Raw genomic sequence first — 57,671 nt, forward strand, 5'->3', positions numbered from 1 at the left:
GTTTGAGTAGCGCATGACCACACATTGCGTTCAGGCGCGCCCAAGGCCTTGTCGGCTGATATTCAGTCGTTGACTCGTGTTCGCAGCGTACGCGGTGCCCTGAAAAGGGGTAGGGGATCACTCTCTGACGATTCAGCGAAAAGATCCATCGATTGCTGGTTGTCGATCTCTGCCTCTGGTGTATCGAGCCTCGGCGCTGATGGCGAGAGTGTGTCCGGGACCAACTGGTTCATTTGCCTGACCAGCGGCAGGATGCGCTCGAGTGGCTGCGGTGTGCTGAACAGATAGCCTTGCACGTAATCACTGCCAAACTTGCGCAGAAATTCCAGTTGTTCAGGCGTTTCCACGCCTTCGGTAACCACTTTCAGGCGCAGCGTGTGCGCCATGACGATAATCGCCTGGACGATCTCCATGTCCTGCGGAGACTTGGGGATATCGACGATGAACGAGCGGTCGATTTTCAGCGTGTCCAGAGGCAGACGTTTGAGGTAGGCCAGCGATGAGTAGCCGGTGCCGAAATCGTCAATCGACAGCGAAACTCCCAGGCTGCGAATCTGCTTGAGCATCAGAATGGTGTTGCTGATATTGCCCATCAGGGCGTTTTCGGTCACTTCCAGTTCCAGTCGGCCGGGGGCGACGTTGGCGTCGGCCAGTGCGTGTTCGACTTCTTCGACCAGTTCGTCGCGGCCCAGATTGAGTGCTGAACAGTTCACGGCGATGATTAGCTGTTCGAGGCCTTCCTGGCGCAAGGTGCCCAAGTCATGGCAGGCACGGCGCAGGACCCAGTTATCCAGCTCGGCAATCAGACCATTGGCCTCGGCGATGCCGATGAACCGATCCGGCACCAGCAGGCCGTGCTGCGGATGATTCCAGCGCACCAGTGCTTCCAGCTTGGCAATTTGGCCGGTGCGCAGGTCAACGATAGGCTGGTAATACACTTGCAGACCGGTCTCTTCGCGCAAGGCGCTGCGCAGTTCTTCTTCCAGATGCAGCTCCATGCTGGCCTTGGTTTTCAGGTCCGGGCTGAAGAAATTGACCCTATTGCGCCCGGCACCTTTCGACTGATAAAGCGCCAGGTCGGCATGTTTGAGCAGTTCGTCGCAGGTGACGCCATCACGCGGAAACACGGCGATGCCGATGCTGGTGGTCATGACCATGCGTCTTCCCGCGAGGGCGATGGTTTCCTTCATTTTCTGCATGACCCGATGCGCCAGATGCCGCGCCTCTTCGTAATCGGGAATGCTCAGCAAGATGCAGAACTCGTCGCCGCCAAAGCGCGCTACCACGTCCTGCACGCGCGTCGCACTGCGAATGCGTTCGGCGATGACCTTGAGCAACTCGTCACCGGCATCGTGGCCCAGGCTGTCGTTGATACGCTTGAAGTGGTCGATGTCGAGAAACATCACCGCGAGCATGCCGTTACCGAGGGTGTGCTCCAACAGTTTCTCGGCAAATATCTGATTGAAGCCGCGGCGGTTGATCAGGTTGGTCAGCGGGTCGTAATGCGCCACTTGCTGCAGCGAGACGCGAGCCTGATCCAACTGGCTGAGCAGGGTGTTGACCCGTTGCAGGTCATGCTCCTTGCTTTGCAGCTTTTTGTCGGCCATGGCAGCGCTGATACTCCCGGCGATGATCAGCAGCGTGATGGCGGCAATGGTCAGCCCCAGTTGCTGGCTGTTCCCGGTGCTGGGGGTCAGCAGTTCCGAGCCTTCGGGCATGACCAGTCGTAATGCTTTCATGCCCATCAGGTGCATGGTCAGCAAGCCGGCACCCAGCAACAGGCTGACGCTGTAACGAAACATCTGGTGGAACATGCCACTGTGCTGACGCAGGTGCCGAGCCAGTGTCAGCAGCGCAATACTGGAAAGGACGGCAACCAGTATCGAAAGCGAGAACATCCGTGGTTCGTAGTATTGAGTGGCGGCCGAGCGCATCGCAGACATGCCGAGGTAGTGCATGACGCTGATGCCGATGCCCATCACCACCGAACTGAACAGGCAGTTTTTGATGCTCAGTGTCGGTGAGGTCAATGCTCTCATTGCGATCAATGCAGTCAGCAGCACAATCAGCAATGAAACCAGGGTGACGGTCAGGTCATAAGTCAACGCCAGCGGGGCCTGAAAGGCCAGCATGCTGATAAAGTGCATGGCCCATACGCCGCCAGCCAGGCACAGCGCACCCAGGGCTTTCCACAGGCGACGGCTTTTCACAGCTTCGACGTGAATGACCCGGTCGGCAATGTCCAGCGTGGCAAAGCACGCAGCGCAGGCCACTCCGTAAGCCAGCGCCACGAGAAATATATTGTGACTACAGTCGATCAGCAGTTGCCCGTCCGCTGGAAAGCCAGCAAACATGTTTAAACCCAGCCACTCCATAGCGTGCCCTATGTGTTCACTACAGGGCGCCGAGGCTTGAAACCCGGCGATCTAAGGTGAAGTATAGAGGCTGTTTTCAACCTGCCAATACAGAAGGTGCCAATTTGGCATCAAAGTGATGGCCGGTGCTTTTGGCGCCTGAAAAGGGCATGTGCAAATTACGACGCAGAGCGTCCGGAAGGGGGTACCCCTGCTGAGCACTCAGCGTCATACACAAGTCCAACTGACTCTTGTGCAGTGCGTCATGCCTCGCCCGTAGCCACTGCACAAAGAAGCGCTTTTTTACCGCGATGGCCCTGGCGACGCAGATTGCGACCTTAGTGACGGCTGAGTCCTGGCACTGATCCGGGGGATGCTCGGCAGGACGCCGAGCAAGCCGCACCGGGCCATGGATGGCCCGTTGCGGCGACCTCCGGATCAGTGACAGGGCGAAGGAACCCGACGAAGTCGGGCCGGAAACAGGAGCGAGGGGGGTTTGCCTACTTTGGCCCCATCAAAGTAGGTCGCCGAGGGGCGAAAAGGGGGCTCGAGTCGAGCCTGAATCTGTCTGATATCGCAGAGCCGTGTGACGCGGAGCGTCACGAAATGCATTACCACGCGGAGTGGGAACGATAAACGCTGCGTTCAGGCTGCAGCTTTGTTACCCGGAGCTTCACCCCATGCATGCCAACGCGGCGCATTGGCATGATAGGGGGGGAAGAGGTTCAGGCGCTCAGGACCTTTATCCCGCGACCAGTACCCGGATCGCCTCCAGGCGCAGCGCTGCTTTTTCAAGCATTGCCAGGCCTTGTTCGCGCTGGGTGCGCAGGGCAACCAGTTCACTGTCGCGTACGGTCGGGTTGACGGCTTGCAGCGCGGTCAGACGGGCCAGTTCCTCTTCGGTATCGGCTGCCAGACGGCGCTGGGCTTCGGCCACACGCTCGGCATGCTTCGGCGTGATCTTCTCTTCGCCCGCATTGATCCTCGGGGTCAGCAAGTCACGTTGCGCCTGGATAAACTTGTTGGCGCTCGCCCGCGGTACGCTTTCGAGCTGATCGTTCAGGGTATTGAACGACACACGGCTCGACAGATCATTACCGTTTTGATCAAGCAGGCAGCGCAGGGCAGCAGGCGGCAGGTAGCGCCCCAGTTGCAACGAGCGCGGCGCGACCACTTCGCTGACATAGATCAGCTCCAGCAGCACGGTGCCCGGCTTGAGCGCCTTGTTCTTGATCAACGCCACGGCCGTGTTGCCCATCGAACCGGACAGCACCAGATCCATGCCGCCCTGAACCATCGGGTGCTCCCAGGTGATGAACTGCATGTCTTCGCGAGACAGCGCCTGATTGCGGTCGTAGGTGATGGTCACGCCTTCGTCGTCGCCCAGCGGGAAGCTGGCATCAAGCATTTTCTCGCTCGGCTTGAGGATCAGCGCGTTTTCCGAGTGGTCTTCGCTGTCGATGCCAAATGCGTCGAACAGGGTTTCCATGTAGACCGGCAGGCTGAACTGATCGTCCTGGTCAAGGATCGCTTCGACCAGCGCTTCACCCTCACCGGCACCGCCGGAGTTGAGTTCCAGCAGGCGGTCGCGGCCAGTGTGCAGTTCGCTTTCCAGGCGTTCACGCTCGGAACGCGCCTCATTGATCAGGTTTTGCCACTCGTCATCGTCACCGCTTTCCAGCAGCGGCAGCAGACGCGGGCCAAACTTATGCTGCAAGGCGTTGCCGGTCGGGCAGGTATTGAGGAAGGCATTGAGCGCTTCGTGATACCACTGGAACAGGCGGGCCTGCGGGCTGGTTTCAAGGAACGGCACGTGCAGTTCGATGGTGTGCTTCTGGCCGATCCGGTCCAGACGCCCGATACGCTGTTCCAGCAAATCCGGGTGCGACGGCAGGTCGAATAGAACCAGATGGTGAGAGAACTGGAAGTTGCGGCCTTCACTGCCTATTTCCGAACAGATCAGTACCTGAGCGCCGAACTCTTCGTCGGCAAAATAAGCCGCAGCACGGTCGCGTTCAAGAATGTTCATGCCTTCGTGGAAGACTGTAGCCGGGATGCCGGAGCGAACGCGCAGGGCGTCTTCCAGGTCCATGGCGGTTTCAGCGTGGGCGCAGATGACCAGCACCTTGACGCGCTTGAGCATCTTCAGCGTATCGATCAGCCAGTCGACGCGTGGATCGAAGCGCCACCAGCGTTCTTCTTCGCTGACCTCCGAATGTGCCTGGAAGCTCACTTCAGGGTAAAGATCGGCATGCTCGCCCACCGGCAATTCAAGGTACTCAACCGGGCAGGGCAGCGGGTATTCGTGCAGCTTGCGTTCCGGGAAACCCTGCACGGCGGCGCGGGTATTGCGGAACAGCACGCGGCCAGTGCCATGACGGTCCAGCAACTCGCGAATCAGGCGCGCCTTGGCTTCGTCGTCGCCTGCATTGACAGCCGCCAGCAGCGTGTCGCCTTCAGCGCCGAGGAAACCATGAATGGTGGCCTGCGCTTCCGGTGACAGCTTGCCCTTGTCGAGCAATTCCTGAACGGCCTTGGCCACCGGGCGATAGTTCTCGCTTTCGGCACGGAAGGCTTTCAGGTCGTGGAAACGGTTCGGGTCGAGCAGGCGCAGACGCGCGAAGTGGCTGTCCTGACCCAGTTGTTCCGGGGTCGCGGTCAGCAGCAGTACGCCGGGAATTACTTCGGCGAGCTGCTCGACCAGCGAATATTCGCGGCTGGCCTTGTCTTCGTGCCAGACCAGGTGATGCGCTTCGTCGACCACCATCAGGTCCCAGCCCGCTGCAAACAAGGCGTCCTGGGCTTTTTCGTCTTCGACCAGCCACTCCAGCGCAATCAGCGCCAGCTGGGTATCTTCGAACGGGTTGCCTGCATCGCTTTCCATGAAGCGTTCGGCATCGAACAGCGCAACCTGCAGGTTGAAGCGGCGACGCATCTCTACCAGCCATTGGTGCTGGAGGTTTTCCGGCACCAGAATCAGCACGCGGTTGGCGCGCCCCGAGAGCAACTGACGATGAATCACCAGGCCGGCTTCGATGGTCTTGCCCAGGCCCACTTCGTCAGCCAGCAATACGCGTGGTGCGATGCGGTCAGCGACCTCGCGAGCGATGTGCAACTGATGCGCGATAGGCTGAGCGCGCACGCCGCCCAGGCCCCAGAGCGAGGACTGCAATTGGCGACTGGTGTGCTCAAGCGTGTTGTAGCGCAGCGAGAACCATGACAACTGGTCGATCTGGCCGGCGAACAGACGGTCAGTCGCCAGGCGGAACTGGATAAAGTTCGACAGTTGTGTTTCCGGCAGCGTGACCACTTCGTTCTGCGCGTTCAGGCCGTGGTAGACCAGCAGGCCGTCGACATCATCGACTTCGCGAACGGTCATCTTCCAGTTTTCGAAGTGCGTGATCACGTCGCCCGGAGAGAAGCGTACGCGGGTCAGCGGAGCATTCCGCAGTGCATACTGACGCGTTTCGCCAGTGGCCGGATAGAGCACGGTCAACAAGCGGCCGTCCTGTGCCAGAACGGTGCCCAAACCCAGCTCGGCTTCGCTGTCGCTAATCCAGCGTTGCCCCGGTTGATACTGCTGCGCCATGCTGCCTGTCTCCCGCTTGAAAAAGCCGACTATGTTAACGGAACGCGCCCCGAAGACCAAAGGTGGCGTGAAAATACCCTGCCAAAACCCTCGATTCGCAGTGGATATTCAGTTCCATGACACTAATTTCACTAAATGCAGTCAGAAAGTTCTTATAGATTACCGTAACCCGGTCCATATCGGTTCAAGTTGCCCAGTGCACGGCCGAAACCCCGGTAAGAGGAGAACAACCATGCTGCAACCTATGCTTCCGTTAAGTGTGGTGCCCGTGACATCACAGATGGACCCGGCCAAACGCGTGCCGGACATCCCGCCTGTCGCGCCGGTGCAAGAGAGTTCAAGCGAGACCTCCATCGACTTGCACAATCAGGATACTGAACGCAGTGCGTTGCTATTGCGTGAAGAGCAGCAGCGTCAGCAACAGCATCACGGGCGTTCCCATGATGAGGCCGAGGAGTATCAGGGGCTGGTCGTTCCAGGTGACTCGCTGAATGCCGACAATACCGTACCTGTTGTTCCTCTGATTGATGACGAGCCGCGTCAGGGCCTCTGGGTCGATATTCAGATCTGATGGCCCGGTCATCCGGTTCTGCACTGGTCACAGTCGCTGCGATTAAGCATTATTAGTGCTGATTTCCCGTGTTCGAGAACCGCAAGCCATGAGCGACGACGAAAAACTGATCGATTTGAGCGCCGAACGCGCCAAGCGCGTTCATGATCTGAACGACAAGCGTCTCAATGAAGTGCGCAACGCCTTCGAGCAGGCGATGCCTTTGGGTAAAAAAAAGCCCAGGAAAAAGCCTAAAAAAAGCTGATCCGCCCTCTGCTCCCTTGATCTGGATCAACTCGCCCCTGCACGCCTTTACGTATTCTCAATGCATCAAAAAGCGTTGGCGGCCACCCGCACACGCTGGCAATGAGCACGCAAGGCACTTGGGGCGACTTCGGTCGCCCTTTTTTTCGTCTGCGCCTCAGGTGCTGTGTTGGTTGCCAGGCGCCGTCAGTTGACGGGTTTAGCGCCAGCATTGGCCAGGTCATAGGCCTTCGCTTGTTCTGCCGTCTTGATGTCGCGGTGATAGCTCGGCGTCCAGACGGTTACCGGGGATTTCTGCGTGAAGGTGGCATTGCTGCCGATGTCTTTGAAGTGCGCATCGCCGTAGTCATCCAGCACGCCTCTGTTACTGGGCTTGTGGGAGGTGTCGACACCGTTTCCGAAGTAGTTGGACTGCGACAGGATGTTCGCATCCCCGGTCGCGGTGAAGCCGAGATGGAAGTTGTCGATGGAGTTGTTGAACACATCAAAATCTCCATGACGCATCAGACCGGGGGCGCGGACATCAAGGTTGCTGAACACGTTGTTGGCGATGGTCATCCGCGGGTAGCCCGCATAGGCGGCCTTGGCGGCAGGGGAGTCATCGGGCTGGCCGAGAATCACACCATATTCATTGTTCTTGAATTTCGAATTGGTCAGGCTGACGTTATCTGCCGTCCCGCCCACATAAAGCAGCTTATCCAGCCCCTTGGGATTCTGATCCTTGGTGCCGGTATAGGTGTTGTGGTCGATCCAGTATTTCTGGCCGCTGCTGATGAACATCTGCATGTCACCGTTTTCACGGTAACGGCTGTCGTGGGTGAAATTCAGGTTCTGGAAAATGTCGTTGCTGGCGGTTTTGCTACTGGCCAGATAAATATTGTGCAGGCTGTTGCCCTTGTCGGAGCCCAACAGGGTTTTATTGGCGCCGAAGTTAATGGTCACTTTACTGTCTGCAGACAGATTAGCGCCCAGCTTGACGGTACGGGCTGTGTCGTCCTCCATGTACTTCTTGAGGTCCGCCACAGTATTGACCGTGACAACTTTGCCGTTGTTACCGCCAGTGGTGTTCGCCTGCCTGGCGAAACCGACCATGCCGGACATGTCCGCGCCAGGACCGCTGGCATAGCGGGTTGCAGATTTAGCGACTTTTTCTGCAGCGTCAGACGGCTCTATGGCAGGTGTTGAAGCTTTTGGCGGCAGCAGATCGTGCGTGGCTGGCGTTCCTGCTGCGGTGGGCTTGTCAGGCGTTTTACCTGCAGGGGGCGAAGTATCAGGCGGTGTCGCTGCGGTATTTTTCTGCAGCGTGACAGGCTTTTCCATCGGGTAGTCGTTCTGCACCACAAACGGCTTCTCTGGTTTGCCTTGGGCCACTGAAGGCGATGAGGGTGACGCTGCCGGGGTCGTGGATGACGATTGAGGAGAGGTCGGTGCCTGTTCGCGTTGCGTCTGTGCAGGGGGAGGTGTCGAACCTTTCTGTTGATTGCTCGACGAACCGGAAAACAGATCCTTGAGGATGTTGCGGATCGCCTCCACCAGCTTGTTCAGCAATAACTCGACCGGACTTTCAGTTGTGCCTGAAGAAGTATTGCTGGCAGGTGTCTGAGGTCGTGAGCCGAGACTGTTCGGCGGCGATTGCAGACCCGTTGTCTGTTGCGGCGGGCCGAAGTCGATCAGTTTGCTGTCATGGCCCGACTTCAAGCCGGATGGCGGGGGGCTGTCGGACTGTGGATTGACACCTTGGGCCGACAGGCCGGAGGCGGGGTAATAGCTTCTGTTGATCGTATTCATGGCTTATTTTCCCGCCTGTGGGAATGAACAATTCGTGATCCCGGATAGAAAGTACTGCTTGTTTCCTGAGTGGAAGGCGCAGGAAAAGAGTTCCGGTGTGCATCACGAATTTACGTTCAGGCCAGAAGCGGGGGCGGGCGCAGGTGTCTGGGCGCGCGCCCGTTTTCGGTATCAGCCGAAAGTGATCTCGGGCAGCACGGTCAGGTCGACGGTCTGCTGTTTGCGCGGAGCGAGAATTTCGGCTTCGCCGTCGACCACCAGTTCATCGTTCTGGTTGAACACACGAGTGGCGATACGCACGCGGAACTTAGGCAGTTTTTCCAAAATTTCCAGGCGCACAGTCAGGGTGTCACCCAGTTTCACGGGTTTCTGGAAGGTCATCTGCTGACCGATATAAATGGTGCCAGGGCCAGGCAACTCGCACGCGACGGCCGCACTGATCAGCGCGCCACTGAACATGCCATGTGCGATACGCTCCTTGAACATGGTCTTGGCAGCGTATTCGGCATCCAGATGGACGGGGTTGTGGTCACCGGACATTGCGGCGAACAACTGGATGTCACGTTCTTCCACCTTTTTGCTGTAGCTGGCGGTCTGACCAACCTCAAGGGCTTCGTAAGGCGTGTTGGTGACTTGAGTCATGTGGCTGTCCTGACAATGAATATGGATTAAGCGGGCCGCTAGGTTCAGCCCTGTGTAGCCGCGCCCTTGGGTCGCGCCTGTGGATAGACCCTGATTTGTAACACTTGATGACCCGTTGCCGCCAATATACCGACAAGATCAATCAGACGTTTGCTGGCGCTCGCCAGATCACATTGTTATGAATAAATAGCGGCAGGCGCCGGAACACGGCTGTTTCAGCGTTGACGCGCGGTCACTTGCCGGTCGTGCTTCCGTGCCGGCAAGGCAGTGTATAGCGCTCGGCGGATGGCAGTCTGAACGCAGGCGTGATTCATGCCGCTAATGACGTTCAGGTGACGATTTTCCTGATGCGCTTTAACTGTTAACGTCGGGCCAGGCATAAGCAGGGAAAAGGATAAAAATAATGCAAGCTGATTTCTGGAATGACAAACGCCCGGCCGGCGTCGACTCGGATGTGGATTTGCGGGCCTATCAATCGGTCATCGACGTGTTTGATCGCAGCTGTAAAAAGTTTGCGGATCGGCCTGCGTTCAGCAATATGGGCGTGACCCTGACCTATGCCCAACTCGAGCGCCACTCGCTGGCATTTGCCGGGTATCTGCAACAACACACAGGGCTGGTGCCTGGCGACCGCATCGCTGTGCAGATGCCTAACCTGTTGCAGTATCCCATCGCTGTTTTCGGTGCGATGCGCGCTGGCCTGATCGTCGTCAACACCAATCCGCTGTACACCGCGCGTGAGATGCGCCATCAATTTCAGGATTCGGGTGCCAAGGCGCTGGTCTATCTCAACCTGTTCGGCAAGCTGGTGCAGGAAGTGCTTCCGGACACGGCCATTGAATACCTGATCGAAGTGAAAATGGGCGACATGCAGTCGGCGGCCAAGGGCTGGCTGGTCAACACGATCGTCGACAAGGTCAAGAAGCTGGTGCCTGACTACCAGTTGCCTCAGGCGATTGGCTTCAAGCGCACGTTGCGCATCGGGCGTGACTGCCGGGTTCAGGTGGTAGCGCAGGGCCTGGATGAGGTTGCGGTATTGCAATACACCGGTGGCACCACCGGGCTGGCCAAAGGCGCGATGCTCACCCACGGCAATCTGGTCGCCAACATGCAGCAAGTCTATGCCTGCATGCGCCAGCGAAGCGCTGACGGCGGTTCGGTATTTGAAGAGGGCGCGGAAGTGATGATCGCGCCGCTGCCGCTCTACCACATCTATGCATTCACAGGGCATTGCATGTGCATGATGATTGGCGGCAACCACAACATTCTGATCACCAATCCGCGTGATATCGGGGGCTTCATCAAGGAACTCGGGAAATGGAAGTTCACCGCCATGATCGGTCTCAATACCCTGTTCGTTGCGTTGATGAACCACCCGGAATTCAAGAATCTGGATTTCTCCGCGTTGAAGAGCACCAATTCAGGTGGCACCGCGCTGGTCAAGGCCACGGCAGAGCGTTGGGCGCAGATCACCGGCTGCACGATTGTCGAGGGCTACGGCCTGACCGAAACATCGCCCGTTGCCAGCACCAATCCTTATGGCGCGCAGGCGCGTCTGGGCACTGTCGGTATTCCGGTGCCTGGCACGGCCATGAAAGTCATCAATGACGAGGGAGAAGAGCTGGCCTTCGGCGAGCGCGGCGAGTTGTGCATCAAAGGGCCGCAGGTCATGAAAGGTTACTGGAACCGAGCTGACGCGACGGCCGAATCCCTGGACGCCGAGGGCTGGTTCAAGACCGGAGATATTGCGGTGATAGCCGCCGACGGATTCGTCAGTATCGTGGATCGCAAGAAGGACCTGATCATCGTGTCCGGTTTCAACGTCTACCCCAACGAAATCGAAGACGTGGTCATGGCGCACCCTAAAGTCGCCAACTGCGCCTGTATCGGCGTGCCGGACGAACGCACCGGGGAAGCCGTCAAGCTGTTCGTGGTGCCGCGAGAGGCGGGGGTAAGTGCTGAGGAGCTCAAGGCGTTCTGCAAGGAAAACTTCACTGCGTACAAAGTGCCCAAGTACATCGTGCTGCGTGATTCATTGCCGATGACGCCGGTAGGCAAGATTCTGCGCCGGGAGCTTCGCGACATCGCTTGAGCACAGGAATCGTCTCTATTTGTGTACCCACGTACACCTCTGGCCCTGATGCAGTACGTTGCAAACAGGGTCAGATCTCTTGTTAAAATGCCCACACGTCATCTCAACCCCTCTGGATCAGCGTTTTCGGCGTGTCGAGTCGAAATAAGAGACTCGCTTTAAATGTGACTGATGTCTGGAGTTAAGTCATTTTAGTGACCGGCAAGGCCTCCTTTGCCCCTAGTCGGCCTTTGGCAAAGCTGCTACTCTCGGCGCGCTTTTTGATCAGTCATAAAGCGGAAAAAGCGTCTACTGCATAATTCCAAACACAAGAAAATCATCGCTTCAAGCGATGTGAAGAATTCGCTATCGCTATGGAGCCGGCTGAATGATTGAAAACTTCTGGAAGGATAAGTACCCGTCCGGTATCCCCGTCGATATCAATCCCGATGAGTACCCCAATGTCCAGGCGGTCCTTAAGCAGTCCTGCGAGCGTTTCGCCGACAAACCGGCATTCAGCAATCTGGGCAAGACCATCACCTATGGCGAGTTGTATGAGCTGTCCGGCGCATTCGCGGCCTGGATCCAGCAGTACACCGATCTGCAGCCAGGTGACCGTATCGCCGTGCAACTGCCCAACCTGTTGCAGTACCCGATCGCCGTTTTTGGTGCCATTCGCGCCGGCTTGATCGTGGTCAACACCAACCCGCTGTACACCGCGCGGGAAATGGAACACCAGTTCAACGACTCCGGCGCCAAGGCGCTGGTGTGTCTGGCCAACATGGCGCATCTGGCCGAAAAGGTCGTGCCCAAGACCCAGATCAAGACAGTGATCATCACCGAAGTGGCCGACATTTTGTCGCCGTTCAAGCGCTTGCTGATAAACAGCGTCATCAAGTATGTGAAGAAAATGGTTCCGGCCTACCACTTGCCGCAGGCCATCAGGTTCAACGACATCCTTGCCAAGGGCCGTGGCCAGCCGGTTACCGATATAGCGCCCGCTGCCGCAGATGTTGCTGTGCTGCAATACACCGGCGGCACCACCGGGGTTGCGAAAGGGGCAATGCTGACCCACCGCAACCTGATCGCCAACATGCTCCAGTGCCGGGCGCTGATGGCTTCCAACCTCAATGAGGGTTGCGAAATCCTCATCACGCCGCTGCCGCTGTATCACATCTACGCTTTTACCTATCACTGCATGGCAATGATGTTGCTTGGCAACCACAACGTCCTGATCAGCAACCCGCGTGACCTGCCGGCGATGGTCAAGGAACTGTCGAAATGGAAGTTCAGCGGTTTTGTCGGCCTCAATACGCTGTTCGTGGCGCTGTGCAATAACGAGGGCTTCCGCAATCTTGATTTTTCAGCGCTGAAAGTCACGCTGTCCGGCGGTATGGCCTTGCAACAGGCCGCTGCCGAACGTTGGAAGCAGGTCACCGACTGCCCGATCTGCGAAGGTTACGGCATGACCGAGACCAGCCCGGTGGCGACGGTCAATCCAATCCAGAACATTCAGATGGGCACCATCGGCATTCCGGTGCCTTCGACACTGTGCAAAGTCATTGATGATGCGGGCAGCGAGGTTGCGTTCGGTGAGCGCGGAGAGCTGTGCATCAAAGGGCCGCAGGTCATGAAAGGCTACTGGCAGCGCCAGGACGCCACTGACGAAATGCTGGATGCCGAAGGCTGGCTCAAGACCGGCGATATCGCGATCATCCAGCCAGATGGCTACATCCGGATTGTCGACCGCAAGAAGGACATGATTCTGATCTCCGGATTCAACGTCTACCCCAACGAGCTGGAAGACGTACTCGCCACGCTGCCCGGCGTACTGCAATGTGCGGCAATCGGTGTGCCGGATGAGAAGTCCGGTGAAAGCATCAAGGTCTTCGTCGTCGCCAAGCCCGGCGTGACGCTGACCAAAGAGAAAGTCATGGAACACATGCGCGCCAATCTGACCGGTTACAAGGTCCCGCGTAGCGTTGAGTTCCGCGATGTATTGCCCACCACCAACGTCGGCAAGATCCTGCGTCGCGAGTTGCGTGATGAGGAAATGAAAAAGCTGGGTGTGAAGAAGTAGAGCGCTACATAAGCCAACACGACTCTCATGTCAGTACTCTGCGTTGATTATCGTTCCAACGCTCCGCGTAGGAATGCCTTTCGGGACGCTCCGGCGTAGGAATGCCTTTCGGGACGCTCCGCGTCACAAGTCTGCGTTGCGCCGCGCATTCAGGATCGGACGCATAGCGTCCAGAAATGCATTACCAGAGCGTGGGAACGATAGTTATCCGCTGAAGTAATACCACCTCGACCGATTAAGCACGGTCGCTCCCACGACCCACCGCAATCTGCGACAATCCGCACCTGCCATTTGAAAAAAGACCCTGCGCGCCTGATGACCGACGAATCGCCCTCTATCGACCAACTCCTGAAAAACCTTGACCAAGCGATGATCAGTGAACGCCATCGTCTGCGTCGCCAGTTGCATGAGTTGCGCAAGAAACCCGACGAGGTGAAGCTGGCGCAGTGGGTGGCTCGGGTTCAAGCGTCGTGCGCACAGGTGACGGCGCGGCGTGAAAGCGTGCCGGCGATTCGTTATGACGACAACCTGCCCATCGCCGCCAAGCGCGATGAAATCAAAGAGGCGTTGCTCAAGCATCAGGTGCTGATCATTGCCGGCGAAACCGGCTCGGGCAAAACCACCCAGTTACCCAAGATCTGTCTGGAAATCGGTCGCGGGCAGCACGGTCTGATCGGGCATACCCAGCCGCGCCGGATCGCCGCACGCAGCGTTGCCAGCCGGGTCGCCGAGGAAATCGGTACGCCGCTGGGCGCTCTGGTCGGTTACCAGGTGCGCTTTGAGGATCAAAGCGACAGCAATACCCTGATCAAGCTGATGACCGACGGTATTCTGCTGGCCGAAACCCAGCATGACCGCTTTCTTGAGCGCTACGACACGATCATCGTCGACGAAGCCCACGAACGCAGCCTGAACATCGACTTTCTGCTGGGTTACCTGAAAACCCTGTTGCCGCGTCGCCCGGACCTCAAGGTCATTATCACCTCGGCCACCATTGACCTGCAGCGCTTTTCCGAGCACTTCAACGATGCGCCTGTTATCGAGGTGTCTGGCCGTACGTTTCCTGTCGACGTCTGGTATCGCCCGCTGACCAGCGAGCAGGACGAAGAGGGCAACAGCGTCGAAGACGACCTGACCGTCGATCAGGCGATTCTGGCCACGCTGGATGAACTGGCTGCCTTTGAGCGCAGCGAGCGCAAGAGCCCCGGCGATGTACTGGTGTTCCTGCCCGGCGAGCGCGAAATTCGCGATGCGGCCGAAATGCTGCGCAAGGCCCAGCTCAGACACACCGAGATTCTGCCGCTGTACGCGCGCCTTTCGCCTGCCGAACAGCAGCGCATCTTTCAGTCGCATCCCGGCCGTCGCGTGGTGCTGGCCACCAACGTCGCCGAAACCTCGTTGACCGTGCCGGGCATCCGCTACGTGATCGATACCGGCACGGCGCGCATCAGTCGCTACAGCTACCGCGCCAAGGTTCAGCGCCTGCCGATCGAAGCGGTTTCCCAGGCCAGCGCCAACCAGCGTAAAGGCCGTTGCGGGCGTGTCGAGCCCGGGCTTTGCGTGCGCCTGTACAGCGAAGAGGATTTCATCGGTCGGCCGGAATTTACCGATCCCGAGATTCTGCGCACCAACCTGGCGGCAGTGATCCTGCAAATGCTGCACCTGCGGCTCGGCGAAATCACTGATTTCCCGTTCATCGAGCCGCCGGACGGCAAGGCGATCAGCGACGGTTTCAACCTGTTGCAGGAGCTGTCGGCGGTCAATCGCGAGAATCAGCTGACCCCGCTGGGCCGTCAATTGGCGCGCTTGCCGGTGGACCCGCGCATGGGGCGCATGCTGCTGGAAGCCGCGAAGCAGGGCAGCCTGCAAGAAGTGCTGATCGTCGCCAGCGCCATGTCCGTGCAGGACGTGCGCGAGCGGCCACCCGAGCGCCAGCAGGCTGCCGATCAGGCCCACGCGCAATGGAAAGACGCCGACTCTGACTTCGCCGGGCTGGTCAATCTGTGGCGCGGCTTCGAAGAGCAGCGCCAGACCCTGACGGCCAGCCCGTTGCGCAACTGGTGCCGACGCAACTTTCTGAATTACCTGCGCCTGCGCGAATGGCGTGATTCCCATCGACAACTGAGCCTGATCTGTCGCGACCTGCAACTGACGGTCAACAAGGAACCGGCCGATTTCCCGAAATTCCACAAAGCCATTCTGTCGGGCCTGCTGAGCCAGATCGGGCAAAAGGCCGACGAGGGCGACTACCTAGGGGCGCGGCAACGACGCTTCTGGATTCACCCGTCTTCCGGGCTGGGCAAGAAGCGTCCGCAGTGGCTGATGGCTGCCGAACTGGTGGAAACCACCAAGCTGTATGCGCGCATGGTCGCGAAGATTGATTCAGACTGGATCGAGCCGCTGGCCGGGCACCTGATCAAGAAGAACCATTTCGAGCCGCACTGGGAGAAGAAGCGCGGGCAGGTGGTTGCGTTCGAGCAGATCACCCTGTTCGGCCTGATCGTGGTCGGCCGTCGCCCGGTGCATTACGGGCCTATCGACCCGGTGGTATCGCGCGAATTGTTCATTCGTGAAGGGCTGGTGCGCGGCGACATCTTGTCCCGGGCCAAATGCCTGACTGCCAATACCCGCCTGCTGGAACAACTCGACGAACTGGAAGCCAAGGCTCGACGTCGCGATATTCTGGCCGACGAAGACACGTTGTACAGCTTCTATGAAGCGCGGATTCCGGCCGAGATTCACCAGACGGCCACCTTCGACAGCTGGTACAAGACCGAAAGCCAGAAGAACCCGCAACTTCTGATCATGCGCGAAGAGGACGTGCTGGCCCGCGAAGCCAGTGAAGTGACTGCCGCGCAATACCCGGACACCCTGAGTCTGGGCGATTTGAGCCTGTCGCTGAGCTATCACTTCGAGCCCAATCACCCACGCGATGGCGTGACCTTGCGGGTGCCAGCGCCCCTGCTGTTGTCGTTACCTGCCGAGCGTCTTGAATGGCTGGTGCCAGGTTTGCTGGAAACCAAATGTATTGCGCTGGTTCGCAACCTGCCCAAGGCCGTGCGCAAGAATTTCGTGCCAGTTCCGGACTTCATCAAGGCGGCCCTGCAACGCATCACGTTCGGCGACGGCTCGCTGCCCCAGGCGTTGGGCCGTGAGTTGCTGCGCATGACCGGCGCGCGGGTCAGTGACGAAGCCTGGGCCGAGGCTGCTCAGCAGCTGGAAGGCCACTTGAAGATGAACCTGGAAATCGTCGACGGTAACGGCAAGTTTCTCGGTGAAGGGCGTGATCTGGCTGAACTGACAGCGCGTTTCGCGGAAGCCAGTCAGGCGGCGCTGGCGGTGCCGCAAGGCGCGAAACATCAGCAGCCGGTGGAGGCCAAGGTCTTCGCCCCGGTGGCGCAGAAGACTCAGCAAAACATTGCCGGGCTGTCGATGACGGTCTATCCGGCGCTGGTTGAAGAGGGCGGTACTGTCAAGGAAGGCCGCTTCTCCACTCAGGCGGAAGCCGAGTATCAGCATCGGCGTGCCTTGCAGCGCTTGTTGTTGCAGCAACTGGCCGAGCCCGCGAAGTTTCTGCGCAACAAGTTGCCGGTGCAGACCGAACTGGCCTTGTTGTATCGCGAGCTTGGGCGCATTGATGCACTGGTCGAAGACATCCTGCTGGCCAGTCTCGACAGTTGCGTGCTGGAAGGTGAAGCCGAACTGCCGCGTGATGGCGCAGGCTTGCTGTCGCTGGCCGAGCGCAAGCGTGCCGACTGGACCGAACACGCCGAGCGGCTCGCGAAGCTGACCCTGGAAATTCTCAAGCTGTGGCACGGTCTGCAAAAGCGTTTCAAGGGCAAGATCGACTTGGCCCAGGCCGTGGCATTGAACGATATCAAGGCGCAGCTCGGCAAACTGGTGTACCCCGGCTTTGTCCGTGAAACACCGGCTGTCTGGCTCAAGGAGTTGCCACGTTACCTGAGGGCTATCGAAATGCGTCTGGAAAAACTGCCGGGTCAGGTGCAGAAGGACCGGGTCTGGAGCATCGAACTGGCCGGCCTTTGGGCGCAGTATCAGGCGCGGGCCGACAAGCATGCACAGGAAGGCAAGCGTGATCCGGAACTGGCGCTGTATCGCTGGTGGATGGAAGAGTATCGCGTCTCGCTGTTCGCTCAGCAGTTGGGCACCCGGATGCCGGTGTCTGACAAACGGTTGAGCAAGCAGTGGAGTCAGGTAGAGGGCTGATACTGGGGTGTGCAGCAAGTGGCTAGCTGATGGCTATCGAGGCGATATTCATTGGCCGATAGCGCCAAAACCGGGCTCTATGGCACACTCCGCGCCTGTCTTCACCGTGTCATGAAATGCTGCTCGTTCTTGTGAGCCGCTTTTATATCGGTACTGGCACGTTGGTCCCAGTCAAGCGTGGGCCTCCAGATGCCTGAGCAGGTCACTGCCTGCCACTCAATAAGATGCAACTTAATAAAAGAGGAACGACCGTGCACAACGTCGTCATCAGCGGCACAGGCCTGTTTACCCCGGCCAACAGCATTTCCAACGAAGAGCTGGTGCAGTCTTTCAATGCCTGGGTTGCGCAGTTCAACAGCGAGAACGCAGCCGCCATTGAGCGCGGCGAAGTGCAAGCGCTCAGCGAATCCAGTGCCGCGTTCATCGAGAAGGCGTCGGGTATCAAAAGCCGCTTCGTCATGGACAAGGAGGGCATTCTCGATCCGCAGCGCATGAAGCCCAACCTGCCGGAACGCAGCAATGACGAATGGTCGATCCTCTGCCAGATGGGGGTTGCCGCCGCCGAACAGGCGTTGCAGCGCGCTGGAAAAACGGCCGCAGACATCGATGGCGTGATCGTTGCCTGCTCCAACCTGCAGCGTGCCTATCCGGCGATCTCCATCGAGATTCAGGAAGCGCTGGGTATTGCAGGCTACGGTTTCGACATGAACGTGGCTTGTTCTTCGGCCACTTTCGGTATTCAGACGGCCTGCAACAGCGTGCAGCTGGGTCAGGCGCGTGCGTTGCTGGTGATCAGTCCGGAGATCTGCACTGCGCATCTGAATTTTCGTGATCGCGACAGTCATTTCATCTTCGGTGATGGCGCGACCGCCGTGGTGGTCGAGCGGGCAGACCTCGCCACCTCGCCTAATCAATTCGATATCGTCAGCACCCGTCTGCTGACCAAGTTCTCGAACAACATCCGCAACAACTTCGGCTTTCTCAATCGCACCTCGGATCAAGGCCAGAATGCACCGGACAAGCTGTTCGTGCAGGAAGGGCGCAAGGTGTTCCGTGAGGTGTGCCCGATGGTGGCCGAACTGGTCAGCACGCATTTGCAGGACAACGGCATCAACATCAGTGACGTTCAGCGCTTCTGGCTGCACCAGGCCAACCTGAGCATGAACCACTTGATTACCAAAAAACTGCTGGGGCGTGATGCCACGGTCGAAGAAGCGCCAGTGATTCTCGACACCTATGGCAACACCAGTTCGGCGGGTTCGATCATTGCGTTTCACACGTATCAGGATGACTTGCCCAAAGGTGCGCTGGCGGTGCTCAGTTCGTTCGGTGCAGGTTACTCGATTGGCAGCGTGATCCTGCGCAAGCGTTGATGGCGGTCGATGGGCAGCGCTTGAGCGGCAAGCGCTGCTTGTCATATCCCGCTATGTCATGGGCGGGCCATAGGGTCTTTATCGTGTTGGCTTTTCAAGAAGCTACCATCGGTACAGACCATGTTAACCACCCAATACAACACGCCGGAAACACAAGCATCGCCTGACGAGCCTGCTTCCCTGGCGACCCCGCACCAGCTCGACTCTGCGCCATTCGACGCCGAACATCCAAATGCCGAATTCATCAGGGTCAATTTGCCTGCCTGGTATTCGAGCGCGCCGGCGGCATTGCGCCAGGCATTGCATGCCAGCCAGCAGAAAGCCCGGCGTTCGGCCCAAGCGCTGGAACCCGTGCGCAACCGCCTGTTATCGGCACAGGCGTTCGCCGCACCTGTGCTTTCGCAAGCGTTTTTCGAGCGCTTCAAACTTGCCTTGGATGTTGAAGCCTTCCAACTGATGACCTGGCGCTACGACAGCGCCTGGAAACCCGCTCCCCTTGAGCAGACGCTTTTGCAGGCGGCGTTACAGAACTTTGCCCTCAGCAACCGCAGCCGTTTCGACCCTTACTCGGCCATTCTGCGCACCGGTGGTTTGCGCTACTGGCTGATCGACGCCGCTCAACGCAGGTACAAGGTGGAATACCATGACCGCCAGGACATCAGCCTTGAGCAGTTCGCTGATTTTTGCCATGAGCTGGATCTGGGGAGCCAGTACCAGACCCATCTGGACAGCGTATTCAAGCCTGCCAGTCCTGACGCAGCGAAGGCGGTTGCCAGTGCTTTTATCGACAGTGAGCGTGATGCTGTCGAGGTGCTCGCGCACCTTGCCCTGATGAAGGGCGACATCACCGACGCGGCCTATCAGATGCTGCTGAATGCCGTGAAGTCTGCTGTCCAGCCAAAATGGGACGGTAAGGGGTTGCGCTATTGCCAGTTGCACATGCTCGATACCTATGCGTTTTCGGGTTGCCTGTTACACGGAGCTCTGCTGATCCAGCAGGATGTTCCCGATCCTGACAGTGGGCCTTGCCTTGTCTACATGCCTTCGGAGCCTTCACATCCGATCAAACAGTACGCTTCGATCAGGGCCTTTAACGCCAGCCTTGTGCAAGCGTTCGACAGCGATACCTACAGGCACTATTTCAGCCGTTTCATCAGTCTGAGCCAAAGTCCGGAATTCTTCACCAGGCTCGAATCACGGCTCTATCCTGCGAAAAATCGAACGCTGGACGTCAATGCTGACCTGGTGCTGAAGGCGCAGTCATTTTCGGAGCCGCCTTTTGAATTGCTTTATGAGCACTTGCTGAGCAAAACCTACGGCGATTCGCGGGCAATCGCGGTGCCTTCCGCGCACGTGGATCAGCAGGCTCAGGATGCATTGCTTGAAAGCCTGAAAAATAACGGTATGAACCTGCTCAATGCCGCGGGGCTCTTTGTGCCGGTGCTGGGTGAAGTCATGGCCTTGGTAGCGCTCTATCAGCTGGCCAGTGAAGTATTTGTCGCTTACGAAGACTGGACGCACGGCGAGCATGAAGAGGCCATGCAGCATGTTTACAACATTGGCGAAAACGTTGCCCAGATGCTGGTTGTGGGCACAGTTATCGGCGCGGTGAATGCGCTGGAGCCGTCGATGTTCATTGAAAGCCTTGTGCAAAAGAGGGTGGATGGCTCCGTTCGTCTCGGGAAGCCGACTGTGGATGCTTTTGCAGATCCGGTCAGGTTGCCAGAGGATTTGAGCCTCGACGCTCTGGGGCTCTACGAGCACGACGGTAAGATGTGGCTGCCACTCGGCGGCAAGCTGTATCGCGTCGAGCCGGACGCGTCCCGCGCTTACTGGCGTATCAAACACCCATCCAACGAGCGCTCTTACTCGCCAAGGCTGACGCACAATGGTGCCGGTGCCTGGCGTCATGAATGGGAAAACCCCATGGGGTGGGATGAGGTCACGGCGTTCAAGCGGTTGAATGCCACGTGTAACGCGTTCACCGAGGATGAGGTCCGAAAGGTCCTGCGTATCACGGGCAGCAACGAGGCATTGCTGCGCCAGATCCACGTCGAAAACTACCAGCCTCCGGCTCTGCTGAGGGATGCCATCCAGCGTGTGGAGATCGAGCGGGAGTTGCAAGGCTGCATTGACACCCTCAATGCAGAAGATCTGTCGGCTGTGTCCGTCTCACACATAGAGCCATGGATGAAGCTGCTGGTGTCGTCGCCGCGCTGGCAGAAGGCGCGAGGGTTGTTATTGATCGACGCAGACGGCGTCATGCTGGATGCCTGGAACACAGGTTCGCACATGACACTTTCATCCCATGTGGTGGGACCGACAAGCGACCTTTCGCAGGTTCTCGGCCAGTTGCTGGACGGGATGACACCGGGTGAGATCACCCTTCTGACCGGGAGTGGCAGCACAGATAAAGCTGTTCAGGTCAGGGCGCTGAAAAATTATCTGGCTGATTACGCCCAGCGCCATGTGGAACGATTGATTGATGGGGTCTATGCGCTTAAGAGTCGCACCGGCGATCCGCTGGTCGAATTGATCCAGCGTGACTTCAGCAGCCTGCCGAGCAGCGTTGCCCTTGAAATCATCGACATGGCGAGCGAAGCCGAAAAAACACAAATGGCTTCGACAAAGCGCATTCCTCTGACGCTTGCCGAGCACGCTCGCGAGTATCAGCAACAATTACGGATAAACAGGGCTAACGAGGGTTTTTACCGTAGCTCGACCGACAATCCGGACACTTATAGGGCAGGTCTTGGCGTGCTGCAGTACGTACCCGGTTGGCGTGGCGACATTTCAATCGATCTTCTGCGAGACACTCTGGAGGGGGACGAAATATCGAGCATCGGAAGCGACCAGGCCACGGCTATGCACCGGATTCTTGTCAAAACCGAAAAAGGATTCCAGTCTTTCAATCCTTCAGGCGATTCTCTCGGTGAAGTCAATCCGCGTTTTTTCAGCGCCTTGCTGAACATCCTTCCTGATGAGGTGCGCAGCAGTATCGAGCTGCCCTTGAATGCAGACGAGCAGCAACTGCGCAGTCTGTTGAGGCGTATGGCATCTGATCGGCGCGACCGGGTAGCTGGCATTCTGCGCATACAGCCTGTCAGGCCAGGTATCAAGTGGCCGCAAAGGTTGCCCGATGGCCGTATTGGCTATCCCTTGAGCGGGCGTTTGCGTGGTTTCTTTCGCCGGCTCGGTATTGGCGCGTCCAGCCATTCGCCCGAGCTTGCGGTGAGAGGTTTGTACCCGGATTTTTCCGATGCAGAGGTCTCAAGCTTTCTTGACCAGTTGCGGGCCGAACACACCGGGCCCGCCTCGCAGTCAGCGAGTTTCGTTCGACAGAAACTACGCCGCCTCACCGATGAGTTGCATAACCTTCAAACCACTCTGGACGCTTGGGTCGCGGAGGCGGCGTTATCCTCGCAGCGCAGACCGCGAGAGGCGGCGGCGATGCGAATCAAGAGTTGCTGGAAAAGACTGAGCGCTCGGTGCAGAAACCATCAGGGTGATTTTTTGGGGTACATGCTTGATCTGGATAATCTGCGGGTGGGAAACATGCCCGATATATCGGCCGACTTCAGCCATGTGGTGGCTCTGAAAGCCGGCAACATGCGGCTCAATTCTTCAACAGTCGACGCTTTTCTGGGTAAATTCAAAAGCCTGCAGTCGTTGGTTCTGGATTTCAATGACCTGCAAGTCATCCCGGAGTCGGTAGGGAGAATGACCCAGCTCGTAGAGTTGTCACTCAGACATAACCCTCTTGTCTGGACAGAAGCCTCCAACGCCATTTTGCAGAACCTGCACCAATTGGAGGTTCTGGACCTCAATTTTTGTTCCATCGGGCCAAATTCACGTTTGGCTGCGGTCAACTCTCTGCGCATGTTGTTTTTACGTGCGACCGGGATCGAAATGTTGCCTCAGTGGAACTGGCGCAGTACTGATCTGATTCGTCTCGACCTGCGCGATAACCGTATCTCGGAGATAACTGCCCAGGAACTCGCGAATCTGCCTCACTCCCTCAACGAAAATCGTATGCGTATACATTTGAATGGCAACCCGCTGAGTGCGGCGACGCTTGAGCGGATCAGACTGTTTCGCGAGAGCAGGTTGCGACCTCGCCTGGGTATCAGCCACTCCAACCACAGTCTTCAGGACGCGCCTGCCAACGCCATCTGGCTTGCTGGTTCGAGTGGGGAACAGCTGGCTGCCCGGATGGAGCTTTGGCAGGGTTTGCTGGCCAGCCCCGGCTCGGCTGATTTCTTTCAGGTGCTGAGCGACCTGGCCTCTTCTGCCGATTTTCTCAATGATCGTGAAGACCTCACCACGAGGGTCTGGGCGATGATAGAGGCGGCCACTGCAAACAGTGAACTGCGCATGCAGTTGTTCGATCTTGCCGCCCATCCTCAAACCTGCGGCGACGGTTTGGCGCTGATATTCGGAGACATGGAAGTTCGTGTCCGTATGCTCTCGATCATGTCCTCTACGACAGCTATCGCACAGCCTGAGGAAATGTTCAGACTAACCCGGGGGCTGGATCGTCTGGATCAGGTGGAAAAAATTGCCCGCAGGGACATTGCGCTGCGTCGGGCGAGACACGAACCTGTGGATGAAGCTGAAGTCAGGCTGGCCTATCGCACCGGCTTGCAGAAGCGGCTTGCATTGCCCAGTCAGTCCAGAACCATGCTGTTCAGGAATTTGGCAGGGGTGAGCGACGCTAATCTGAACGCTGCCTACAGCGAGATAATTGCACGTGAAGGGACTCAGGCGTTTTTCGAGTCACTGATTGAGAGGGAGTTTTGGATCAGCTACCTGGAGGCCCGTTACGATCGCGATTTCGCTCCGGCGAAGGTGCCTTTCCTACAGCGCCTCAATGCTCTGGATGAACTGCCGCCGAACGAGCAATCCGATCAGCAGTACCTTGATCAGATTGCGCTGATTTCCGAGGAGCGTCGGCAAGCAGTCAATGACCTAGCGATCAGTCTTTCCAGGCATATTGCCGAGGCGGTGAACATGACGCCTCAATAAGAGATATTCTTCACCCCTGTCTGCCTATCGGGGAACCTGCATGCCTGTTCACGTAATCGACAGCCTCGGCACCGTCGCGCCAGCCCAGTGGGATGCGCTGGTGCCCGGCAATCAGCCATTCCTGCGGCATGCGTTTCTCAGCTCGCTGGAGGACAGCGGCAGTCTTGGGCCACGATCAGGCTGGCGTGCCGAGCATGTGCTGCACTACGAAAACGATCAGTTGGTGGCGGCATTGCCGGCCTACAGAAAGTGGCATTCGTATGGCGAGTATGTGTTCGATCACGCCTGGGCAGACGCCTGCCGTCGTGCCGGAATCGGCTACTACCCCAAACTGCTGGTGGCCGTGCCGTTCAGTCCCGTCGGCGGCTCACGCATCCTGTCTGCAACACCACAGGGCGGTATGGAGTTGCTCAGCGAGCTGCCTGCTTATCTGCAGAGCGAAGGGCTGTCGAGTGCGCATGTGAACTTCACCGACCCGGCTGCCGATGCCTTGCTCGAAGCGCAGCCGGGCTGGTTGCAGCGGATCGGTTGCCAGTTCCACTGGCATAACCGGGGCTACCGGGACTTTCAGGACTTTCTTGATGCATTGAGTTCGCGCAAGCGCAAACAGATGCGCAAGGAGCGTGAGCAAGTGGCGGGGCAGGGCATCGAGTTTGAATGGCTCGAAGGCGCGCAGATGACTGAGGTGCTGTGGGACTTCGTCTATGCGTGCTACTCCAATACCTACGAGGTGCGTGGGCAGGCGCCTTATCTGACCCGCGAATTCTTTAGCCTGCTGGCTGAGCGCATGCCCGAGTCCATTCGTGTGGTTATCGCCCTGCAAGGCTCACGCCCGGTGGCGATGGCCTTCAGCCTGATCGGCGATGACAGTTTCTACGGGCGTTACTGGGGTTGCCTGGCCGAGTTCGACCGTCTGCATTTCGAGACCTGTTTCTATCAAGGCATGGACTACGCCATCGCCCACGGCCTGCAGCGATTCGACGCAGGCGCCCAGGGTGAACACAAGCTGATTCGCGGCTTCGAACCGCAGATCACCCATTCATGGCACTACCTGATGCACCCTGGCTTGAAGGATGCGGTGAGCGAGTTTCTGGAGCAGGAGCGAGCCGGCGTGCTGGCGTATGCAGAAGATGCACGGAGTGCGTTGCCGTATCGGCAGGCGGAGTAGCAAGTGGATCACTGCCCTTGAATACCTTGCTCGCGAACAGGCTATTGATTGTGCGGGGTGGCGCAGACTTGTGACGCGGAGCGTCACGAAATGCATGCCAACGCGGAGCATTGGCACGATAGTCATGGGTACACAGGACCTGCAGCCAGAGTAGCAAGTGGATCACTGCCCCTGAAGATTTGTGGAGGCGAGCCGGGCGACGCTTCGCCTGCTCGCGAAGAGGCCAGCAGCCTCCCTGTATTCAATCCACCCCTACAAACCCACCCGTCTGATGCTGCCACAACCTGGCATACAGCCCGCCACGCGCCAGCAGCTCTGCATGAGTACCGGTTTCGGCGATCTGGCCTTTTTCCAGCACTACAAGGCGGTCCATACGCGCGATGGTCGACAGGCGGTGAGCGATGGCGATGACCGTCTTGCCCTGCATCAACGTCTCCAGACTCTCCTGAATCGCCGCTTCAACTTCAGAGTCGAGCGCAGACGTGGCTTCGTCCATGATCAGGATCGGTGCGTCCTTGAGCAGCACGCGGGTAATTGCAATGCGCTGGCGCTGGCCGCCTGACAGTTTGACGCCGCGCTCACCGACATGAGCATCAAAGCCGGTGCGGCCTTCGGAGTCTGACAGCAGAGGGATGAACTCATCGGCACGAGCCTTGTGAATCGACTCCCAGAGCTGTTCATCGGTTGCGTCCGGGTTGCCATACAGCAAGTTGTCGCGAATCGAGCGGTGCAACAGTGACGTGTCCTGAGTGATCATGCCGATCTGCGCACGCAGGCTTTCCTGGGTGATTTCGGAGATGTCCTGGCCGTCGATCAGAATCCTGCCGCCTTGCACGTCGTACATGCGCAACAGCAAATTCACCAGCGTCGACTTGCCCGCGCCGGAAGGCCCGATCAGACCGATTTTCTCGCCCGGTTTTATGTCCAGGTTGAGGTTGTGAATGATCCCGTTGCCATTGCCGTAATGGAAATCGACGCCATCGAACTTCACGCCACCCTTATCGATCTTCAGTGGCAGGGCGCCGGGTATGTCGTTGACCGTGACCGGTTGCGAAATGCTTTCCAGACCGTCCTGCACGGTGCCGATGTTCTCGAAGATGCCATTGACCACCCACATGATCCAGCCGGACATGTTGACGATACGGATTACCAGCCCGGTAGCCAGCGCAATCGCACCGACCGAAATAATCGACTGGGTCCACAGCCACAATGCCAGCCCGGTGGTGGTGACAATCAGCACGCCGTTCATGGTGGTGATGGTGGTGTCCATCGAGGTCACGACACGGCCGGCCAGTTGGCTTTTCTCGGTCTGGTCACGCATCGCTTCACGTGCGTACTGCTGTTCATGGTTGGTGTGGGCGAACAATTTCAGAGTGGTAATGTTGGTGTAGCCATCGACAATCCGCCCCATCAGCCTGGAGCGCGCATCGGAGGAGTCCACCGAGCGTTGCTTGACTCGGGGTACGAAGTACATCAGCGACAGTATGAACGCCACGATCCAGGTGCCCAGCGGGATCATCAGGCGCCAGTCTGCTTCAGCGAACAGCACCATGGCGCTGATGGCGTAGATCAGCACATGCCAGAGTGCGTCCACTGACTGCACCGCCGAGTCACGCAACGAGTTGCCGGTCTGCATGATGCGCTGGGCGATCCGACCGGCGAAGTCATTCTGGAAGAAGTTGACGCTCTGCTTGAGTACGTAACTGTGGTTTTGCCAGCGAATCAGGTTGGTCATGCCCGGGCTGATGGTCTGATGCACCAGCAGGTCATGCAGGCCGACGAATATTGGCCGCAGCAGCAAGGCCACGACGGCCATCCAGATCAGCTCCGAGCCATGAATGCTGAAGAAGTCCTTGGGCGGTGTGCTTTGTGCCAGGTCGATGATGCGGCTCAGGTAGCTGAACAGCGACACCTCGATCAAGGCACCGATCAGCCCGACTACCAGCAGTGCGGTGAAGGTCGGCCATACCTGACGCAGGTAATACAGGTAGAACGCGAAGACGGTGTTGGGCGGGGCAGCGGTAGGAGCGTCTTTGAAGATGTCGATCAGCTTTTCAAAACGACGATAAAGCATTGGCTATCAGACCCACGCAATGTGGGCTCTCCTTGATAAGTAGAGGCTGTCCCGTCCGCGCTGCACGAGCCGCGAAGGCGTCGTGCGGCACAGATTCCTGATCAGTCGACGCGTTTGGCGGACTTGATCAGGATCGGGTCGACGGGAACGTTCTGCATGCCTTTCTGGTTGCCGGTGCGGGCGTTGACGATGTTGTCGACGACGTCCATACCTTTGACGACTTTGCCAAACACCGCATAACCGAAGTCCCGGGTGCCGTTGTCGAGCATCGCATTGTCATTGGTGTTGATGAAGAACTGGCTGGTCGCCGAGTTCACGTCCGAGGTACGGGCCATGGCGATGGTGCCACGCACGTTATGCAGGCCGTTCTGTGCTTCGTTCTTGATCGGGTCCTTGGTGGGCTTTTGAACCAGTTGCTGAGTAAAGCCGCCACCCTGAACCATGAAGCCCGGGATCACGCGGTGAAAAATCGTGTTGCTGTAGAAGCCGCTGTCCACGTAACCCAGAAAGTTCGCGGTGCTGAGAGGTGCCTTGGTGTCGGCCAGCTCGATTTCAATCTGCCCGAAGCTGGTGTCGAGTACCACATGCGTGGCCTTGTCTGGAGCAGCCATCAGGTTGGCAGCAAACAGTACGGTACAGGCGGTGAGAGCGATTTTTTTCAGCATGTGGCAACACGTCCTTCGGTAAGAAATATCGACTGTGGCCGGCAAGGAAAACACGTTTGGCTTTTTTTGCCCAGCTTTTGCCTTGCGCAGCGTTCGAAGCTCTGCAATGCAGCGCGCGACCCATCCGCACACGGTTTCAGACCTCGGTGCTTTCGATGAATTCCAGCAGCGTGCGGTTGAATGGCTCGGGCTGGTCCAGCGGCGCGGCATGCCGGGAGTCGCTGATGACCACCAACCGGGCGTTGGGGATGCGTTTCACGTAATCCTCTTTGAGCGATACCGGTGTGTAGTCATGTTCGGCGGCGATGATCAGGGTCGGGCAGGTGATGCGCGCCAAACGGTGCTCCACACCCCAGCCGACAATGGCGTCGAAGCTGGCGAGGTAGGCCCGCTTGTCATTTTTGCTCCAGCGCTCGGCCATTTTGCGCCGCAGTTCGGCCTGCTCCGGCTTGGGAAACAGTCGTTTGCCGAGTGCCTGCCCCAGGGTTGCCATACCGACGACGCGTGACAGGGTCCAGCGTCTGGCCCACTGCCACAGGTCACCGGGCGTTCTGACCTTGACCTGCGGGGCACTGTTCACGATGCACAGGCTCTTGAGCAAATTCGGCTGATCGACTGCCAATTGAAAGCCGACCATGCCACCCATCGATAGGCCGACCACATGCACCGGGCCGAGTCGAAGGTGTTCGATCAGCGCTTCCACGTCGTTGCTCATGCCCTGAATGCTGTACCGCTCATGAGGCTTGTCCGAACGCCCATGGCCGCGCAGGTCCATGACTATGACGCGGTAATGCGCGGCCAGCGCCGGTATCTGGTATTCCCAGTCCTGACAGCTGGACCCTAGGCCATGCAGCAGCAGGACCGGTGTGCCCTGACCATATTCCTCGTAATGCAGCGTGCACTCGTCATGCTCGAAAAAAGCCATCTGCCTACTCCTGTCAGGCGTGTTGAGGTGCCGTCAGCGCTGTGGTCAATGGCGCGGTGTCGAAGGTGCGGATCAGGTCGATCAGAATCTGTGTCGCCGGGCCCAGCGGCCGGTCCTTGCTGGAGTAAAGATAGAACGTCGGGTTGCGGTTGCCACCCTTGTTGAGGGGCAGGGGCTTGAGCAGCCCTTCGCGCAGTTCACGTTCGATCATGTGCCGAGGCAGCCACGCAAACCCCAGTCCGTTGCTGACAAAGGTCGCTGCGGTACCAAGGCTGCCGACGGTCCAGCGTTGTTCGGCGCCCAGCCAGCCGAAATCCCTGGGCTGCTGCCTGCCTGAGTCGCGAATCACCACTTGCAACTGGCTTTCCAGGTCTTGAAAGGTCAACTCGCGATTGGCCTGATGCAGGGCATGGTCCGGATGGGCAACGGCGACAAACTCGACAGAGCTCATTTCTGTACCCAGATGGCCTGCGATGGCGTAGCCGCTGATGGCCAGGTCTGCGACGCCTTCGAGCAACACTTCCTCGACGCCGGACAGCACCTCTTCACGCAGGCGAACCCGGCAACCACGGCTTTGCGGCATGAACGCGGTCAGCGCTCTGACCAGGCGTGCCGATGGGTAGGCGGCGTCGATGACCAGTCGGACTTCCGCTTCCCAGCCCTGTTCCATGTGATGCGCCAGGTCTTCCAGCTGGCTGGCCTGCTTGACCAGTTGCCGCGAGCGCCGCAGTAGCACACCGCCAGCCTCGGTCAGGACCGCCTTGCGGCCATCGATACGCAGCAACGGTACGCCGAGCTGTTCCTGCATGCGAGCCACGGTGTAACTCACGGATGATTGCGAGCGGTGCAAGGCCTCGGCGGCCTGGGCAAAACCACCATGATCGACTACGGCCTGCAAGGTGCGCCACTGGTCGAGAGTCACGCGGGGCGCTTTCATGCGGTCATTCCTCTTTAATTCGCTGGCTGTTGTTCTGTTGTTCTATTCTGACAATTTGGTCCCGGAGACTGCCAAATGAATCGACTGTGCTGTGTGCTGCTGGCCATGTTCCCGGTTGCCGCCTTTGCCTACCCCATCGAAGTGGAAAAGCAGTATCAGGCGGTGAAGATTGATTACGTCACGCATGATGTCTATCACGACACAGGGTCCATCACAGTCAATAACTATGGTGACGTAGACGCCAAATGTGCGGTGGTGTTCATTAATGGCCCGGAAGCACCACGTACCCGGCGCGTGCAGGTCGGTGCAGGCAAAAGCGTTGACGTTTCATCCAGCTTCAAGCGCAGCATTATCAAACTGCGCATCAGGCTCACCTGTCAGCCAGCGTGAGAGTAGAGCGCTACGATGGATAAAACAAATGTATGAATGGGGTGTGGCGAGGATTGACGGTTTTTGATCGATACGGTGATTTTTAAGCGAGTTTATGGCGGGTGGAATTCACAAGCGCAGCTGACTATTGTGCCAATGCTCCGCGTGGGCATGCATTCCGTGACGCTCCGCGTCACAAATATGCGGCCCGGCGCGGTATCAAGCGCAAAGGAGTCTCAGGCTTTAGCGCTGCCTGTATCTCGGGGCGGGTTGAGTGATGCTCCATGGCTGCGATGTGACGCGGAGCGTCACTAAATGCATTACCACGCGGAGCGTGGTAATGAGAAGCTGCGTAGTTTCAGTCCCTGAGCATGGACACCATCAAACGATGATGTCGGCCGCCTGCAGGGTCTGTACGCCGGTCAGCTGGATTTCGAAATCCGCTCCCACGCTGTCGTCGATGTTGCCGTACAGCACGCCGTCGGCGAAGCGCAGCTCGCCTGTGTTGTTGGCGCTGAAAGCAGCATTGCCGATGAACACGAAGGCGTCCGCGTCATCGGTTAACGGGCGGGCGTCAAAGCCGGAAAAGTCCAGTTTGTCGCCTTCAGTTACCTTGAAACCGTTGATGATGTCGCGCAATGCGCCCAGGCCCACGTCGCTGGCGCTACTGAATACATAATGATCGGCGCCTGTACCGCCAACCAGCGTATCTGCACCGGAACCGCCAACCAGCACATCGTCACCTGCGCCGCCAGACAAGCTGTCATTGCCATCGCCACCCACCAGGATGTTGGCGTTCTTGTTGCCGGTCAGCGAGTCGGCGAACTGGCTGCCAATCAGGTTTTCCGTGCCCTTGATCGTATCCAGCCCGGAGCCGCCGGTGGCCTGTTGAGCGCTGGTGTTCAGCGCAACCGTGACACCGGATGTGGCGACCTGGTAAGACACCGTGTCATTGCCATCACGGCCGTCGAGAACATTGTCGCCAGCCCCTGCATACAGCACGTTGTCGAGCGCATTGCCGATTGCGTTAGCGGCTCCGCTGCTGGTGATTACCAGTTTTTCCAGATTGGCGCCCAAGGTGTAACTCGCCAGTGAGCTGTACACCGTATCAATGCCGCCGGTTTTGGCGTCCGTCGCGGTTTCGACCACCCGGTCTGCCACGTCATCCACCACGTAGCTGTCTGAGCCATCACCGCCCGTGAGCAAGTCAGCGCCCGCGCCGCCGTTGAGAATATTGTCGGCCGCGTTGCCGGTGATGACGTTTTTCAGCGCGTTGCCGGTGCCGTTGATGGCAGACACGCCCGTCAGCAACAGGTTTTCCACGTTCGCCCCCAGCATCCAGCTGACGGAAGACACCACGGCGTCGATCTGCGACGCTGAGTCGTTGCTCTCGGTGACGGTGTCCAGTGCGTTGTCGACGACATAAATGTCGTTGCCGTCGCCGCCTGTCATGTCATCCGCGCCCTGATCACCGTCCAGAATGTCGTTCCCGGTACCGCCGACCAGCGTGTCGTCGTCACTGGTACCGAAAATGTGACCCCCTTCGTTCTGGCCGCCGCTGACAATATCGGCCGGATTGTTGTTGTCGGCGGGGTTGCTGCTGTAGCCCAGGTCATTGGCAATAAAGTCGGCCAGTCGCTGACCGACGATCTCCGCAGATTCTTCATGCAGGTGCCAGACGTCATCGGGATAAACCAGCGGGTTGACCTCGTAGCGCAACGGCAGGTCGGTATAATCCACCGCCAGTTTGACGTCGGCGCGCTCATTGGCGATGGCTTCCTGAGCATTACGCACATAACCCACGCCTTCGACGATGGCGCTGATTTTCTCGTCGGTGTAACCGCGTGCCTTGGCTGCGTCAGCCTGGTAATGGCCGGTTTCAACCATATACACCGTGAAGTCGCCTATCTGCGCGTGCAGGTAATCGAACACCTTGAGGGTCGACGCCTTGTACAGGTCGGCGGCCGCCTGTTTGTCGGTGGCGCGGGCTATTTCCTGAGCGCCTTCTTCGCCCTGGCTCCAGACAATGCCGGTGGTGACTTTGTCGACACCATTGAGCGTCGCCAGTTGTGCCTTGAGCAGTTCTGTGGCGCGCAGCAGTGCCGGCCCCGGCTGATCGGTGTCGGTGAGCCACCACGAAACACGCTGCTCTTCCTGAGTGCCGGTCGAGTAACCCACCACGGTGCTGCCGCCTACGGCCAGGTCAACGGGATCGCCATTGGCATCGTTGAACTGGCTGCGCACGTCGTAGTCGGTGTAACGGGTCAGGTCCTTGACCATCTCCGAGGTGCCGGACTGGTTGTCGTCTTCGGTCATGCGCAGCAGTCGTGCGTTGGATTGACCCAACGTCGGCAGGTAGAGAATCTCCTGAGCCTCACGCTGGCCAAACACGAAGTCCGCTTCGGTCAGAGTGTCGAGCAGATTGCCGCTCAAGGCGATTTCGAAGCGATTGCCGTCGGCATCGGCGATGGCGGACTTGATGTAGGTCTTGTCTCCCGCCTCATTGAGGGTCATGTACAGCGTGTGGTTTTCACCGTTGCCCAGCCCCAGAAAGCCCAGCGCGGAGACGTCGATTTTGTCCTGGCCGGGGGTAAAGTCGCAGATCGTGTCGGTGGCTGTCAGGCCGCCAGCCTCATAATTGCGGTAGCTGTCGGTGAGCGCGCTGTAGAGGAAGGTGTCGGCATCGGCCCCGCCGTACAAGACGTCGCGGCCCGCTCCGCCGTTGAGGATATCGGCACCGGTGTCGCCACGCAGCGTGTCGTCGCCACCCAGACCCAGAAGGGTGTCATCACCCTCGGTGCCATACAGTGCTTCGGCGTTTTGCGTGCCTGACAGCGTGCCCGGCGCGACATTGCCCACGTTGATGGCGAAGCTGTCCGCCACCGACGCGCCCGTTGCGTCGCTGGCTGTCAGCAGCACCGAATAAAGCCCGGATGCCGTGCCGCCTGGTGTGCCGCTGAAGGTCAGGGTCTTGCTGTCGAATTTCAGCCAGTCGGGCAGGGCACTGTTATCGGTCAGGGTCGCGCTGTAGGTCAGTGACGTGCTGTCCGAGTCGCTGAAACTGCCAGGCTGCACCGCGTAGGAAAACGCCTTCTGTTCGGTGATGTTCTGATCCATCAGCGGCGTATTGAGTACCGGCGCCTGGTTGGTTGCCGACGCGGTAGAGAAGATGAAACTGGACGCGCCCAGTTTGTCGAGCAGGTTGCCTTCCAGTGCTATCTCGAAGCGATTACCGGTGCTGTCGACGGCGTTGGTCTTGATGTAGGTCTTGCTGCCGTCGGCGTTTACCGACAGGTAAATGGTGTTGGCACTGCCATCGCCCAGCCCGCGCAGGCCGATGCTGGAAAGGTCGATACGGTCCTCGGCGGCGTTGAAATCCGTAATGGTGTCGCTCTGCTTGGTGCCGCTGGCCGTGTAGTTACGGTAGCTGTCCAGCCGCGAGTTGTAGACGAATACGTCAGCGCCGGCGCCACCGGTGAGGATGTCGGCATCGGCACCGCCCGTGAGAGTGTCTGCACCCGCGCCGCCGTTGATGCGGTCCACGCCTGCATTGCCGTTGATGATGTCATTGCCTTCGGTGCCGGTCAGGGTATCGCCGCCTGCGGTGCCTTCCGTGACACGCTGGAAAACGAAGTGACTGGCATTCAGCGTGTCTTTCAGGTTGCCGCTCAGCCCCAGCTCGAACTGGTTGCCGTTGGCGTCCGCTTCAAGCGACTTGATGTAGGTGCGGTCGAGGCTGGCGTTGTAGCTGATATTCAGTGTGCCGGCCTTGCCGCTGCCCAGCCCGGTGAAGCCGAGGTTTGAAAGGTCGATGCGGTCCTGGCTGATGTCGAAGTCAGACACCAGATCGGTAGCGCTGGTGGTGGCCGTTCGATAGCTGTCGGTCAACTGATCGAAACGGAAGGTATCGGCACCTGCGCCGCCGCTGAGTTTGTCGGCCCCGGTACCGCCGACCAGAATGTCGTCGCCCGCGCCGCCATTGAGGGTGTCCTTGCCCGCCAGGCCGAAGATCAGCTCGTTGGCCGCGTTGCCGGTGATGGTGTCGTTTACTTCAGTGCCTTGCACGGTCACTTGCGGAAACGCATCGCCTGCGAAACTGCCGTCGCCGTACACCAGGGTCAGGCCTTTGCTGGTGTGGCTGATGGTGTTGCCTACGATGCTGTTGCGGTCGGTACCGTCTTCATTACGCTCGGCAACGCCATAGGTGGAATTGTCGCTGCCAGTGATCACGTTGCCGCGAATCAGGTTGTCGCTGCCGTTGAAGAACTTGCCGGAAACGCCCGAAGTGTCATCGTAGGACTGAATGATGATTTCCGGCACCGGGGCGCCCAGTGAGTTGTTGCTCAGCGTGTTATCGAAGACGTCCACCCCGGTACTGCCGTAAATGCGCACGCCAGCATTGCCATTGTCATGGATGTCCACGCCGCTGACCGACACCTGGCTGGACAGCTTGATCAGCACGCCTTCGGCACCGTTGCCGTACACCGAGCCGCCGGTGATGGTGATGTTGGCGGGCGAGGGGATGTTCTCGCTGCCGCGCTGCACCACAATCCCGGTGCTGCCGTTGCCGTAGGCGACGTTGTTGCTCAGGGTGAAATCGTGGGTGCTGGTGACCACGTTGAAGCCGTGGCGATCATTGTCATACGCAACGTTGTTTTCAAACACGCTGTCGCTCAGGTAATCGGCCACGAAACCGTCCAGGCCGTTGCCATGCGATACGCTGTTCTTGATCACCATGTTGACGGTCTGCTCGTGCGGGTCGAACCCGTACCCCGAGCAATCCTTGATTTCGACGCTGTCGAGAGTGACGTTCGAGTCCTTGCCGTCAGAGCCTGGAATGTAACCGTTGAACCAGCCGTCAACCTTGCCGGTGGTGGCGTCCCGGTTACCGTCCAGCGTCAGATTCTTCATGCCGAAGTCATGAGTCTCCTCGCCGTAGGCCGAGCGTACGATGCCGGTAACCTTGGTGTCCGAGCCATCTGCGAGCTTGATGATGGTCTCGCCCATGCCTGCGCCTGACAGGGTAACGTTGCTCTTGAGCATCAGGCAGCCGTCAGAAGGCTCCTCGCCACCGGACACGACGTATGTTCCGGCCCCCATGACCACTTCCCCGCCGCCTGCCGCAGCGGCTGCGTCGATCGCAGCCTGAATGGCTGCCGTATCGTCAGTGACGCCGTCGCCCAGTGCTCCGAAGTCTTTTGTGTTGAATATCATGGTGTTACTCCAGGCGACGACGAATGTGGATGAATTGAGTCAATATTGCAGCGTCGGGATGATAAGACCTTTTTCTGTGGAAAAGTTGCCGATATAGGCTATATTTTCGTCGAAACCGACGACATGTACGTCAATAATGCGACTGTCATATTTGTGACGGGTAACGCGGGGCGCGGCGACGGGTTGGCGTCAAAAAGCGGCGGCCTTCGAGTGGACAGTGAGTGACACAACCGTTAGGGTCGCGCCCTTCAAAAAAGGGGGGCGGGCATGGGTTATTTACTTTTCGTCACACTGATTCAGGCGTTTTCGTTCAGCCTGATCGGTGTCTATCTGGCCGGGCACGTCGACAGTTACTTTGCGGTACTGGTGCGCGTGGTGCTGGCCGGGCTGGTGTTCATTCCCCTGACGCGCTGGCGTCAGGTCGAACCGCGATTCATGCGCGGCATGCTGCTGATCGGCGCATTGCAATTCGGCGTTACTTACGTCTGCCTGTACCTGAGCTTCAGGGTGCTGACGGTGCCGGAAGTGCTGCTGTTCACCATCCTCACGCCCTTGCACATAACGCTGATCGAAGATGCGTTGAACCGGCGCTTCAATCCATGGGCGCTGCTGGCAGCTCTGGTCGCGGTACTGGGGGCGGGGGTGATTCGCTACGACGGCCTGGACGGCGACTTTCTCGGTGGTTTCCTGCTGCTGCAACTGGCCAACTTCACCTACGCCGCCGGGCAGGTGCTGTACAAACATCTGGTCGCGTGGCACCCCAGCGATCTGCCGCACTATCGTCGTTTCGGCTACTTCTATCTGGGCGCGCTGGCAGTGGTCCTGCCTGCATTCCTGATGTTCGGCAATCCGCAGCACCTGCCCGAAGCGCCGACCCAATGGATCGTGCTGCTGTTCCTCGGCCTGTGTTCGACGGCGCTGGGCATGTACTGGTGGAACAAGGGCGCGTGCATGGTCAACGGCGGAACCCTTGCTGTGATGAACAACCTGCATGTGCCGCTCGGGCTGTTGATCAACCTGCTGATCTGGAACCAGCACGAAGACCTCACCCGCCTGCTGATTGGCGGCGGGGTGATCGTGGCGTCGGTGTGGATCAGTCGTCTGGGTATTCGGAGTAAGCCGGAAGCAGTATCCGGCTCCCGTTGAATCAGACGTGTTGCCCGCCGTTGACGTGAATTTCTGCGCCATTCACGTAGGACGCGCCAGCGGTACACAGGAAATAGATCAACGAGGCGACTTCCTCGGGCTTGCCCAGCCTGTGCATCGGCACCAGCCGCTCGACAATCTCTGCGGTGCCGGGTGACAGAATCGACGTATCGATTTCACCCGGCGCAATGGCATTGACCCTTATCCCGTGCGGGCCGAAATCGAAAGCCATTTCTCGGGTCAGTGCAGACAGTGCTGCCTTGGACGTGGCGTAGGCGACCCCCGCAAAAGGATGCACTTTCGAGCCTGCAATCGAGGTGACATTGATGATGCTGCCCTTGGCTGCTTTCAGTTCGTCAAACAGGCCGCGTGCCAGCAGCGCGGTGGAGAACAGGTTGACGTTGAACACCTTGATCCAGGTGCTGTAATCCGACTCCAGCACGCCCATGCGGCCGCCTTCCGGTGTTTTCGGTGAAACGCCTGCGTTGTTCACCAGTGCATCCAGACGCCCGCCAAGCTTGTCCTTGATCGCCGCCATGCTCGCGCTGACGCTATCGATGTCTTCCAGATCCAGATGAATATGATTGAGCAGGCCTTCTGCCCACGGACAGTCATCCACCCAGCTCTGTCTGGACGCCGTGAACACTTCCCAGCCAGCGGCATTGAAGTGCTTGACCGTGGCATGACCGATCCCCCGGCTTGCGCCAGTCAGCAACAGCTTTTTCTTGTCGCCCATAAGTGCGTTCCGGTTTTTGAGGTTGGAGGCATGATGTTTTTTGCCGGGCGGGGTGTCAATGACGGCGCAGTGATTGTGTTGCGTGGTTTATCGACCGACCGAGGGTATTGTGTTTGCCAGCCAATGACCTACCCTCGGCAACAACCCCACCTACAGGAGGCAGCATGTTCAACAAAGGCATCTGGCTGAACGAACCCCGGCACTGGAGCGTGACGGAAGCGCGTCTGACAGTTACCACAGACCCCGAAACTGATTTCTGGCAGCAAACCCATTATGGATTTTGTCGCGACAGCGGGCATTTTCTGGGGGTATCGGTGAGCGGTGACTTCACCGCGCAAGTGCATGTGCAGGGCGATTTCAAGACGCTTTATGATCAGGCGGGTTTGATGGTCCGGGTCGACGAGCGCAACTGGGTCAAAACCGGCGTTGAAGTCAGCGACGGGACACTGATGCTGGGCAGCGTTTTAACCTGCGGACAATCGGATTGGGCCACGGGGGCCTTCGATGAATCCGCTTTGGGAATCTGGCTACGGGTCACCGTTGCCAAGGGCGTAATGCGTATTCAGCATTCAAGCGATGGCCTGCGTTGGCCCTTGCTGCGTCTGGCGCCATTTCCAGTGAGCGAACGTTATGCGGTAGGGCCGATGTGTTGCAGCCCTGAGCGGGGAGGGCTGGAGGTGGCGTTTTCCCGCTTCGAGGTCATGCCTGCGATGGGCAAGGATCTGCACGACCTGACCTGAATCACTCTTCAACTGGCACTTGCCGGCCAGTTGAAAAGCGATACCGCTATCCTGCTGAGTGGCGTACATAACGGCGTCAAGGTGCGGTCCGCCAGCTTGTCACCCAACAGGTTGCCGATGAACAGCTCCAGGCCGAGATGAACCTGGTGATGGATGGTTTATGTGCAGGCAGCCCACAGAGCCTGAAGATGAACAGCCCATGATGTGCTCCATCCATCACACGCTATTGCGCACATCGCGCACCTTGGCGTTCACAACACGAGATCGAGCAGTGCTGCCCCAAGCGCCTTGCCATGAGCATCAAGCGCCAGGGAGCGCGTTACTCCGCCGCGCAGGATGCCAGGCAGGACGAAGTTGAGCGCCCCGACGCCTGGCAATTCGTATCGCCTGATCGGTGGCCCATGCGGCTCCAATAGCTGTGCGAAGTGTTCGGTCACGCGCTCCACTGTCAGCCGCTCAGCCAAACGCGGGTAATCGTCGATGTGAAAGGCAATGATGGAGATATTGGAAATATCGCCCTTGTCACCGGTACGCGTATGGGCGATTTCGCGCAATTTGGTGGAGCTCATGCCAAATCCTCCATGTGCACCTGCAATGCAATTTCGTCTCTTGGCAGAAATAGCGATGCCACCGCGACTACCTGGCGGACGGATTTGCTCGCGCCGCCGCCCCCGTATGGACCATTGGTATAGAGGGTTTCGACCTCATTGCCGACGCGCACCGCATCGTTTCTGTCGACGCACCGAGCCGCGACTCTGAGGCGTACCTCCCAGGGCTCTCCTTCGACACGCTTCCCCAGTTCACTTCCATGCAGGGCGTTCATGCCGATCAGTTCAGTTCGGATCTCATCACACTTCACGCCCGTCAGTTTCAGTCGCTTGAGCACAATCTCCTGCGCCAACTGTCCGCGAGCCACTGCGCCGGGGCCGCCATAGGACATTTGTCCTTCGCCTATCCAGCCATCGAGAAATCCTACCGACACCTTCAACGTTTCGGGACGTGCGTGTCCGTCTGCACCCTGAATCCGTACCTGGTCCTTCGCTATTGATTCGAAGGTAGCGTGGCTGAAATCTGCGCTGACATCAGGAGTGAGGTAGGCGGCAGGATCATGCACTTCGTACAACATTTGCTCGGTGCAGGTGGCGGTATCAATGCGCCCACCGGAGCCCGCTACTTTGCTGATGATGGCGTTGCCTGCCTCGTCTATCTCAGCCAGCGGAAAGCCGAGTCGATCAAGATCGGGGACGTCTTTAACACCTGGATCTGCGAAATATCCACCGCTGACTTGGCCTGCACATTCGAGCAAATGCCCAACCAGTGTTCCTCTACCCAGCACTGCCCAGTCATCTTCGGCCCAGCCGAACTCGAATATTTGCGGTGCTAGAAAAAGCGACGGATCAGCGACTCTTCCGGTAACGATCACGTCAGCATCGGCGTGCAGAGCTTGTACGATCCCTTCAGCGCCCAGGTAGGCATTGGCCGAAATCAGTCTGTCGCCGAGGGATCTCAGGGATTTTCCGTTGTCGAGGGTTTGATCGGGTCCCTTCATCAGTGATGCCAGCACGTCATCCCCGGTCAGCGCTGCGACTTTCAAACCAGTCAGACCAAGCCCTGCCGCTATCCTGCGTATTTCGCCAGCGGCGGCAAGCGGATTTGCTGCCCCCATATTGGTGATTATTCGCAGGCGGCGGCGCGTGCCGTCAGCGCCTTTGCCTGCAAAAGGCAGGACTCGGCGCATGCGTTCACTCAACAACGGATCGTACCCCGCGTCGGGATCCATTAGCCTCGATTGCTGAGCCAGTGCAATGGTACGTTCCGCCAGGCATTCGAATACCAGGTAATCCAGATATCCATACTCAGCCAACTCTATCGCGGGCTCGATGCGGTCGCCGGAATAGCCGGCCCCTGAACCAATCCGTATCGTTTTCATTCAGAAAACTCCAATGACCATAGCGGTCAGGGTCATGATGACCGAGGCCGCAAACAGGAAAGGGATAGTGAAGCGCTGGTGGTCGGCCAGTTCGATCTTGCACAGGCCGACCAGCAGAAAGGTCGCGGGCGTCAACGGGCTGACCGGGAAGCCGGTGGTGTGCACACCCAGCAGCGACGCCTGCGCGACCTGTATCGGATCAACACCTAGCGCTCTGCCTACTTCGGCGACCACGGGCATGATGCCGAAGTAAAAAGAATCCGGATCGAAAAGCAGGCTCAACGGCATTGAGAGGAAACCCACTACTACCGGGATCAGCTTCCCATGCCCGGCTGGAATCTGGCCCACGGCAACTTCTGCCATGGCCTTCAGCATCCCGGTGCCTTGCATGATTCCTGTGAACACTCCGGCAGCCAGCAAAATGCTGGCCATGGTGAGGGCTGTTTTGGCGTGCGCGTCGATTCGTGCCCGTTGTGCGTCCACGTTGGGGTAGTTGAGGCACAAGGCACACACAGTACCGAGCATGAACATCACTACTGGATCTACCACCCCCGCGATCATCACGCCCATCACCACCAGCGTCAGCAGCAGGTTGATCCAGAACAACCTCGGCTTGCGCAGTTCAAGCTCGGCCTCACTGAGCGAGCGCTGATGGGGCTTTACATCGAGATTGTTCGGGCCAAGGCCCAAGCGTCGCTCCTCGCGCCGCCCCAGAAAATAAGCGCAGGCAAAGACAAATATCAGTCCGACTATCTGCACCGGAATAAGCGGTTGAAAAAGATCTGACACGGGCACATGAAGAGCGGCGGAAGAGCGCAGTACCGGGCCGGTCCAAGGGAGAAAGTTGACACCCGCAGCCATCGCCGTGACGCAAGCCAGTATCCGTTTATCCATGCCAAGCCGCGTGTACAACGGCAGCATCGCGGGAATCGTCACAAGAAAGGTCACTGCACCGGAACCGTCCAGATGCACCAGCAACGCCAGCAGAGCGGTGCCCATGACGATACGGGTCGGCCGTGTGCCTACCCTTTTGAGGATGCGATCAATGATGGGATCGAGCATGCCAGCGTCTGTCATGATGCCGAAGAACAGGATGGCAAACACAAACATCCCCACTACAGGGGCGACGTTCTTGATACCTGTGATGATGAATCCGCTGGTTTGCAGACCAAAGCCACCCAGCAGCGCGGCGATGATCGGCAGGGCGATCAACGCAACCAACGGGGAAATGCGTTTGCTCATGATGCTGACGAGCATACAAAGAATGGTGATTACACCGAGCGTAGCGAGCATGAGTGAATCCTCTTTGGCATCCCTGTTCGCGATGGCGACGAGACACTCTGTTGTTGTTTTGCAAGAGTAATAGCAACGAAGCTATGCTCTGTGAATTGAAATATTCAGCGGGTCTCGTTCGGAAAAACAAAATGAAGAACTCCATTCAACACATCCGCGCCTTCTTGTCGGTGGCTCAGACGGGAAGCTTTTCCAAAGCGGCAGCTGCCCTGAACTTGTCGCCTTCGGCACTGACTGTACAAATCCAGCAGCTGGAGGACTGGCTCGGTGTCGCATTGCTGGAGCGCAGCCCGCGTCACGTGTGCTTGACCGGTGCCGGCCAAAATGCACTTTTACCCATGGAGAAGCTGCTGCTGGATCTGGACAATATTGTTAACGCTGCCCGAGACATCGCCGCCTCACGTCGCGGCGTAATCACCATCGCTGCGTTGCCATCGCTGTGTGCTGGAGTGCTGCCCGGCGTGCTGAAGAAATTTCGCGAGCGGTTTCCCGGAGTCGAGGTACGGTTGCGAGATGTCGTCGCGCAGCGGATCGATTCGCTCGTGATGGAGCGCGAGGTGGATTTTGGATTGGGAGTACAGGCACGGCCCACTCATGGACTGAAGTTCCAAGCCATATTGGAGGATCGGCTATGCCTGTTCACGCCTAAAGGTCACCCGCTCGCGATGCGTCAAGCAGTGAAGCTAAGCGAGCTCACCGATTTTCCAATGGTCCTGACAGGCAGGGACAGCAGCGTGCGCGATCTGGTCGAGCGCCTTTTTGCCGACGAGTGTTTGCCTTTGTCAGCAGGCCTGGAAGCCAATTACATGTCGACCGTGCTGGCGTTGGTCAGGCAGGGGCAGGGTATTACTCTCCTTCCCGAGTCGGCTGACGATGGGCGGGGAGACCTGAACAAGATAGCAGTCGATCATCCAGGTGTTTTGCGTCAAATCGGGCTTATAACCCGCGCGGAGCAAACAATGGCTCCGCCCACCCTTGAGTTCATCCACTTGCTGGAGGATCTGCAGACTGCCCACGGATTGTGATTGGTTTGTAGAGTTTTCTTTCGGTTTGAAGTGACTCAGCTTCGTATGACCTTAAAAAGCCCAAAGCCCTAAGTCATGAGGGCTCCAGGGCATTTTTTGCCAGACATGGCATGGAGGTCAATCAAAGCGGCCAGGCTTAAGATGACTCTTTTCGAGGGAATGATCACCTCTGCTCAAGGCCCTGCACGCACACCTTTCTCCTGTGCTTCCTTTACAAGCCGCTCACGATCTTCGGGAAGCAGCATCCGCGCTTCAACCAGCGAGTCTGCAGCTTTACTCACAGCAGATACATAAGCCTCCTTCGTGGGGTAGCGTTCCTCCAGGGAAAGGCGAGGATCTCCGGCCACGATTCGCTCTTTCTTCGTCGCGGCAAACGGGAGGAAGCTGCCTTGGAAGTTACAAAAGCCGCCATCAAAAAACTCGGGCCGAAAGGTGTTCCAACCCGTGTAAGTCCCGATGGGAGCACCCAGATACACATCCCGAACGCCACCAATATCAATTCCGTCTGCATCCACCTGAGGTACCAGGAGGCCGTAGCTACCAGTCCCCGATTTCGGCGGCTCGTTTGTAAGAATGCCAGAGCTGTCTTCGGGACGGAAATCAGGACCAAAATCAAGCACCTGTAGACTATTCACAGCACCGGTGTAGCGGAGCGCGGGGCGCGAAACACCAGCATAATTGGTCGCGGGGATGAGCGGGAAACTCACCCTGTCCGCCGGCACGAGGGTGCCGTCCGCCACAGAAGGCTTTATCGAAGCTGGGGGCGTTGTCTCATCACGAACCCAGTCAACGAGATTGATGAACGCTGCGCGCATTGTCCAGGTGTGTGGATTTGGATTTGATTGAACCTGGCAAAGCCCAAAGGGTGGGTTAGCCGGGAGTGGCAAAGACGGCGGTGCATGCTGCGTACTTGCCATAATAAAAGTGCGGACGTTTTCCGGTTCAGGTGCATCGCGCAAGCCGAGTGGATCGGTAAGGCCAAGCGACTGGCGTCCTTCCCAAAGCTCGAGGGCCGTTGCCATGTGGAATATCAGAGGGCAAGTATTGTTATCGTTGCAGCGATCCAGCAAACCCTGCGAGCGTCCAGTAACAGGATCGGTTTCCCGGCCATAGGTAAACGGAAAATCGTAAGCAGGGTAGTCATGATCGACCTGCTGGCCCCACGCCCGACCAGGTTGAGCAAATCGGATGTTGAGCGGCATCAGGCCGCCACCAATATGTGGCATCGCACCATCGTAGACCCGGTGACCTTCCTCGCTGCGGTTGAAACCAAGCGCGATCATGCTGCGAATGAATCGCCCAGCTTGTGATGAGCCAGTGATAATCGACTTGACCTTAGGCCCATGCACTACGGGGTTGGGCACACCTGTATCGTCATGCTCAGCCTGTTGGAAAAAAGCACCAACATCCCGTGCGATAGCAAAACCAATACCCATTACCATCGGCTCCTTGGCCCGGTAAATCAGCTCGTAAAGCTTGCCGGGCTGAAAACCAGCGGGTAGGCATATCTGGGTTTCGCTCGGCGTATTGCAATCGCCAAAACTCCAGTCATTCACTGGAATTTCCTGCCTGGGCGCATTTGCCCGCGAACGTACCGTCAATGTCGGACGAAAGCCATTCGAGAGCACTTTGGTATTGTCGGTTTCAACCGATTTGTAGCTTGTGTGAGGCGGCGTGGAGGTGAACCAACCTGCAGACAGGTTAAGGCTGACGTTCGGTGAGAGCGTGGTCAACTCACTCCGCACTACACCTGTTACCGGCGACCCATCAGTATTTATTGCCGTCGGCAATTGCACCATCATGCGGTTGTCACCCGGGGCAACATCTCCCTGCCAGGCAAAGGCGATCAGCGTCGTCCCCAGACGCTGCAGAAAACCGTCCCCAGCGACTTCGAAGTTGTTGAACGCTGCTGGACCACCCCGCATATCAGCATTGAACAACAACATCGCGCGCTTAGAGCCTCGATTTGGCACGTCAAACAGAAGAATGTCATTCGATTTAGCCACATCAGCGGGACGCAGGATTGCAACATCAGTTGTGTATTCAACCATCCCACGACCGTTACGGGGTGCAAGTTCGATGTCTTGAATAATCTTGTTTTCAGAAGCGCCTGGGTCTAATTCACCATGAGCGCGCGCAAAGACGCGTTCGTAAGTTCCTGTATTCCCGAAGCTTTCGCCTCCGAAAGCGGGTTCGGTCCGCAGGATCTCCAATTGTGTAATACGGGCTTGGGCGGGTGCTGCAACGATCATCATGGTGCTTACAAGCACTGCAGCATGAAATAGGCGATTCATCTTTACCCCCAAGTTGTCATTTTTTTATGGATGGTTTTTGATGCTCTGATAGCAATGACTTGTACAGATCAAAGGACTTCAAGCATAGCCCGCAGTTAGCTCAGTTATTATGAATTCGTAAGCGTTCCGAGAGCACAGCTTGCCAGTTTCAGCATTCAGGAGGTCATGCCATGTGAGGAATGTACCTATGGCCTATTCCAGGATTACGCGCTGAGCCTGAATGTAGTGGTCAACTGATCCCGGACACGACCACGCCAGGCGTCTTAGAGGCTAAGGATTTAGGTTCTGTACGAAAAGTCAGCGAGCGAAGGTCAGGCAAGGCAAAAACAGGCGAGGAACGGTCGGAGTCGCGGCCGACTTTACTGGAGTAAATGAGCATTCCGAGCCGGTTTTTAACGCAGCATGACCGAGCGCAGGCACTTTACGTACAAAACCTAGCCTGCCAATCTACTCGTTAAACCTTCGGAGACCCGCTATTGAACACCCTCGCACGGACGCTGACCACCCTGCTGCTCACCTGCCTGCCACTGCTTGCCCATGCCAGCAATGCCGAGACCCTGATCGCCCGCCACGACTGGCATCAGGCGGCCCGTGCCGTCCTGCTTGAGGCCGGCCAGGAGAAAAATATCGATTCATCACTGCCGCTGGTCCAGGCCAGGGCCGGTTTTGTCGATGACGCCCTCAAGACCATCGCCGGTCTTTATGCTGGCTCGCAGCCCTATCGGCTGGTGGAAGTGGCAGAGCTGCCACAGGTAAGCGCGGCGCGCCGTGAAGCGTTGCTGGGTCAGGCGCTGGACATTGCCCGGCAACAGGCCGAGCGCGACAGCACCGCCAGCACCGGGGCCTTCATGTGGCTGGCACTGCACTACTGCGGCGCGGGCGACGAAACTCAGGCCCGTGCCTTGCTTGCTTTGGCGCTGGAGTATGCGCACAAGCTCGACAGTTACGACCGGATGATCTACGCGATGCAGCGCAGCCCGCAGCATACCCGCAGTTGGATGATCAGCCCGGTGACCCAGGCCCTTGCGCGCGAGCGGGAAAATGCCGCCTTCAACTGGCTCGGCCTGGCCGAGCTGGCCTTGAAAATGGGCGACAAGACCCAAGCTCTGGGTTTTATCGACCAAGGGATCGAGGCCACCGGTCAACTGCGCGACTCGCGCAAAGGCTACGTCCTCAGCCAGCTCAACCTGCTGGCGCTCAAGGCCGGCAGAGCCTCGCTGCCAGAGCCCTTGACGCCCTATCTGAACATGACCCGCCTGGCTATCACTGGCGTCCCGGACCAAGCCTATGCGCTGCTCGCCGCCGCGCCCCAGGACGGCAATACCCATTACGGCGCCCGCCTGTGGCCAAAGCTCATCAAGGATGCCAGCGAGCGTAATGACCTGCCCACCGCGCGCTATTTAGCTGAACGCCCGATCAAGCAATCTGCGCTGGAACAGGCCAGCGCCTGGCAGCAGGTGGCTCAACTGCAGTGGCAAGCCCACCAAGACTTCAGCGCCAGCTACCGGCAGGCATTCCAGGCCCTGGAACCCGCCGCCGGCACGCCGCGCAGCCTTGAAGACATCAGCACCCTGGTCAAGCTTCTGGACCTGGCCCGGCAAGCGGGCCTGAAACAGCCCGAGCCAGCACTGCTGCCCCAAGCGGTGGCCATGATCGACCATCTGCCGGCCGACCGCCCCTCTGACCGGATCAAGGCACGGTTGCAGTTGCTGCCCTGGCTATGGCGCCAAGGGACAAGGGATCTGGCCACAACCCAGGCGCTGACGGCATACCGTGACCTGAGCGGTTACCGCGACTCTTCGGCCGCCACCCGCGCCGAGTTGCTGACCGAGATGGGGGTGGTGTTCAGTGAGGTAGCGGCGCTCTCGCCCGGCGTCAGGACACCAGCGCCCGCTCCCGCAAGGCCATGATGTCGCGCTCAGGCCCAGGCAAGGCTGCTCCGGGATGGCCAGGGTGACTTCGGAGTTGGCCGGCAGGTCCAGCGACGTCACCAGAAAACGGCCCGTGTCGTAGGGGAAACCCTCGCCGCCCGCCCACATCTGCTTGGCCCCTTGGGCCACCAGCACGATGCTCGGCGGCACCAGGCATATCACCGGCGGTGCGACTTCGTCGGTAACCGTCCGGCCAAGTCATTTACCCAACCCCGCAAAGACAAGACATGGTGTCCACTTAAATTTAGGTGGACACCATCGCCTCAAGCGACGGTGTCAGGAAGGTGTGTTGGCCGGACGGTTACAGAGGTTATGCAGCCCGTTACGTCCCGCCAATACAATGCGGCGTAAATGCCTGGCCATCCTCCAACCTTGGTTTCGGGCAATAGATCGTCGATACCCTATCATCGCCGCATAACGTCTTAGGCAAATATTGCCTTAGCTAAACCTCTGCGAGTGGTACCCACTTCTAGTTTGGTCCTTTAGCAATCCTAACCAGCTGCCCTGCGCCTTCGTCTAGTAGCACTAGGTCAAGGTGATCAAACGACCAGACAAATTTTGACTTGGCTGGAATGTTACCTTCGCTGTAAAGCGTCTTAGCAAATTCAAAGTCCACCAGGCTCTTTTCGTAATGCTTTATCCTCCGGATATAATCGAAAGCCATGTTAACAATCGCCACTGGTGCACAGGATCCAGTCACCCCCATGCCAGCCATGCCACCGATATAGGTCTCACCTGGCAAACGTCCTTGAGAGAGTCTTTTCTCGTGTGCAGCCCATAGGCTGCGTCTCTCCAAGGTCATTTCTCCGTTGTCATCATGTTCAAATGCATCGTGAGTGAAGAGCCCAATGACCTCAAACTCTTCCCTGCTTACCAGCGCAAAGAGAACATCGTCTGTGCGTTTATAGTGCCCTGCTGGTTCTTTTGCCAAGCCCAGATGGAAATGATGAAATCCCATAATATTCAGCAGAAAATCTTTGTCTGCCCACAACCCCTTCGGGTGATTTCGGTCAGCGGGTGTAAACCCTTCAGATTTTGCAGACAGAGACAGATAATGGGTTAGATCGCCTCCTGATCTCACTGCATCGAGAAATGCTTCGATGTTTGGTCTGAGGGCTGCAGCTCTAGAGTCGAAGTTTAGGATGTCAGCTTGTTTGACGCGACGAGGCCTACTCCCAACCAGCCTTACCTTCCAGTTGAGAAAAACAACCAGTAAATCAGTGAGATTCATTGCCTGAAGTGCCAGCAGGGTTGTTTTGTTATTAGGGAATCTGGGAATAGCCTCTATCAAATCTTTCTTCAGTCTTCTGAGGCGCTTTGATTCAGTTTCTCTCTGATCCATCAGTTTTACATCCAGGCTAATTTTAAGAGATTTTTGGGACTCGTTGTTTATGGATGACGATATTCGATTATGCTTAGAAGGGCGATTCCTCTCCAAAGAGAATCTTAATCGCATCGGTGTGGTCCTTGAGAGCTATTTTGATATTGTTTCGAAGCTTCTCACCCACCTCTTTGTGAAGCCGGATTTTACCAATGGCTAGTGCAGTGATGAACTCCATGGAGGCATCACCCCGCTCAAACCCATGGCCCCGAACAACGCGCAGGATGATGTCGGCCATAGATGCGCTGTGAGTTTCATGGGCGCTGTAATCAAGCTCGGTGGGCAGCGCAGCTCTGAGAAACGCTCCTTGGATGATCCCGTCGTCGTAGCGAGAGAAGATCTCGGGAGAGAGCAGTACCTGTTGAAGCTCACCCGACTCCAATCGTTTAGATTGATCAATTTTGGCGCTTTCGCGGGCGTTCTGCAGAATCCACAGAATCGTCAGGAAGATATCAGTGCACGCGGCCACCGTGACATCGCTGTCCCCACTCACAAACGCGAAGCCTTTTGTCAGCTTCATTTGTCCAGGCTGATAGCTGCTCGGCCAGAATGCATCGTTTGAAAGTCCCTCTGTAGTCGATTTATCGAAAGCCTGGATGCGTGCTTTCATGACATCCGATACGTCTGCTTCTTCAAAAGTGAGCAAGCGGCTAAGTAGCTTATGTTCTTGGTGCCAGTGGTTGTTGCAAGCCAAGCTAGAGGCCGGGATCTCGATGAAGGGTTTGAACACGTATTTTCGACTGCCTTTTGGCGGCTGCGTGAGGTTCGAAGCAAGCTCTGCCATCAATTCATACGAACGGCCTAAGAGAGCGCCTACAAGGTAAACCCGTGTGCCGGACTCTTGGGTAGACCTGAGGCGGCGACTGATGCTCAGGAGCAATGTGCCTCGTTCTGCAGCAGCGGCAACGATGATCACCGACCCGTTGAATCTGGTCTTAGGATCGAAGGCTGAAGCGCTTACTACCTCACATTTAAGACCCTTGGCCTCAAGGAAGGCCAAGGCGTCCATGGCCATCTTCTTACTGGCACCATCGTTGTCATGGATGATGAGCGACGTTGAGGCAGGAGACTCCTCCAAGAGCATTTTCTTGAACCACTTTTCGAAATCTCCAGTACGGACAAGTTTGTCCTTGTCTACTTGGACAGTTCTGTAGCGTTCTCTTTCGGGAATTTGGCTGAAGCACGTGAACAAACCTTTGCCCATGAACGAGAAGAACTTGGTTTGAAGCCCTTCTGGCAGATGCCCCATACCAATGTTCAGCACCCGGGTTTCGGTGTGCTGTGCAATAAATCGTTCGCCATGGATGCGAATAAGCTTACGACCGTCGGTTGACTCACTCTCGGTTACAGATTCGAAATCCTCAGGTTTCTCAATAGCATGGAGTACGGTGCACGAATCAGATTGTTTGATGAACGACAGAAAAGTTGCGACTCGGGTGGGTGGAGCGCCGTTGACCTTAACCCACTCCTTGGCGAGTCCACAGTTGGTGGATGCCGAGATCAGGCATAGTGATGCGGCAGCATCGACCAGGCTACCGTCGTTCAAACCATCGTGTGAGTGAAATGACTTGATGCTGAAGATCGTTTGGTTGCCGAATTTCGTTTGGAACAGCTGGATTGAGAGTGCCACTGGCAGGAACGCCATCGTGTCCAGGTAAATTGTCTCAGGCTCACGCATGCCGTCGCCGGAGGCATCTTTGATCACTTTGAGGCAGCAGAACGCCAAGAAGTGTGAGTGCAGCATTTCAGTAAGCAGGTTCTCCGCGCGGATGAAATAGTTGGAAGCGCGTGAGGAGGGTTTAGAGAACAAGAAGCCCGCCGGTGCTTTTGTCAACACAGCTGTACATTTGACGAGCTTCCGCATTCCAGCTTGGACAAAATTCTCGGTGGCTCGGGTGATGAGTTTGCCGATGCCTTTGTCGGCGCCGGCGACTTTTACGTACTTTGAGATTTCTCCGTGCTCGTTGAAAAAGGAGAATCCATAAGATGGTGTCCCGCCGTTGGAGCGTCGCTCCAGAGCAATCGCTACAGCAGACGACTTGTCAGCACACTGTTCCTTGATCCATGCTCGATGACAATCGGGCACTAAGAAAGTTACATGATCCGGTAGGATGTAGTCGTTTAGCCTATTTTGCAGGGCTTCGGTGATATGAGCATCTGTGATTCGTTCTGGCCCGATGAAAAAAACCACCACGTGCGCTGGTTCAGCGGCAGGGGAAGGCGTCAGGGTCACTTCAAAATCGAACAAGTCAGGCATCTCAGTTCACCGGAATGCAGATGGTGAATATAGTGCCTTCAGCTGCAACCAGCTCACGGTCACCGCTCCAATTTTTGGGGTTAAACTCTACAACTTGGTCTTGGCCTTGAAATGCCTGATACAGGCAAACCCTTCCAGTGCGGAGACGTACGTATGCCTTCAACTTGTTCAGCGCCTGGACTGCATTGTGCAGGCCCATACCAGAGGTCACGGAAGCTTTGGTCGTGACATGTTTTTTGAAGCATTCCAAGGTTGCCTCGAGCTCCACTGCCAAGGGGAGATCGTTGAGAGCCTCGACGGGAACGCCTTGTTTAGCCGAGAGCCAGCGTCGTGCTAGGCCTGGGCCGCTGTCGATGACTGAGATCTCAATGAATTCGAGATAATCCGCGTCCTTAAGCATGTTTCTTATCACGAACAGGGCAAACTGCGGCTCCTTGTCCGAAACCAAATGGATGTCTTCCTTCTTGATCCTCCCGGATTTTACTGAAGTGCCTCTGAGACCCTTCTTGTACTTCACTCCATGCACATCCGTGACTGAGTGCTGATCTGCGTTGGCGATCAGTTCGGCAAGCACACTGCCCAGAGCAGGTAGACCGCCCTTATAAAGTGATCTCTTGTCCTGCTTGCTATGCATCAGCGCGGATGACATTTCCAAGAGGCTTGCGAATGAGGAGTGGGAGTGAATCTGAGGGTTCGTCGCTCCGTAGTAGAAGGGCTTGATGAACTCCATCTTCGCGAAATTAATGCTGAAGAGGTTAATGGCGGTAGGGCGCGCTCCTCGTTCGCTAGAGGTGTTACGAAGGTCGCCGTCGTACATTGCTTCGATCAAGGGCCTGATCACAGTAAGCGCTGCGCGCTTTTCTATCGTTTCATGCGCCTCGGTCTCGATGCGAGAAGACATAATTAAAGCCGCGAGACCAGCGGCAGTCTGGCCGAGTTGCATAATCCGATCAGGAGCGCTATCAGCACCCGCATACAGGTGTAAGACGCTTTGCTCATGCGCGCGGGCCCAACTGATCACCAACTGGGCAAGCGCCGCATCAACCCCAAATAAGCCGCCGTGACTCATGGTTTTTGGGAGACGCAGGGACGAATCCTCTTGGCAAAGCGGATATAGGTCTTCGATTTCGTATGTATTCAGATTCTTTGCGATTTTCATCAGCGCCTCAAACAGTCCGTCGTACGAGTGCTGAACCAGATTTCTGGATACACCCAGTCAAATCATATCGCCAGCCTCATTGGAGCGATAGGCGATTTAGGCTTCAGCCGGCCTTAATACTTGGGATTAGATCACGCCTGCCCCAGCGTAATCAGAATCTCCAGGACGCTGCTAGGAATGCCTGGATCCAGAAGGATGCGGCTCGCTCCCTTCAGGGCCGCTTTACACCTTCTCAATTCAAAATTTGCGCACCCGTGTAAACGAGCATGCTCTAACCAATGGTCTTCCGGCTTCAACCCTCGAAGCGTGGCGGCACTAGTTTTTCTCCATCCCGCCACTCCTCGGCCAAGCTCACACCTTCAATGCCCTCCCAAACTTCGCTGCCTGCGTGGTCGAGGACAATGATTTGTAGGCGGCCTTTAGCTTTCTTGACTCCTCTGGCAAGTACACTAAACACCTTACGAACTGCATCGCGATCTTCATCGTCAAGGATAGGTTCAATGTCACCGCCGTCGTCGACGGCTTGTTCTCTGCGTACCGCACTTTTAACGGGGAAGTAGACCTGGCTAGGCTGGTCGAAGATCAACAGATGGGGAACCGAGTGATCCGGTTTCTTTAAGAAATAGAGTTGGAGTGCGAGCAGCATGGCGATGTGATACGCCAGCCAGTTGGCTCCGCTCCCTACCTCCCAAAGGAAATCGTCGCGCCCGTCATGTCTTACCTTGATTGCCAGGTCAGCGATGGACAGAGTGATCTTCGCGTCGGCCCACTCCGCATCAAGGTGGGGAGTGATCAGCGCGCAGATCTTGCTGATCTCTTCTAGGATTTGCGTAGTTTTCAGTTTTACTGTCCCGTCCGAGACTTGGGGCTCCAACAACGTGATGCGCTCCTCAAGAGCTTTCACTCTCTCTGTGAGCGTCGAGTCTTTGAGTGCCTCCGTGTAGGTCTTGATGGACTGCTGCATGCTGCCCAGAAACTGGTCGATTTCGGTCATGCGCAATGAGTGTTTGGTGATAAGTTCGTCGCGGGTTTCGATGCCTTTAATCTCTGTCCTGATAGCAGTTAGCGTATCGCTGTCCTGACGGATGAGGTTTCGAATCCGAACGATTTCGCTCTCAACAGATGCCGACACTTTTGGTGTCGAACTGGCCACTTTCTCAATCTCCTTTAGGGCATTGCACAGTTCAGTGAGCTGGCTTGATGGAGTAAGAGTGGGAAACACCAGGGGATTCGTGTCCGAGCTATTATCAGCGAGTTCTTTGAGCCATGTAGACAGAGAGAGGCGCTGCCCGATTTTTTCAAGCGAAGAGGAATAATGTTTCGCCTCAGCTTTAATTTCCTTGAGATCTTCCAGCTTTTGCTTGGCGATGAAGATATTGTCACCAATTAGCGTCTCGCGCTCCCGCAGCACTGTGAGAACTTCTGATGATGACTCGGCAGCAGCGGGGGTAATGACAGCATCACGGGACGATTTTTGGGCGATTCCCTTCAACTGCATAAGAAGATCTGACCAGTCACGCTGGGGCTGGACGGTTGCGTCCACTAATCCGTATTCCCGGGAGCGGTAAAACCAGACGTTCGCTTCAGCTTTCCACTGCTTCGACACCGTTTCAATCGCCGTTAGCTCGCCTTGCAGCGTTTTGAGCTGTTTCCTTAGCTCTTTAAGCTCCCAGACAACTACTAATAACTTTGAGTCGATTGCCCCAAGAATGAACGGGAAAATACTTTTCAGCTTTTCACGGTTACCATAGCTATCCGCCTTGTAAAAAAGGACGTCAGGGTTCGCTACGATATTCTGGGGTTGGAAAGTAAATGCCATCAAATCGCGAAAGCTTGGTCGATTTTTGAAGCCGAACTCAGCCGGGTCATCGCCGAAGCCGAGGTTGGGCAAGCCTGACAATCGATTGAAAATTTCCTTCACGTTGTCACGATTGGTGTTTTTGCTGTCAATCGCTTCAGGAATTTCGATTGAATGCCCCTCAATGACGAACATGTCATCTGTGGAGCGTTGGTTACCAGGTTCAATTCTGGCGAGAAGCTTTTGACCCTCGTCAGTGTCAATGAGGATCCCGAACCACTTACAGGTCTTACGGATGGTACCTACCGGGATGGCACAGCGCTCGGAGCCTAGGCAATAATCGATTATAGGGATGACCGCTGACTTGCCTGCTTTTGACGAGCCGCTGATGATGTTGACCTTACCCGGCTCGAACTCAAGTTCTCTATAGGCTCCGCCGTTTTTTGGCCAAAGGATGAGCTTGCGAATTTGTAGTTTCATTACAGCTTAATCCTTAGAATTGCTTGAACTTCCTGTATCGTCAGATTTTTGCACCATTGACCTAGCTTTTCAGAAGATCTAAGCATTTCTTTGATTTTTTCGTTTAGGTCGTTAGGTGCTTTGGATCTTAAGCTCGCTACCTCAGCGGTCGCTGTATTGAGAGAAATAAATCCACATTGGATAGCAATGGAAATCGAGGCTAAAGTCACCTCTTTGAGCTTTAATATTCGTCCTTGAATGCCGTATAGAATTTCCTGCTCCCCCTTAAACTTTCCTGCAAATACGCGCAACCCCGAGGAGGGGAAAGTCGACTTGGCCGCCTCTCGAAGTTCTTGGTGGTATAAAATTGGTAGCACTACGAAGAGCAAAGGCATGCAAGGAAGTGCGCTGTTACCTTTTGGGGCATAACCTTCTGCAAATCGCCAAACTAGCGAAGCACCTAAAGCAGGATTCTGCATCAAGTAAATTTCGTCGAGGTCTTGATTAGGCCGCATCCTTGAGCTCCATCTTGTTTTCCTTTGTCCGATTTTCGTGTTACGAGATACTATTAAGCTTCTTTTCTAGCAGTTCTTTGTATTTGGGGTGCCAGCCAATAAGCTGCTTGTCAGCTAAGTAATGAAAGGTGCCCCTGGGAAAGTAGTCTGGTGCGCTCTTGCCATTTATCGGAGGGTTGAGCGCGTGGCACCTCAAGAATAAGAACTCGCCTTTTTCCACATGGGTAAGCTTTGATGTGGAACCCTTTATATCTAAGTAGTTGCTTCGCCAAAGCTTTTTCAGGTCGTCTACATAATTTTCAAACTGCGATTCGACAATGAATCCGACCTCTGCCCAGCGAGTTTTGCCAGTTTTGGATCGCATGAAATCCGCCATGGCCCTTAGCTTTTCTCTCTGGCCTTGTTCGATCAGTTCAAGCTGATACATCATTACAGGGTGCTTACTGATGTTGGCTTCGACCTCCAAGTGCTCGGGAGTAGGGATAGTATAGGTAAGTAGGTATTCGTAGGAGAATTTCGAGCAATAGGTAGACAGCCAGTCAGCGAATAAATTTTTTTCCAGGGCTGCATGTTTTCGTGCGCCAATCAGTTCATCTGAACGTAATTTTACCCAGCCTATGACAGTGCAGCAGACCTCGTCTAAAGATATATCGGCAACAGTATTTCGCAGTATGTCTTTAATTGGCTTTATTGGGTCACTGTCTCCGCAGTCATAGCTAAATCTGACAATTAATTGATGTAGTTTATGAGGGTCGTAGTTTAAGAATTTTTTTAAATATTTTTCGCAACCGGTTGGTTTTTCTTTCTTGACACGTTTTTTGATTTTCTCGACGGCTTCACGAGCATACTCAATCGAGTGCGCGAATTTTAGAAGATCTGCGATATCACCCTGCTTCTGCTGTACCACGTACAAGTGAAACCGGGTATGAGCTAGGTCAATGTGGCCGGCCTCAATTGTATCGATCCAGTTGGCGAAGGTTTTCCAGAGGTCGATTGACCAATCTGATATGGGGTTAGTTACCAGTCCGCTTTTAGACTGCTCGACTAAGACCTCGCCGTCGGGCTGAACGACATCAGTGTCATCTAAAATCTCAAGGGCGACGTGTGAGCCTGCAGGTGCTAGCAGCAGATGAAGGCATTGTCTAGTCGGTTGGATCGAAAATCCGAAATACTGCCCAGGTACTGAGGATTTGATCAATGGCTGGGTTTGCATGCCTCTTTGCTATTCCTTTGCGAGTCGCGGCTTGTCCAAGGAGCTATGTAGCCCAATGAGAGTGCTGTCAGCGCTAAGGATGATATCAGATTGCTGCCTTGGTGTGGTGAGGGCGTACATGGGGTCCTGCCCTGCTACATCGGCGATTAGCTATCTTCGTCGGTCAGCTTCCAAGCGCGCCCTAACTGGACTTATAAATGAGAGTGATAATTTGGTCCGACCCGCTTTTTTGGTCGGATAAGCAATGTTATTTACAATCCATTGTGTAAAAAATTAGGATTCAGGAGGTTCGTTCTATCACTCGTTCAAGGAATGCGTGTGAGAGTGGCTGGAAACGAGATTGTAGGTGTTAATGTAATATGTGCAGCCTTCGCTGGACGAAAGGATCGTACACGCTTTTGGTTATGAATTATTAACGATTGATATACATGTACCGATAGTTATCTGAATAATTTATGATCTTTGATGCATGCCGGGGCACTCACATTATCTCTGTCTTTGGTGGCCAAGCTGTGGAAAATGGCATACAGCGGTCTTGTGGGTAAGTGGGTTCCTACAGAGCGTTTAAGCTGTATGGGCTTATCCACAGACAGCGAGAGTAATATTGAAAATACCCGCATCCCCTTTGTATAAGCGGAGGTTTCAGGTTCGGCTGGCTTTGAGCCATTCGCTAACACTACGGCGCGTCTCCTGCCTTGCCCAAGCCTTAACTGTCTAAAGTATGTGGCGCCCCTTTTTGTGCGGATAAAGTGCCAACCGACCCCCCCCCCCCCCCCGCAACCCCACCCGCATATCCGCCCCACTAGGCTGCTGATACAAACTCAACCCAAACTCCGGCATCACCGTAATCAGATAATCGAAAATATCCCCCTGTATCCGCTCGTAATCCACCCACACCGTCGTGCGGGTGAAGCAGTAGATTTCCAGCGGAATGCCTTGCGAGGTGGGTTCGAGCTGGCGGACCATGCAGGTCATGTTTGGGTTGATGTCGACGTGGCTCTTCACATACGCCAGGGCGTAGGCGCGAAAGGTGCCGATGTTGGTCATGCGCCGACGGTTGGCGGACATTTGTGCGACGTTGCCTTGCGCTTCGTTCCACGCGCGGAGTTCGGCCTGCTTGCGGCCGATGTAGTCGGTGAGTAAATGGATTTGCATGAGTTGCTGCTCTTCATCGTCGCGCACGAAGCGCACGCCGCTGGCGTCGATGAACAGGCTGCGTTTGATGCGTCGTCCGCCTGATTGCTGCATGCCGCGCCAGTTGCGGAAGGACTCGGACATCAGGCGCCAGGTCGGGATGGAGACGATGGTTTTGTCGAAATTCTGCACCTTGACGGTGTGCAGGGTGATGTCCACCACGTCGCCATCGGCGCCCACCTGCGGCATTTCGATCCAGTCGCCGACGCGCAGCATGTCGTTGCTGGTCAACTGCACGCTGGCGACAAACGACAGCAGGGTGTCCTTGTAGACCAACAGGATGACCGCCGACATGGCACCGAGGCCGGACAGCAGCAACAGCGGCGAGCGGTCGATCAGTGTGGCGACGATGATGATCCCGGCGAACACATACAGGATCATCTTCGACAGTTGCACGTAGCCTTTGATAGAGCGGGTGCGGGCGTGTTCGGTGCGGGCGTAGATGTCCAGCAGGGCGTTGAGCAGCGCGCCGATGGCCAGGGTCATGAACAGGATGGTGAAGGCCATGGCGATATTGCCGATCACGTTCCTGCCCGCAGTACTCAGGCCGGGTACCAGCGTGAGGCCGAACTGGATGACCAGCGAAGGCACCATCTGCGCCAGTCGGTGGAAAACCTTGTTATGGCGGAAATCGTTGACCCAGTGCAGGGAAGGCTGACGGCCCAGCATCCTGACCGCGTGCAGAACCAGAAAGCGCGCCACACGGCCGAGTACCAGCGCGGTGGTCAGCAGCAGGATCAGGGCCAGCCCGGTGCGTACCCACGGATGCTGGTCGAGCATGTCCCAGAGTTCCTGAGCGCGAAGCCAAAGCGATTGAATATCCATGAAACCCGAGGCCCGAGAATGAAGTGGGGGCGTGATTAGAACATTTACCGGGTCGGACGGGGCGGCCAGTGAGCAGGAAGTGTCCGTTTGGCCGCGATTTCAAATTGTATCGATTGCTGAAGTAAACTCATCGCTCATTATCAAAGGAGTTGCGTCTTGCACCTATCCATAGTTCAACGCTGTGCATCACGTTTCGGGTTGCAGGCCTTGTTGGTACTGGTCGGCCTGGCATCGTCGACACTGGTCAGTGCCGCCGGTGCGTCACCGACCTACGGTGAAATGGACGCAGCAGGGTTCGCGAGTACCCCTCGGGAGAACTACGCCCTGCAGGACTTTTCCGATAAATACCGTGCGACGTTGGATATTTCCGCCAAAGACGATGTGTTTCGTCCTGGCGTCATCAACGTGTACGACAAGGCCAGCGGTGCGGCTTTGATCCGCGTTCAGTCCGATGAACTGG

Annotated in this window: 35 protein-coding genes and 1 pseudogene (1 of these 36 running past the window's edge); 14 read left to right on the plus strand and 22 right to left on the minus strand. The window is 57.0% G+C overall.

The window, feature by feature from the left end:
- Nucleotides 1-62: 62 nt before the first annotated feature.
- On the minus strand, nt 63-2,375 hold the full coding sequence (locus N018_RS06195) for a putative bifunctional diguanylate cyclase/phosphodiesterase (RefSeq protein WP_025389105.1): 2,313 nt from the start codon (nt 2,373-2,375) through the stop codon (nt 63-65).
- A 721-nt stretch (nt 2,376-3,096) separates the two neighbouring features.
- Nucleotides 3,097-5,943 (minus strand): RNA polymerase-associated protein RapA, encoded by a 2,847-nt coding sequence (rapA, locus tag N018_RS06200; protein ID WP_025389106.1) that lies wholly within the window; start codon nt 5,941-5,943, stop codon nt 3,097-3,099.
- Nucleotides 5,944-6,175: 232 nt separating this feature from the next.
- On the opposite strand from rapA, the gene N018_RS06205 reads away from it, so the two are divergent.
- Both N018_RS06205 and N018_RS06210 read left to right on the plus strand, forming a co-directional pair.
- Nucleotides 6,176-6,514, plus strand: coding sequence for a hypothetical protein (locus N018_RS06205; protein ID WP_024643651.1), 339 nt, complete (start codon nt 6,176-6,178; stop codon nt 6,512-6,514).
- Between the two features lie 88 nt (nt 6,515-6,602).
- Nucleotides 6,603-6,758: a hypothetical protein gene (locus N018_RS06210; RefSeq protein ID WP_032632337.1), complete on the plus strand. Its 156-nt coding sequence runs from the start codon at nt 6,603-6,605 to the stop codon at nt 6,756-6,758.
- 185 nt (nt 6,759-6,943) lie between these two features.
- Here the strand turns inward: N018_RS06210 and N018_RS06215 are convergent, their stop codons facing one another.
- Entirely contained in the window at nt 6,944-8,545 is a 1,602-nt protein-coding gene (locus N018_RS06215; protein WP_025389107.1) for a type III helper protein HopAK1, read from the minus strand.
- A gap of 171 nt (nt 8,546-8,716) precedes the next feature.
- On the minus strand, nt 8,717-9,187 hold the full coding sequence (locus N018_RS06220) for a MaoC family dehydratase (RefSeq protein ID WP_007248673.1): 471 nt from the start codon (nt 9,185-9,187) through the stop codon (nt 8,717-8,719).
- Nucleotides 9,188-9,590: 403 nt separating this feature from the next.
- Here N018_RS06220 and fadD2 point away from each other — a divergent pair, with 403 nt between their 5' ends.
- The 6 genes from fadD2 to N018_RS06250 all read left to right on the plus strand — a co-directional run bounded on the left by fadD2 (nt 9,591) and on the right by N018_RS06250 (nt 25,131).
- A complete protein-coding gene (gene fadD2, locus N018_RS06225) occupies nt 9,591-11,279 on the plus strand; it encodes a long-chain-fatty-acid--CoA ligase FadD2 (RefSeq protein WP_024643653.1) in 1,689 nt (562 codons plus the stop codon).
- Between the two features lie 367 nt (nt 11,280-11,646).
- A complete protein-coding gene (gene fadD1, locus N018_RS06230; RefSeq protein WP_024643654.1) occupies nt 11,647-13,338 on the plus strand; it encodes a long-chain-fatty-acid--CoA ligase FadD1 in 1,692 nt (563 codons plus the stop codon).
- A 315-nt stretch (nt 13,339-13,653) separates the two neighbouring features.
- The gene (gene hrpA, locus N018_RS06235) at nt 13,654-17,565 is read left to right on the plus strand and encodes an ATP-dependent RNA helicase HrpA (protein WP_024643655.1); all 3,912 of its coding nucleotides are present in this window, start codon (nt 13,654-13,656) and stop codon (nt 17,563-17,565) included.
- Between the two features lie 251 nt (nt 17,566-17,816).
- The gene (locus N018_RS06240; RefSeq protein ID WP_025389108.1) at nt 17,817-18,938 is read left to right on the plus strand and encodes a beta-ketoacyl-ACP synthase III; all 1,122 of its coding nucleotides are present in this window, start codon (nt 17,817-17,819) and stop codon (nt 18,936-18,938) included.
- A 120-nt stretch (nt 18,939-19,058) separates the two neighbouring features.
- Nucleotides 19,059-23,963 (plus strand): NEL-type E3 ubiquitin ligase domain-containing protein, encoded by a 4,905-nt coding sequence (locus tag N018_RS06245; protein WP_025389109.1) that lies wholly within the window; start codon nt 19,059-19,061, stop codon nt 23,961-23,963.
- Between the two features lie 40 nt (nt 23,964-24,003).
- A complete protein-coding gene (locus N018_RS06250) occupies nt 24,004-25,131 on the plus strand; it encodes a GNAT family N-acetyltransferase (RefSeq protein ID WP_025389110.1) in 1,128 nt (375 codons plus the stop codon).
- Nucleotides 25,132-25,372: 241 nt separating this feature from the next.
- On the opposite strand, the gene N018_RS06255 is transcribed toward N018_RS06250, so the two are convergent.
- The 4 genes from N018_RS06255 to N018_RS06270 all read right to left on the minus strand — a co-directional run bounded on the left by N018_RS06255 (nt 25,373) and on the right by N018_RS06270 (nt 29,732).
- Nucleotides 25,373-27,205, minus strand: a complete 1,833-nt coding sequence (locus tag N018_RS06255) for an ABC transporter ATP-binding protein (RefSeq protein WP_024643659.1) — start codon at nt 27,203-27,205, stop codon at nt 25,373-25,375.
- Nucleotides 27,206-27,306: 101 nt separating this feature from the next.
- On the minus strand, nt 27,307-27,870 hold the full coding sequence (locus N018_RS06260) for a peptidylprolyl isomerase (RefSeq protein ID WP_024675952.1): 564 nt from the start codon (nt 27,868-27,870) through the stop codon (nt 27,307-27,309).
- A gap of 136 nt (nt 27,871-28,006) precedes the next feature.
- Nucleotides 28,007-28,795 carry an alpha/beta fold hydrolase gene (locus N018_RS06265; protein WP_025389111.1) on the minus strand — a complete coding sequence of 263 codons (789 nt, stop codon included), beginning with the start codon at nt 28,793-28,795 and terminating at the stop codon, nt 28,007-28,009.
- Between the two features lie 13 nt (nt 28,796-28,808).
- Nucleotides 28,809-29,732 carry a LysR family transcriptional regulator gene (locus N018_RS06270; RefSeq protein ID WP_024643662.1) on the minus strand — a complete coding sequence of 308 codons (924 nt, stop codon included), beginning with the start codon at nt 29,730-29,732 and terminating at the stop codon, nt 28,809-28,811.
- Nucleotides 29,733-29,807: 75 nt separating this feature from the next.
- Between N018_RS06270 and N018_RS06275 the strand changes: the two genes are divergently transcribed.
- Nucleotides 29,808-30,122, plus strand: a complete 315-nt coding sequence (locus N018_RS06275; protein ID WP_025389112.1) for a hypothetical protein — start codon at nt 29,808-29,810, stop codon at nt 30,120-30,122.
- Nucleotides 30,123-30,482: 360 nt separating this feature from the next.
- Here N018_RS06275 and N018_RS06280 read toward each other — a convergent pair whose 3' ends face one another.
- A complete protein-coding gene (locus N018_RS06280; RefSeq protein ID WP_025389113.1) occupies nt 30,483-35,315 on the minus strand; it encodes a M10 family metallopeptidase C-terminal domain-containing protein in 4,833 nt (1,610 codons plus the stop codon).
- Nucleotides 35,316-35,582: 267 nt separating this feature from the next.
- Here N018_RS06280 and N018_RS06290 point away from each other — a divergent pair, with 267 nt between their 5' ends.
- Nucleotides 35,583-36,461 carry a carboxylate/amino acid/amine transporter gene (locus tag N018_RS06290; protein WP_025389114.1) on the plus strand — a complete coding sequence of 293 codons (879 nt, stop codon included), beginning with the start codon at nt 35,583-35,585 and terminating at the stop codon, nt 36,459-36,461.
- Nucleotide 36,462: 1 nt separating this feature from the next.
- On the opposite strand, the gene N018_RS06295 is transcribed toward N018_RS06290, so the two are convergent.
- The gene (locus N018_RS06295; RefSeq protein WP_025389115.1) at nt 36,463-37,197 is read right to left on the minus strand and encodes an SDR family NAD(P)-dependent oxidoreductase; all 735 of its coding nucleotides are present in this window, start codon (nt 37,195-37,197) and stop codon (nt 36,463-36,465) included.
- A gap of 164 nt (nt 37,198-37,361) precedes the next feature.
- Between N018_RS06295 and N018_RS06300 the strand changes: the two genes are divergently transcribed.
- A complete protein-coding gene (locus tag N018_RS06300; RefSeq protein ID WP_025389116.1) occupies nt 37,362-37,937 on the plus strand; it encodes a DUF1349 domain-containing protein in 576 nt (191 codons plus the stop codon).
- A 251-nt stretch (nt 37,938-38,188) separates the two neighbouring features.
- On the opposite strand, the gene N018_RS06305 is transcribed toward N018_RS06300, so the two are convergent.
- The 3 genes from N018_RS06305 to N018_RS06315 are packed head-to-tail and all read right to left on the minus strand — an operon-like array spanning nt 38,189 to nt 41,160.
- Nucleotides 38,189-38,506 carry an AtuA-related protein gene (locus N018_RS06305; RefSeq protein ID WP_025389117.1) on the minus strand — a complete coding sequence of 106 codons (318 nt, stop codon included), beginning with the start codon at nt 38,504-38,506 and terminating at the stop codon, nt 38,189-38,191.
- Complete coding sequence (locus tag N018_RS06310; RefSeq protein WP_025389118.1) at nt 38,503-39,867, minus strand: acyclic terpene utilization AtuA family protein; 1,365 nt, start codon at nt 39,865-39,867, stop codon at nt 38,503-38,505. Before N018_RS06310 ends, N018_RS06305 begins: the two co-directional genes overlap by 4 nt.
- Nucleotides 39,868-41,160, minus strand: a complete 1,293-nt coding sequence (locus N018_RS06315; protein ID WP_025389119.1) for a CitMHS family transporter — start codon at nt 41,158-41,160, stop codon at nt 39,868-39,870.
- Nucleotides 41,161-41,291: 131 nt separating this feature from the next.
- Here N018_RS06315 and N018_RS06320 point away from each other — a divergent pair, with 131 nt between their 5' ends.
- The gene (locus tag N018_RS06320) at nt 41,292-42,185 is read left to right on the plus strand and encodes a LysR family transcriptional regulator (RefSeq protein WP_025389120.1); all 894 of its coding nucleotides are present in this window, start codon (nt 41,292-41,294) and stop codon (nt 42,183-42,185) included.
- Nucleotides 42,186-42,358: 173 nt separating this feature from the next.
- Here N018_RS06320 and N018_RS06325 read toward each other — a convergent pair whose 3' ends face one another.
- On the minus strand, nt 42,359-44,479 hold the full coding sequence (locus N018_RS06325) for an alpha/beta hydrolase domain-containing protein (protein ID WP_025389121.1): 2,121 nt from the start codon (nt 44,477-44,479) through the stop codon (nt 42,359-42,361).
- A 476-nt stretch (nt 44,480-44,955) separates the two neighbouring features.
- Between N018_RS06325 and N018_RS27950 the strand changes: the two genes are divergently transcribed.
- Nucleotides 44,956-46,389, plus strand: coding sequence for a hypothetical protein (locus tag N018_RS27950; protein WP_025389122.1), 1,434 nt, complete (start codon nt 44,956-44,958; stop codon nt 46,387-46,389).
- 6 nt (nt 46,390-46,395) lie between these two features.
- Here the strand turns inward: N018_RS27950 and N018_RS27955 are convergent.
- The 8 genes and pseudogenes from N018_RS27955 to N018_RS06365 form a co-directional block, all read right to left on the minus strand.
- Nucleotides 46,396-46,581: pseudogene (locus tag N018_RS27955) on the minus strand (AraC family transcriptional regulator); the annotation flags it as partial.
- A 298-nt stretch (nt 46,582-46,879) separates the two neighbouring features.
- On the minus strand, nt 46,880-47,752 hold the full coding sequence (locus tag N018_RS06335) for a hypothetical protein (protein ID WP_025389123.1): 873 nt from the start codon (nt 47,750-47,752) through the stop codon (nt 46,880-46,882).
- A gap of 73 nt (nt 47,753-47,825) precedes the next feature.
- Nucleotides 47,826-50,048, minus strand: a complete 2,223-nt coding sequence (locus tag N018_RS06340) for a hypothetical protein (RefSeq protein ID WP_025389124.1) — start codon at nt 50,046-50,048, stop codon at nt 47,826-47,828.
- 1 nt (nt 50,049) lies between these two features.
- Complete coding sequence (locus N018_RS06345; protein ID WP_025389125.1) at nt 50,050-51,207, minus strand: ATP-binding protein; 1,158 nt, start codon at nt 51,205-51,207, stop codon at nt 50,050-50,052.
- 292 nt (nt 51,208-51,499) lie between these two features.
- Entirely contained in the window at nt 51,500-53,485 is a 1,986-nt protein-coding gene (locus tag N018_RS06350) for a DUF3732 domain-containing protein (protein WP_025389126.1), read from the minus strand.
- A complete protein-coding gene (locus N018_RS06355) occupies nt 53,485-53,979 on the minus strand; it encodes a three component ABC system middle component (RefSeq protein WP_025389127.1) in 495 nt (164 codons plus the stop codon). Before N018_RS06355 ends, N018_RS06350 begins: the two co-directional genes overlap by 1 nt.
- Nucleotides 53,980-54,019: 40 nt before the next feature.
- Complete coding sequence (locus tag N018_RS06360) at nt 54,020-55,192, minus strand: ABC-three component system protein (RefSeq protein WP_025389128.1); 1,173 nt, start codon at nt 55,190-55,192, stop codon at nt 54,020-54,022.
- Nucleotides 55,193-55,906: 714 nt separating this feature from the next.
- Nucleotides 55,907-57,211: a mechanosensitive ion channel family protein gene (locus N018_RS06365; RefSeq protein ID WP_080274795.1), complete on the minus strand. Its 1,305-nt coding sequence runs from the start codon at nt 57,209-57,211 to the stop codon at nt 55,907-55,909.
- Nucleotides 57,212-57,367: 156 nt separating this feature from the next.
- Here N018_RS06365 and N018_RS06370 point away from each other — a divergent pair, with 156 nt between their 5' ends.
- Nucleotides 57,368-57,671 carry the beginning of an XAC2610-related protein gene (locus N018_RS06370; RefSeq protein WP_025389130.1) on the plus strand. Its footprint extends 809 nt past the window's final position, so the window shows 304 of its 1,113 coding nt (coding positions 1-304); its start codon is at nt 57,368-57,370; the stop codon falls past the right edge of the window.

It is taken from the genome of Pseudomonas syringae CC1557 (assembly GCF_000452705.1).
Taxonomy (GTDB): domain Bacteria; phylum Pseudomonadota; class Gammaproteobacteria; order Pseudomonadales; family Pseudomonadaceae; genus Aquipseudomonas; species Aquipseudomonas syringae_F.

Excerpts from the sequence above, each read along its gene's own strand:
- N018_RS06335 (WP_025389123.1), bottom strand. The coding sequence starts at position 47,752 with ATGGATCAGAGAGAAACTGAATCAAAGCGCCTCAGAAGACTGAAGAAA.
- N018_RS06365 (WP_080274795.1), bottom strand. The coding sequence starts at position 57,211 with ATGGATATTCAATCGCTTTGGCTTCGCGCTCAGGAACTCTGGGACATG.
- N018_RS06300 (WP_025389116.1), top strand. The coding sequence starts at position 37,362 with ATGTTCAACAAAGGCATCTGGCTGAACGAACCCCGGCACTGGAGCGTG.
- N018_RS06250 (WP_025389110.1), top strand. The coding sequence starts at position 24,004 with ATGCCTGTTCACGTAATCGACAGCCTCGGCACCGTCGCGCCAGCCCAG.
- N018_RS06325 (WP_025389121.1), bottom strand. The coding sequence starts at position 44,479 with ATGAATCGCCTATTTCATGCTGCAGTGCTTGTAAGCACCATGATGATC.
- N018_RS06245 (WP_025389109.1), top strand. The coding sequence starts at position 19,059 with ATGTTAACCACCCAATACAACACGCCGGAAACACAAGCATCGCCTGAC.
- rapA (WP_025389106.1), bottom strand. The coding sequence starts at position 5,943 with ATGGCGCAGCAGTATCAACCGGGGCAACGCTGGATTAGCGACAGCGAA.
- N018_RS06355 (WP_025389127.1), bottom strand. The coding sequence starts at position 53,979 with ATGCGGCCTAATCAAGACCTCGACGAAATTTACTTGATGCAGAATCCT.
- N018_RS06310 (WP_025389118.1), bottom strand. The coding sequence starts at position 39,867 with ATGAAAACGATACGGATTGGTTCAGGGGCCGGCTATTCCGGCGACCGC.
- N018_RS06360 (WP_025389128.1), bottom strand. The coding sequence starts at position 55,192 with ATGCAAACCCAGCCATTGATCAAATCCTCAGTACCTGGGCAGTATTTC.
- N018_RS06320 (WP_025389120.1), top strand. The coding sequence starts at position 41,292 with ATGAAGAACTCCATTCAACACATCCGCGCCTTCTTGTCGGTGGCTCAG.
- N018_RS06220 (WP_007248673.1), bottom strand. The coding sequence starts at position 9,187 with ATGACTCAAGTCACCAACACGCCTTACGAAGCCCTTGAGGTTGGTCAG.
- N018_RS06260 (WP_024675952.1), bottom strand. The coding sequence starts at position 27,870 with ATGCTGAAAAAAATCGCTCTCACCGCCTGTACCGTACTGTTTGCTGCC.
- N018_RS06275 (WP_025389112.1), top strand. The coding sequence starts at position 29,808 with ATGAATCGACTGTGCTGTGTGCTGCTGGCCATGTTCCCGGTTGCCGCC.
- fadD1 (WP_024643654.1), top strand. The coding sequence starts at position 11,647 with ATGATTGAAAACTTCTGGAAGGATAAGTACCCGTCCGGTATCCCCGTC.
- N018_RS06205 (WP_024643651.1), top strand. The coding sequence starts at position 6,176 with ATGCTGCAACCTATGCTTCCGTTAAGTGTGGTGCCCGTGACATCACAG.
- N018_RS06315 (WP_025389119.1), bottom strand. The coding sequence starts at position 41,160 with ATGCTCGCTACGCTCGGTGTAATCACCATTCTTTGTATGCTCGTCAGC.
- hrpA (WP_024643655.1), top strand. The coding sequence starts at position 13,654 with ATGACCGACGAATCGCCCTCTATCGACCAACTCCTGAAAAACCTTGAC.
- N018_RS06295 (WP_025389115.1), bottom strand. The coding sequence starts at position 37,197 with ATGGGCGACAAGAAAAAGCTGTTGCTGACTGGCGCAAGCCGGGGGATC.
- N018_RS06215 (WP_025389107.1), bottom strand. The coding sequence starts at position 8,545 with ATGAATACGATCAACAGAAGCTATTACCCCGCCTCCGGCCTGTCGGCC.
- N018_RS06350 (WP_025389126.1), bottom strand. The coding sequence starts at position 53,485 with ATGAAACTACAAATTCGCAAGCTCATCCTTTGGCCAAAAAACGGCGGA.
- N018_RS06280 (WP_025389113.1), bottom strand. The coding sequence starts at position 35,315 with ATGATATTCAACACAAAAGACTTCGGAGCACTGGGCGACGGCGTCACT.
- N018_RS06195 (WP_025389105.1), bottom strand. The coding sequence starts at position 2,375 with ATGGAGTGGCTGGGTTTAAACATGTTTGCTGGCTTTCCAGCGGACGGG.
- N018_RS06270 (WP_024643662.1), bottom strand. The coding sequence starts at position 29,732 with ATGAAAGCGCCCCGCGTGACTCTCGACCAGTGGCGCACCTTGCAGGCC.
- N018_RS06210 (WP_032632337.1), top strand. The coding sequence starts at position 6,603 with ATGAGCGACGACGAAAAACTGATCGATTTGAGCGCCGAACGCGCCAAG.
- fadD2 (WP_024643653.1), top strand. The coding sequence starts at position 9,591 with ATGCAAGCTGATTTCTGGAATGACAAACGCCCGGCCGGCGTCGACTCG.
- N018_RS06255 (WP_024643659.1), bottom strand. The coding sequence starts at position 27,205 with ATGCTTTATCGTCGTTTTGAAAAGCTGATCGACATCTTCAAAGACGCT.
- N018_RS06305 (WP_025389117.1), bottom strand. The coding sequence starts at position 38,506 with ATGAGCTCCACCAAATTGCGCGAAATCGCCCATACGCGTACCGGTGAC.
- N018_RS06265 (WP_025389111.1), bottom strand. The coding sequence starts at position 28,795 with ATGGCTTTTTTCGAGCATGACGAGTGCACGCTGCATTACGAGGAATAT.
- N018_RS06340 (WP_025389124.1), bottom strand. The coding sequence starts at position 50,048 with ATGCCTGACTTGTTCGATTTTGAAGTGACCCTGACGCCTTCCCCTGCC.
- N018_RS06290 (WP_025389114.1), top strand. The coding sequence starts at position 35,583 with ATGGGTTATTTACTTTTCGTCACACTGATTCAGGCGTTTTCGTTCAGC.
- N018_RS06345 (WP_025389125.1), bottom strand. The coding sequence starts at position 51,207 with ATGAAAATCGCAAAGAATCTGAATACATACGAAATCGAAGACCTATAT.